At 64.1% G+C, this 57,671-nt stretch carries 48 protein-coding genes (1 of these 48 cut by a window edge); 28 read left to right on the top strand and 20 right to left on the bottom strand.

Going from position 1 to position 57,671, the window contains the following annotated elements; genetic code table 11:
* The 13 genes from NLN62_RS01500 to NLN62_RS01560 all read left to right on the top strand — a co-directional run.
* Positions 1–450 carry the 3' portion of a cupin domain-containing protein gene (locus tag NLN62_RS01500; RefSeq protein WP_254107103.1) on the top strand. It extends 180 nt beyond the left edge of the window, so the window shows 450 of its 630 coding nt (coding positions 181–630); the start codon falls outside the window, past its left edge; the stop codon is at positions 448–450.
* A gap of 218 nt (positions 451–668) precedes the next feature.
* On the top strand, positions 669–1,118 hold the full coding sequence (locus NLN62_RS01505) for a (2Fe-2S)-binding protein (protein ID WP_027526047.1): 450 nt from the start codon (positions 669–671) through the stop codon (positions 1,116–1,118).
* A gap of 10 nt (positions 1,119–1,128) precedes the next feature.
* Entirely contained in the window at positions 1,129–3,315 is a 2,187-nt protein-coding gene (locus NLN62_RS01510) for a molybdopterin cofactor-binding domain-containing protein (protein ID WP_254107104.1), read from the top strand.
* Between the two features lie 47 nt (positions 3,316–3,362).
* Complete coding sequence (locus NLN62_RS01515; RefSeq protein ID WP_254107105.1) at positions 3,363–4,640, top strand: FCSD flavin-binding domain-containing protein; 1,278 nt, start codon at positions 3,363–3,365, stop codon at positions 4,638–4,640.
* Positions 4,641–4,644: 4 nt separating this feature from the next.
* Positions 4,645–5,085 (top strand): sulfur oxidation c-type cytochrome SoxX, encoded by a 441-nt coding sequence (soxX, locus tag NLN62_RS01520; RefSeq protein WP_371932892.1) that lies wholly within the window; start codon positions 4,645–4,647, stop codon positions 5,083–5,085.
* 8 nt (positions 5,086–5,093) lie between these two features.
* The gene (locus tag NLN62_RS01525) at positions 5,094–5,552 is read left to right on the top strand and encodes a SoxY-related AACIE arm protein (protein WP_027526051.1); all 459 of its coding nucleotides are present in this window, start codon (positions 5,094–5,096) and stop codon (positions 5,550–5,552) included.
* Positions 5,552–5,872 (top strand): thiosulfate oxidation carrier complex protein SoxZ, encoded by a 321-nt coding sequence (soxZ, locus tag NLN62_RS01530; protein ID WP_027526052.1) that lies wholly within the window; start codon positions 5,552–5,554, stop codon positions 5,870–5,872. Before NLN62_RS01525 ends, soxZ begins: the two co-directional genes overlap by 1 nt.
* Positions 5,869–6,648: a sulfur oxidation c-type cytochrome SoxA gene (soxA, locus tag NLN62_RS01535; RefSeq protein WP_027526053.1), complete on the top strand. Its 780-nt coding sequence runs from the start codon at positions 5,869–5,871 to the stop codon at positions 6,646–6,648. The genes soxZ and soxA overlap by 4 nt, the downstream gene beginning before the upstream one ends.
* 92 nt (positions 6,649–6,740) lie before the next feature.
* Positions 6,741–8,066 (top strand): ABC transporter substrate-binding protein, encoded by a 1,326-nt coding sequence (locus tag NLN62_RS01540; RefSeq protein WP_027526054.1) that lies wholly within the window; start codon positions 6,741–6,743, stop codon positions 8,064–8,066.
* Positions 8,063–9,001 (top strand): carbohydrate ABC transporter permease, encoded by a 939-nt coding sequence (locus NLN62_RS01545; RefSeq protein ID WP_027526055.1) that lies wholly within the window; start codon positions 8,063–8,065, stop codon positions 8,999–9,001. Before NLN62_RS01540 ends, NLN62_RS01545 begins: the two co-directional genes overlap by 4 nt.
* Positions 8,998–9,822, top strand: coding sequence for a carbohydrate ABC transporter permease (locus NLN62_RS01550; RefSeq protein WP_027526056.1), 825 nt, complete (start codon positions 8,998–9,000; stop codon positions 9,820–9,822). Before NLN62_RS01545 ends, NLN62_RS01550 begins: the two co-directional genes overlap by 4 nt.
* A 93-nt stretch (positions 9,823–9,915) precedes the next feature.
* The gene (locus NLN62_RS01555) at positions 9,916–11,661 is read left to right on the top strand and encodes a tannase/feruloyl esterase family alpha/beta hydrolase (RefSeq protein ID WP_051390003.1); all 1,746 of its coding nucleotides are present in this window, start codon (positions 9,916–9,918) and stop codon (positions 11,659–11,661) included.
* Between the two features lie 162 nt (positions 11,662–11,823).
* A complete protein-coding gene (locus tag NLN62_RS01560) occupies positions 11,824–13,755 on the top strand; it encodes a S9 family peptidase (protein WP_254107107.1) in 1,932 nt (643 codons plus the stop codon).
* A 38-nt stretch (positions 13,756–13,793) separates the two neighbouring features.
* Here NLN62_RS01560 and NLN62_RS01565 read toward each other — a convergent pair whose 3' ends face one another.
* From NLN62_RS01565 to NLN62_RS01585, 5 genes are all read right to left on the bottom strand, one after another.
* The gene (locus tag NLN62_RS01565) at positions 13,794–14,972 is read right to left on the bottom strand and encodes a 6-phosphofructokinase (RefSeq protein WP_027526058.1); all 1,179 of its coding nucleotides are present in this window, start codon (positions 14,970–14,972) and stop codon (positions 13,794–13,796) included.
* 50 nt (positions 14,973–15,022) lie between these two features.
* On the bottom strand, positions 15,023–16,174 hold the full coding sequence (locus NLN62_RS01570) for a fructose-1,6-bisphosphatase (protein WP_371932893.1): 1,152 nt from the start codon (positions 16,172–16,174) through the stop codon (positions 15,023–15,025).
* 188 nt (positions 16,175–16,362) lie between these two features.
* A complete protein-coding gene (locus NLN62_RS01575; RefSeq protein WP_027526060.1) occupies positions 16,363–18,027 on the bottom strand; it encodes a hypothetical protein in 1,665 nt (554 codons plus the stop codon).
* Between the two features lie 9 nt (positions 18,028–18,036).
* On the bottom strand, positions 18,037–18,735 hold the full coding sequence (locus NLN62_RS01580) for a cysteine hydrolase family protein (RefSeq protein ID WP_027526061.1): 699 nt from the start codon (positions 18,733–18,735) through the stop codon (positions 18,037–18,039).
* Positions 18,736–18,991: 256 nt separating this feature from the next.
* The gene (locus NLN62_RS01585) at positions 18,992–19,945 is read right to left on the bottom strand and encodes a hypothetical protein (RefSeq protein ID WP_027526062.1); all 954 of its coding nucleotides are present in this window, start codon (positions 19,943–19,945) and stop codon (positions 18,992–18,994) included.
* A 165-nt stretch (positions 19,946–20,110) separates the two neighbouring features.
* Here NLN62_RS01585 and NLN62_RS01590 point away from each other — a divergent pair, with 165 nt between their 5' ends.
* The gene (locus tag NLN62_RS01590) at positions 20,111–23,587 is read left to right on the top strand and encodes an indolepyruvate ferredoxin oxidoreductase family protein (RefSeq protein WP_254107108.1); all 3,477 of its coding nucleotides are present in this window, start codon (positions 20,111–20,113) and stop codon (positions 23,585–23,587) included.
* Positions 23,588–23,845: 258 nt separating this feature from the next.
* On the opposite strand, the gene NLN62_RS01595 is transcribed toward NLN62_RS01590, so the two are convergent.
* The 4 genes from NLN62_RS01595 to NLN62_RS01610 form a co-directional block, all read right to left on the bottom strand.
* Positions 23,846–25,570: an FAD-dependent oxidoreductase gene (locus NLN62_RS01595; protein ID WP_027526064.1), complete on the bottom strand. Its 1,725-nt coding sequence runs from the start codon at positions 25,568–25,570 to the stop codon at positions 23,846–23,848.
* 133 nt (positions 25,571–25,703) lie between these two features.
* Positions 25,704–26,729, bottom strand: coding sequence for a S1C family serine protease (locus tag NLN62_RS01600; protein WP_254107109.1), 1,026 nt, complete (start codon positions 26,727–26,729; stop codon positions 25,704–25,706).
* 72 nt (positions 26,730–26,801) lie between these two features.
* The gene (locus NLN62_RS01605) at positions 26,802–27,251 is read right to left on the bottom strand and encodes a hypothetical protein (protein WP_027526066.1); all 450 of its coding nucleotides are present in this window, start codon (positions 27,249–27,251) and stop codon (positions 26,802–26,804) included.
* Between the two features lie 9 nt (positions 27,252–27,260).
* Positions 27,261–28,859, bottom strand: coding sequence for a GMC family oxidoreductase (locus NLN62_RS01610; protein WP_027526067.1), 1,599 nt, complete (start codon positions 28,857–28,859; stop codon positions 27,261–27,263).
* A 197-nt stretch (positions 28,860–29,056) separates the two neighbouring features.
* On the opposite strand from NLN62_RS01610, the gene NLN62_RS01615 reads away from it, so the two are divergent.
* The gene (locus NLN62_RS01615) at positions 29,057–29,845 is read left to right on the top strand and encodes a thermonuclease family protein (RefSeq protein ID WP_027526068.1); all 789 of its coding nucleotides are present in this window, start codon (positions 29,057–29,059) and stop codon (positions 29,843–29,845) included.
* Between the two features lie 73 nt (positions 29,846–29,918).
* Here the strand turns inward: NLN62_RS01615 and cyoD are convergent, their stop codons facing one another.
* From cyoD to NLN62_RS01635, 4 genes are read right to left on the bottom strand one after another with little or no spacing between them, the layout of a single operon-like run.
* Complete coding sequence (gene cyoD / locus NLN62_RS01620; RefSeq protein ID WP_027526069.1) at positions 29,919–30,308, bottom strand: cytochrome o ubiquinol oxidase subunit IV; 390 nt, start codon at positions 30,306–30,308, stop codon at positions 29,919–29,921.
* Positions 30,305–30,946, bottom strand: a complete 642-nt coding sequence (locus tag NLN62_RS01625) for a cytochrome (ubi)quinol oxidase subunit III (RefSeq protein ID WP_027526070.1) — start codon at positions 30,944–30,946, stop codon at positions 30,305–30,307. Before NLN62_RS01625 ends, cyoD begins: the two co-directional genes overlap by 4 nt.
* A complete protein-coding gene (gene cyoB, locus NLN62_RS01630; protein ID WP_027526071.1) occupies positions 30,946–32,946 on the bottom strand; it encodes a cytochrome o ubiquinol oxidase subunit I in 2,001 nt (666 codons plus the stop codon). The genes NLN62_RS01625 and cyoB overlap by 1 nt, the downstream gene beginning before the upstream one ends.
* Positions 32,936–33,769 carry a ubiquinol oxidase subunit II gene (locus NLN62_RS01635; RefSeq protein ID WP_027526072.1) on the bottom strand — a complete coding sequence of 278 codons (834 nt, stop codon included), beginning with the start codon at positions 33,767–33,769 and terminating at the stop codon, positions 32,936–32,938. Before NLN62_RS01635 ends, cyoB begins: the two co-directional genes overlap by 11 nt.
* Before the next feature lie 253 nt (positions 33,770–34,022).
* Between NLN62_RS01635 and NLN62_RS01640 the strand changes: the two genes are divergently transcribed.
* Positions 34,023–34,823 (top strand): SDR family NAD(P)-dependent oxidoreductase, encoded by an 801-nt coding sequence (locus tag NLN62_RS01640; protein WP_027526073.1) that lies wholly within the window; start codon positions 34,023–34,025, stop codon positions 34,821–34,823.
* 247 nt (positions 34,824–35,070) lie between these two features.
* On the opposite strand, the gene NLN62_RS01645 is transcribed toward NLN62_RS01640, so the two are convergent.
* On the bottom strand, positions 35,071–36,384 hold the full coding sequence (locus NLN62_RS01645; protein WP_027526809.1) for a sorbosone dehydrogenase family protein: 1,314 nt from the start codon (positions 36,382–36,384) through the stop codon (positions 35,071–35,073).
* Positions 36,385–36,599: 215 nt separating this feature from the next.
* On the opposite strand from NLN62_RS01645, the gene NLN62_RS01650 reads away from it, so the two are divergent.
* The 5 genes from NLN62_RS01650 (at position 36,600) to NLN62_RS01670 (ending at position 43,016) form a co-directional block, all read left to right on the top strand.
* Positions 36,600–37,793 (top strand): urate hydroxylase PuuD, encoded by a 1,194-nt coding sequence (locus tag NLN62_RS01650; protein ID WP_027526810.1) that lies wholly within the window; start codon positions 36,600–36,602, stop codon positions 37,791–37,793.
* Between the two features lie 150 nt (positions 37,794–37,943).
* Positions 37,944–39,560, top strand: a complete 1,617-nt coding sequence (locus tag NLN62_RS01655; protein ID WP_027526811.1) for an ABC transporter substrate-binding protein — start codon at positions 37,944–37,946, stop codon at positions 39,558–39,560.
* A gap of 24 nt (positions 39,561–39,584) precedes the next feature.
* Positions 39,585–40,562: an ABC transporter permease gene (locus tag NLN62_RS01660; RefSeq protein ID WP_254107110.1), complete on the top strand. Its 978-nt coding sequence runs from the start codon at positions 39,585–39,587 to the stop codon at positions 40,560–40,562.
* A 1-nt stretch (position 40,563) separates the two neighbouring features.
* On the top strand, positions 40,564–41,394 hold the full coding sequence (locus NLN62_RS01665; protein ID WP_027526813.1) for an ABC transporter permease: 831 nt from the start codon (positions 40,564–40,566) through the stop codon (positions 41,392–41,394).
* Positions 41,391–43,016: an ABC transporter ATP-binding protein gene (locus NLN62_RS01670; RefSeq protein ID WP_254107111.1), complete on the top strand. Its 1,626-nt coding sequence runs from the start codon at positions 41,391–41,393 to the stop codon at positions 43,014–43,016. The genes NLN62_RS01665 and NLN62_RS01670 overlap by 4 nt, the downstream gene beginning before the upstream one ends.
* Before the next feature lie 33 nt (positions 43,017–43,049).
* On the opposite strand, the gene NLN62_RS01675 is transcribed toward NLN62_RS01670, so the two are convergent.
* Complete coding sequence (locus NLN62_RS01675) at positions 43,050–44,888, bottom strand: ATP-binding protein (protein WP_254107112.1); 1,839 nt, start codon at positions 44,886–44,888, stop codon at positions 43,050–43,052.
* 217 nt (positions 44,889–45,105) lie between these two features.
* On the opposite strand from NLN62_RS01675, the gene NLN62_RS01680 reads away from it, so the two are divergent.
* A complete protein-coding gene (locus NLN62_RS01680; protein WP_254107113.1) occupies positions 45,106–46,485 on the top strand; it encodes an ABC transporter substrate-binding protein in 1,380 nt (459 codons plus the stop codon).
* 113 nt (positions 46,486–46,598) lie between these two features.
* Here NLN62_RS01680 and NLN62_RS01685 read toward each other — a convergent pair whose 3' ends face one another.
* On the bottom strand, positions 46,599–47,903 hold the full coding sequence (locus tag NLN62_RS01685; protein WP_371932894.1) for an NAD(P)/FAD-dependent oxidoreductase: 1,305 nt from the start codon (positions 47,901–47,903) through the stop codon (positions 46,599–46,601).
* 126 nt (positions 47,904–48,029) lie between these two features.
* On the opposite strand from NLN62_RS01685, the gene NLN62_RS01690 reads away from it, so the two are divergent.
* The gene (locus tag NLN62_RS01690) at positions 48,030–48,887 is read left to right on the top strand and encodes a VOC family protein (protein WP_254107114.1); all 858 of its coding nucleotides are present in this window, start codon (positions 48,030–48,032) and stop codon (positions 48,885–48,887) included.
* A gap of 74 nt (positions 48,888–48,961) precedes the next feature.
* Positions 48,962–49,258, top strand: a complete 297-nt coding sequence (locus tag NLN62_RS01695) for a hypothetical protein (RefSeq protein WP_245288211.1) — start codon at positions 48,962–48,964, stop codon at positions 49,256–49,258.
* Between the two features lie 41 nt (positions 49,259–49,299).
* On the opposite strand, the gene NLN62_RS01700 is transcribed toward NLN62_RS01695, so the two are convergent.
* A complete protein-coding gene (locus NLN62_RS01700) occupies positions 49,300–50,334 on the bottom strand; it encodes a L,D-transpeptidase (protein ID WP_254107115.1) in 1,035 nt (344 codons plus the stop codon).
* Between the two features lie 185 nt (positions 50,335–50,519).
* On the opposite strand from NLN62_RS01700, the gene NLN62_RS01705 reads away from it, so the two are divergent.
* Positions 50,520–51,500: a lytic transglycosylase domain-containing protein gene (locus NLN62_RS01705; RefSeq protein ID WP_254107116.1), complete on the top strand. Its 981-nt coding sequence runs from the start codon at positions 50,520–50,522 to the stop codon at positions 51,498–51,500.
* Between the two features lie 105 nt (positions 51,501–51,605).
* Positions 51,606–52,076, top strand: coding sequence for an NUDIX domain-containing protein (locus NLN62_RS01710; protein WP_027526821.1), 471 nt, complete (start codon positions 51,606–51,608; stop codon positions 52,074–52,076).
* A 142-nt stretch (positions 52,077–52,218) separates the two neighbouring features.
* Here the strand turns inward: NLN62_RS01710 and NLN62_RS01715 are convergent, their stop codons facing one another.
* From NLN62_RS01715 to NLN62_RS01725, 3 genes are read right to left on the bottom strand one after another with little or no spacing between them, the layout of a single operon-like run.
* Positions 52,219–52,602, bottom strand: coding sequence for a cupin domain-containing protein (locus NLN62_RS01715; RefSeq protein WP_254107117.1), 384 nt, complete (start codon positions 52,600–52,602; stop codon positions 52,219–52,221).
* 19 nt (positions 52,603–52,621) lie between these two features.
* A complete protein-coding gene (locus tag NLN62_RS01720) occupies positions 52,622–53,326 on the bottom strand; it encodes an SDR family oxidoreductase (protein ID WP_254107118.1) in 705 nt (234 codons plus the stop codon).
* Between the two features lie 43 nt (positions 53,327–53,369).
* On the bottom strand, positions 53,370–55,169 hold the full coding sequence (locus NLN62_RS01725; RefSeq protein ID WP_254107119.1) for a thiamine pyrophosphate-binding protein: 1,800 nt from the start codon (positions 55,167–55,169) through the stop codon (positions 53,370–53,372).
* A gap of 174 nt (positions 55,170–55,343) precedes the next feature.
* Here NLN62_RS01725 and NLN62_RS01730 point away from each other — a divergent pair, with 174 nt between their 5' ends.
* Both NLN62_RS01730 and NLN62_RS01735 read left to right on the top strand, forming a co-directional pair.
* Positions 55,344–56,282 carry an IclR family transcriptional regulator gene (locus tag NLN62_RS01730; RefSeq protein ID WP_254107120.1) on the top strand — a complete coding sequence of 313 codons (939 nt, stop codon included), beginning with the start codon at positions 55,344–55,346 and terminating at the stop codon, positions 56,280–56,282.
* 144 nt (positions 56,283–56,426) lie between these two features.
* Positions 56,427–57,671: an ABC transporter substrate-binding protein gene (locus NLN62_RS01735; protein ID WP_084801721.1), complete on the top strand. Its 1,245-nt coding sequence runs from the start codon at positions 56,427–56,429 to the stop codon at positions 57,669–57,671.

The following is a 57,671-nucleotide window of genomic DNA, read 5'->3' on the forward strand; positions in this document are numbered from 1 at the left end:
CGCGCCATGCCGTCGGTGCGCACACTGCGCCTGCTCAGCATCGCGCTGGACGTGCCGATCTCCTATTTCTTCGAGACCAGCGATCCCAGCGAGGCACCGCGCTACATCGTGCGCAAGAACAGCCGGCGGCTGCTTCGGCTCACTGCCAGCGGCGTCGTCAAGGAAGCGCTGACACCGGAAGGTAAAGGCCAACTCGAACTCTATGAGCTCACGCTCAACCCTGGCGGCTCGTCGGGCACCGACTTCTTCCAGCACACCGGCGAGAAGGCGGGCTACATATTGTCCGGCAGCCTGCGGCTATGGCTCGACAATCAGGCCCATCTGCTCGAGGCCGGAGACAGCTTCCGCTTCCCGAGCATCGTGCCGCACATGTTCGACAACCCGACGCAGCAGGTGGCGCGGGTGATCTGGGTGACGACGCTGCGCCAGACCGATCCGCCGGACGGTTGAGGCCGTTGTGCAAGCGCGTCATGAGCTCTGCGCGCCTCGCCGATGCGCACACGGCATAGCCGTGAAGACGGCGTAACACCGCATCCTCGACAATCTTCCCGCTCCCACAAGATTCTTAGCGGGCCCAACCCCAGATTGTTGATTTGAAACGGTTCCGTTTGCCGGACAGATTGCGCGCCTTGGGCCTCATCGGTGGATGGGCCAATCAGGGGACTGCGATGGCAAACCTTACGATCAACGGAAAATCAATCACTGTCGACGTCGAGCCGGATACGCCTCTCTTGTGGGCGATCCGCGAGAATGTCGGCCTTACCGGCACCAAATATGGCTGCGGCATCGCGCAATGCGGCGCCTGCACGGTTCACATCGACGGCGTCGCCGCCCGCTCCTGCGGCGTCGCGGTCAGCGAAGCCGAAGGCAAGCAGATCACCACGATCGAGGGGCTGGCGAGCGGCGCTACGTTGCACAAGGTGCAGCAGGCGTGGATCGCCCATGACGTTCCGCAATGCGGCTATTGCCAGAGCGGCATGATCATGGCGGTTGCGGCGCTGCTCAAGGAGAAGCCGAAACCGACCGACGCCGATATCGACGAGGCCATCACCAATATCTGCCGCTGCGGCACCTTCCAGCAGGTGCGCGAAGCGATCCACACGATCGCGAACGCTTGAGGAGGCGGCCATGAACAAGCACGTTTCGCCTGCAATGAATCGCCGTGCCTTCGTCATCGGCACCGCCGCGGTCGGCACCGGCCTTGCGCTCGGCCTCGACATCCCCTTCGGCGGACCGGCCGTGGTCCGCGCCGCCGACGGCTCGCCCGAAGTCAACGCCTGGGTCGTGGTGCGGCCCGACGACACTGTGGTGATCCGCATCGCCCGCTCCGAAATGGGCCAAGGCTCGCTCACCGGCCTTGCGCAGCTCGTCGCCGAGGAGCTCGAATGCGACTGGTCGAAGGTGACGACCGAATATCCGACACCCGGCCAGAGCGTCGCCCGCAAGCGCGTCTGGGGCGACTTCTCGACTGGCGGCAGCCGCGGCATCCGCTCCTCGCAAGACTATGTCCGCAAGGGCGGCGCCACCGCGCGCATGATGCTGATCCAGGCCGCGGCCAATGAATGGAAAGTGCCGGCGTCCGAATGCACGGCCGCCAAGAGCGTCATCACCCACACGCCGTCGGGCCGGACCACGACTTACGGCAAGGTCGCGGAGGCCGCCGCGAAGCTGACGCCGCCCGCCGAGGTCAAGCTGAAGGATCCCAAGGACTGGACCATCGCAGGCAAAGGTGTGAGCCGGCTCGACACCGCCGACAAGACCACCGGCGCGATGACCTACGGCATCGACGTCAAGCTGCCGGGCATGCTGAACGCCGCGATCAAGGACTGCCCAGTGTTCGGCGGTAAGGTGAAGAGCTTTGACGAGGCCAAGATCGCGGGCATGAAGGGCGTCAAGAAGGTCGTCAGGGTCGGCGATAGCGCGGTCGCGGTCGTCGCCGATACCTGGTGGCACGCCAAGACCGCGCTGGAAGCGCTGCCGATCGTCTGGGACGAGGGCGACAACGCGAAGGTCTCCAGCGAGTCGATTGCGAAGTGGCTGGCCGAGGGCCTCGACAACGAGCAGCCGGCCTATGTCGGCAACAAGAACGGCGACGCCAAAGCGGCGATTGCCGGCGCCGCCAAGAAGATCGAGGCGGTCTACAACTATCCCTACCAGAACCACGCCACCATGGAGCCGATGAACGCCACCGCGCTCTACACGGCGGACAAATGCGAGGTCTGGTGCGGCACGCAGAATGGCGAGGCCGCCTTCGCGGCGGTGCTGGAAGCCTCAGGCCTGCCGGCAGAGAAGTGCGACGTGCACAAGCTGATGCTCGGCGGCGGCTTCGGTCGGCGCGGCCAGACCGACTATGTCCGCCAGGCGGTCGCAATCGCCAGGCAGATGCCGGGCACGCCGATCAAGCTGTTGTGGTCGCGCGAAGAGGACATGGCGCACGGCAGGTATCACCCGATCACCCAGTGCAAGATGACCGGCGCGTTCGATGCCGACAACAATCTGGTCGCGCTGCACTACCGCCTCTCTGGGCAGTCGATCCTGTTCTCGCTGCGCCCCGAGGCGCTGCAAAACGGCATGGATCCGGCCACGTTCCAGGGCGTCGCCCAGTCCGGCGAAGCCGCGTTCGGCTACTCCGTGCCGAACCTCCTGATCGAGCATGCGATGCGCAACCCGCACGTTCCGCCCGGATTCTGGCGCGGCGTCAACGTCAATCACAACGCGATCTACATGGAATGCTTCATGGATGAGCTGGCCCATGCCGCAGGCCAGGACCCGCTCGAATTCCGCCGCAAGCTGATGGGCAATCACCCCAAGCATCTGGCTGTGCTCAATGCCGTGGCCGAGAAGATCGGCTGGAGCAAGCCGGCGCCGCAGGGCGTCTATCGCGGCATCGCGCAGGTCATGGGTTATGGCAGCTATGTTGCCGGCGCCGCCGAAATCTCGGTGACCGACGGCAGCAAGATCAAGGTGCATCGTATCGTGGCCTCCACCGATCCCGGCTACGTCGTCAATCCGGCGCAGGTGGAACGCCAGATCGCGGGCTCTTTCGTCTTTGGCCTCAGCGCGCTCTTCTATGGCGGCTGCACCGTGAAGGACGGACGCATCGAGCAGAGCAACTTCGACACCTACAACTCGATGCGCATCAACGAGATGCCGAAGGTGGAAGCGGTGATGGTGCCGAGCGGCGGGTTCTGGGGCGGTGTCGGCGAGCCGACCATCGGGGTTGCCGCACCTGCGGTGCTCAACGCCTATTTCGCAGCGACGGGAAAACGCATCCGATCGGTGCCGCTGCGCGACCAGAACATCTCCTTCGCTTAAGCAAGGTGCAGCTGCGGCGGCCCACGGGCCGCCGCAGCATCTTCCGGATGATGCTCATGACCACGCGCTCCGTGACACGGCGAAAGGCCGTCCTCGGCATCGCGGCCGCACCGCTGGCCCTGCCCGCGATCGTGCGCGCGCAAGGCTCAGCCCGCGTCGTCGTGATCGGCGGCGGCTTTGGCGGGGCGGCCTGCGCCCGCGCGCTGAAACGCAGCGAAGCGAACTTGCAGGTCACGCTGGTCGAGCCGAACAGGACCTTCACCGCGTGCCCGTTCAGCAACGAGGTGATCGCGGGCCTGCGCGAGATCGAAGCGCAGCAGTTCGGCTATGAGAAGATCGCGTCCGACGGCGTAACCGTCATCGCTCAGGCCGCAACCGTGGTCGATCCGCAAGCTCGCCGCGTCACGCTGGCCGACGGCTCATCCCTTCCCTACGACCGTCTCGTGCTCTCGCCCGGCGTCGATTTCCATTTCGACGGCCTGCCCGGCTATGACGAAGCCGCAAGCCAAAAGATGCCGCATGCCTGGAAGGCCGGCGAGCAAACCATGCTGCTGCGCAGGCAGTTGGAGGCCATGGAGGACGGCGGCCTCGTCACGATCGCGGTGCCGGCCAACCCCTCGCGCTGCCCGCCGGCGCCTTACGAGCGCGCCAGCCTGATCGCACATTATCTCAAGACGAAGAAGCCGCGCTCAAAAGTGCTGATCCTGGACGCCAAGGACAATTTCACGCAACAAAGACTGTTCGAGAAGGCGTGGACGGAGCTTTACGGCGGCATGATCGAGCGCGTATCGCTGTCGCAGGGCGGCCGCGTCACCTCCGTCGATCCCGCGAGCAACACTGTCATCACCGAGTTCGGCAATTACACGGCGCAAGTCGCCAACGTCATTCCGCCGCAACGCGCCGGGCGCATCGCCGCGATTGCCGGGGTGGCGGATACCACCGGCTGGTGCCCGATCGATCCCATGACCTTCGAATCCAGGCTCGTGCCCAATATCCACGTCATCGGCGATGCCTGCCTCGGCGGCGGCATTCCGAAATCGGCCTCGGCCGCGAGCGCGCAAGGACGTGCCTGCGCGGATGCGATCGTCAATCTCATTGCTGGCCGGACGACGGAAACGCCACGGCTGACCGGCGTCTGCTACAACACGGTCGCCCCCGCTTACGGCTTTTCGCTCGCCGGCAACTACCAGCCGAAAGGAGACATCTTCGCCGAGGTCGAGGGCGGCACCACCAGTCCGCTCGACGCACCGCCAGAACGACGCGCCCGCGAAGCTGCGGAAACCGAGCGCTGGTTTCAAACCATCACGGCGGCGACCTTTGGCTAGGCCGATGATCCATATCGCCGCACTGATCGCGGCAAGCCTTGCACTTACCGACGGCACGCGGGCACAGGCGCTGGTGTCCTACAACATTGTCGGCGATGGCATCCCGGAGTCGCTCACCGGCGCGCCCGGCGATACGGCGCGCGGGCGCGCGTTGGTGCTCGATCGCAGCACGACCTGCATCCTCTGCCATTCCGGGCCGTTTCCGGAGACGCGGTTCCAGGGCGATCTCGCGCCGGACCTCACGGGCGCCGGGAACAGGTGGTCGACAAGTCAGTTGCGGCTGCGATTGGTGGACGCATCGCGGTTCAACCGAGAGACCATCATGCCGTCATACTATCGTAACGACGGGCTCGTTCGCGTCGGCCGCAACCTTGCCGGCAAGCCGATCCTGAGCCCGAGCCAGATCGAGGACATCGTGGCCTATCTTGCAACGCTTCGGGACTAGGACGGGGAATGCCAAGCACACGTCGACAGTTTTTGCACCTCACGGTCGCCGCCGGGACGATTCCCATCGTCACGATCCGCCCGATCGAGGCGACACCCGCGATGCTCGGCACGGCGATCCGCAATGTCGTCGGCGAGGCGCAACTGCGCACCGGCAAGATCAGGCTCGACATTCCGCCACTGGTCGAGAACGGCAACACCGTGCCGATGACAGTCAGCGTCGCGAGCCCGATGACCGCGGCCGACTACGTCAAGAGCATCCACGTCTTCAACGAGAAGAACCCGCAACCCAATATCGGCAATTTCCATCTCGGCCCCTGGGCCGGGCGCGCGCAGGTCTCGACCCGCATCCGCCTCGCGGACAGCCAGAAGGTTGTCGCGATCGCGCGCCTGTCCGACGATTCCTTCTGGCAGGTCGCGGCCGACGTCGTCGTGACACTTGCCGCCTGCACCGAAGAGGTGAACTGATGGCCTCCGCTCTCATCAACGTTCCGCCGAAAGCCAAGCGCGGCGATGTCATCGAGATCCGGACGCTGACCTCGCATATCATGGAAACCGGATTTCGCCGCACGGCGGCCGGCGAGCTCGTGCCGCGCGACATCATCACCAGCTTTACCTGCCGCTACAACGGCACCGAGATCTTTCGCGCCGACCTCTTTCCCGCAATCGCCGCGAACCCGTATCTGTCGTTCTTTACGGTCGCAAAAGATAGCGGCAAGCTCGAGTTCGAATGGATCGGCGACAACGGCTTTGTCTCGACCGCGTCTGCATCGATCACGGTAGAATGAGCGTTGCACGCACGATCATCGCGGCGATGCTGCTCGTCGCCGCACCTGCCCTGCTCGCCGGCGAAATCCCACAGGACGCGCGCCACTCGGGCTATTCCTTCATGGGACCGGACACGCGCGCGATGCAGGACGACGATACGTCCAATCCGGGTATGCTGTTCGTGCTGGACGGCGAAGCACTGTGGAAGACAAGAAGCGGCAGCGCCGGCAGGGCGTGCGCCGATTGCCATGGCGATGCGCGCGAGAGCATGAAGGGCGTCGCGGCGCGCTATCCCGCCTTCGACAAGGCGCTGGGCCGCCCGGTCACGCTCGACCAGCGCATCAATCTTTGCCGCGCCAACCATCAGCAGGCAACGCCCCTGTCTCACGAAAGTCGCGACCTACTCGCGCTCTCGGCATTCGTCGCCCACCAGTCGCGAGGGGTGGCGATCACGGCCGGCGATGATCCACAGCTCAAACCGTTCGTCGAACAAGGCCGTGCGCTGTTCGTGCAGCGGCAGGGCCAGCTCAACCTCGCCTGCACCAATTGCCACGACGACAACTACGACAAGCATCTGGCGGGCGCGCCGGTCACGCAGGGGCAGCCGACCGGTTATCCGCTCTATCGGCTGGAATGGCAGACGCTGGGATCTCTGGAGCGCCGGTTGCGCAGCTGCATGAGCGGGGTGCGCGCCCAGGCTTTTGACTACGGCGCGCCCGAACTGGTCGCGCTCGAGCTCTATCTGATGGCACGGGCGCGCGGCATGCCCATGGAGAGCCCGGCCGTGCGGCCTTAATCCCCTTAACCCGCAGAGAAATATTAGGACTAGGCAGACGCGGCGCGGACGCTAGTATCCCTCCCAAGAAACGAGTCACAGGGAGGACAAACGTGGCTGACCATCGTATTTCGCGCCGCACGCTTTTGAAGGGGACCGCCGCGGCTGGCGCGCTCAGCCTGACCGGATTCCCGGCGCATGCCGAGGTCAATTGGAAGAAATATGCCGGGACCAAGCTGGAGGTGATCCTCGCCAAGGGTCCGCGCGGCGACAACCTGCAAAAGAACATCAAGGAGTTCACCGACCTGACCGGCATCCAGGTGGAATCGGAGCAGATCCCCGAGCAGCAGCAGCGCCAGAAATGCGTCATCGAGCTCACCTCGGGCCGGCCGAGCTTCGATGTCGTCCATCTCAGCTATCACGTGCAGAAGCGGCAGTTCGAGAAAGCCGGCTGGCTCACCGACATCACGCCCTTCATGAAGGATCCGACGCTGACCGCGCCCGATCTCGTCGAGAGCGATTTTTCGGCCGCCGGCCTGCAATACGCCAAGAACGACAAGGGCCAGATGCTGTCGCTGCCCTGGTCGGTCGACTATTTCATCCTCTACTACAACAAGGAGCTGTTCCAGAAAAAGGGCGTTGCGGTGCCCAAGACGCTGGACGAGATGGTCGCGGCCGCAGAAAAGCTCACCGATGCCAAGGAAGGCACCTACGGCTTCGTCGGGCGCGGCCTGCGCAACGCCAACATGACGTTGTGGACCAACTTCTTCCTCGACTATGGCGGTGAATTCCTCGATGCCAAGGGCAACATCCTGACTGACGGCCCCGAAGCCGTCGCGGCGACGAAGCTCTACCAGACGCTGCTGACGAAGGTCGCTCCGCCCGGCGTCGCCGGCTTCAACTGGATGGAGTCGATGGCCTCGTTCTCGCAAGGCCGTTCGGCGATGTGGATCGACGGCGTCGGCTGGGCGCCACCGCTGGAGGATCCGGCGGCCTCGCGCGTCGTCGGCAAGGTCGGATACACCGTCGTGCCTGCCGGGCCGAAGGGCCAATATTCGGCCACTTACGGCGACGGCCTCGGCATTGCCGCCGCGAGCAAGAACAAGGAAGCGGCCTATCTGCTCTGCCAGTGGGCGGTCTCGAAGACGCAAGGCGCGCGGCTGTTGCAGGCCGGCGGCGGCGTGCCGTTCCGCAACTCGATCCTGAATGACCCCGAGGTCCAGAAGGGCGTGAAGATGCCGGCCGAGTGGCTGCAATCGGTGATCGATTCCGCCAAGATCAGCAAGCTCGGCCTGCCCGTCGTGATCCCAGTCGCCGAATTCCGCGATCTCGTCGGCGCCGCGATCACCGCAACCCTGGCCGGCGCCGATCCCGCGACCGAGTTGAAGAAGGCCCACGAGCAATACCGACCGATCCTGGAGCGTAGCGAAAAGGCGTGAGTGCGTTGACACAAGCAACTCCGGCCGCGGCAAAATCCGATGCCGCGCCGGAGAAGGAGTTGCGGCCACCGTCCTACTGGCCGTTCGTGGTGCCGGCGCTGGTCGTCGTGCTCGCGATCATCATCTTTCCTTGGCTATTCACGATCTGGATGAGCCTGAACGAATGGAAGGTCGGCTCGCCGACCACGTTCGTCGGGCCTTCCAATTATCTGCGGCTGACGAGCGATCCGCGCTTCCTCGAATCGGTGGGCCACACCATGGTCTACACCGTACTGTCGGTGGTGCTGCCGCTGGTCTTCGGCACGCTCGCAGCCGTGGTGTTTCACCAGAAATTCCCCGGCCGCGGCTTCCTGCGCGGCATCTTCATCATGCCGATGATGGCAACGCCGGTGGCGATCGCGCTGGTCTGGACCATGATGTTCCATCCGCAGCTCGGCGTGCTGAATTACCTGTTGTCGCTGGTCGGCCTGCCACCGCAGCTCTGGGTGTTTCATCCCGCAACCGTCATTCCCTCGCTGGTGCTGGTCGAGACCTGGCAGTGGACGCCGCTGGTCATGCTAATCGTGCTCGGCGGCCTCGCCGCGATCCCGACCGAGCCTTACGAAAGCGCGCAGATCGACGGCGCCAATCTCTGGCAGGTGTTCCGCTTCATCACGCTGCCGCTGATCATGCCGTTCCTGTTCATCGCCGGCATGATCCGGATGATCGACGCGGTGAAAAGCTTCGACATCATCTTCGCGATCACGCAAGGAGGACCGGGCTCGGCGTCGGAGACGATCAACATCTATCTCTACAGCGTCGCCTTCACCTATTACGACCTCGGCTACGGTTCGGCGATCGCCGTGGTGTTCTTCCTCCTCATCGTCGCACTCGCTGCCCTGATGCTTTACATGCGCCAGCGCATGCTGTGGACCGAAATCGCGAGGGGCGCATGACTCCACGTCAGATCCTGGGTCAAATCGGCCTCTGGTTTTCGGTGCTCGTCATCGTGTCGCCGGCAATCCTGTTCTTCCTCTGGATGGCCTCGCTATCGCTCAAGTTCGAGGTCGACAACGCCGCCTACCCGCCGGTGTTCATCCCCGAGCATATCGCCTGGAAGAACTACACCGACGTGCTCGCCTCCAACCGCTTCCTGACCTATTTCTTCAACAGCCTGATCGTGACCGGCAGCGCGACCGCGCTGGCGCTGATTGTGGGCGTTCCCGCCGGCTACGGGATCGCGCGGATGGCCGCGCACAAATCCGCGATCGTGATCCTGATCGCCCGCATCACGCCCGGCCTGTCCTACCTGATCCCGCTGTTTATCCTGTTCCAGTGGCTCGGACTGCTCGGCACGCTGGTGCCGCAGGTCATCATCCATCTCGTGGTGACGGTGCCCATCGTGATCTGGATCATGATCGGCTATTTCGAGACCACACCGATGGAATTGGAAGAGGCAGCGCTGATCGACGGCGCGACGCGCTGGCAGGTCTTCAGCCACGTCGCTCTTCCGATCGCGAAACCCGGCATCGCGGTCGCCTTCATCCTGGCCGTAATCTTCTCCTGGAATAATTTCGTCTTCGGCATCGTGCTGGCCGGACGCGAGACGCGCACCCTGCCGGTCGCCGTCTACAACATGATCTCGTTCGATCAGTTGAGCTGGGGACCGCTCGCTGCCGCCGCGCTGATCGTCACCTTCCCGGTACTGCTGCTGACGGTGGTTGCCCAGCGGCAGATCGTCGCCGGCCTGACGGCTGGAGCTGTGAAGGGCGGATAAGCACGCCTCGTCGTCACCCGGCCAAGCCGAACGAGCGATGAGACGATCCGCTGCGCATGCAGCGATCATCCTGAAGAAGAAAAGATTGGGACCATGGGACCAAACACGGGCGACGCCGACCATACCAAGCGAAGCCGCACGATGCGCCGCGTGTCGAAAGCCGCAGCCAGCCTGGCCGTCTGCGCGATCGTGTTGTCCGCCAGCGGCCGATCATCGGCGGCGGATGAGGCCTTTCAAGGCGCCTGTGCGAGTCTCGCTGGACGAACGATCCCGGCTCGCCTGGTCGGCCTGCCCAGCGGGGATGCCACCGTCACGTCGGCAGGCTTCACGCCGGCAGCACCGGCCAAGGCGGCGGCCCCCGCGACGCCGGACTTCTGCAAGGTGACGGGCACCATCGCGCCGGTCGACCCGGCTGCGCAACTGATCAACTTTCAGTTCAACCTGCCGGCCGCGTGGAACGGCAAGCTCCTGCAATATGGCGGCGGTGGTTATAACGGCACGCTGGTGAGCGGCCTTGCGCCGCTGCGCGATGCGGCGCCCGACGATGCGCTGCCGCTGACCCGCGGTTATGCCACGCTCGGCACGGATTCCGGGCATCAAGCCGCGAGCTTTGCGCCCGATCGCATCGGCCAGTTCGGCCTCAACGACGAAATGCTGACCAATTACGGCTATGCCTCCTACAAGAAGGTGCGCGATGTCGCCGTCGCGCTGATCGGTACGCTCTATTCGAGACGGCCGGCCAAAATCTATTATTTCGGCGGCTCGGAGGGCGGCCGCGAGGGTCTTACGATGGCCCAGCGCTTCCCTGCCGACTATGACGGGATCGTCAGCGTGGTACCGGTGGTGCAGCTCTCCATGTTGTTCCAGTCCTTCATCTTGAATGGCCTGCCGCAATTCAAGGGCGGCTGGCTCAACCCGGCCAAGAGCGAGACGCTTGCGAAATTCGTCGCCAATGCCTGTGACGACCTCGACGGCTTGCGTGACGGCATCGTCAGCAACTATCTCGCCTGCCAGTCGAAGGTGAACGTGCAGGCGCTGCGTTGCCCGGAAGGCGCGGACACAGGCGATGGTTGCCTGTCGGACGCGCAGATAACAGAGGTTCAGACCGTGCACGCACCACATCCATTCCCGCTTGCGATGGCGAACGGCATCACGACCTATCCGCAATGGCTTTACGGCAACGAGACCACACCGGACCCGCAGCGGATGACCATGACGCGCTGGGTGATGGGCACGGCAGCGCCGACGGAGCAACTTGATGTCGCCACGGTGTCGCAGCAATGGCTCTATGGCAGCAATGCCGTACGTTTCCTCCTGACGCGCGACGAGAAATTTGACCCGCGCACCTATCGTCCCGAAGACTTTCGGGCCCGCGTCGAGGAGGTGTCGAAGATCCTCGACTCGACCGATCCCGACCTGTCGGCTTTCTTCGCACATGGCGGCAAGCTGATCCTGCGCGAGAACATGGCAGACCTCGCGCAAAGCCCGCTCGCCGGAATCAACTATTTCCAGTCCGTCGTGGCGCGGCTCGGTCAGGCGACGGTCGAGGCTTCAGCACGGCTCTACGTCTCGCCCGGCTCGACGCATACCGGACACGGCACGAGCGTGCTCGACGGTTCCGCGATCCCGACCATGGTCGATCTGCTCGAACCGCTCGACCGCTGGGCGAGCGACGGCGTCGCGCCGGCCGACGCACTGGTCCAGACGTCAAAGGACCCCGCGCCGCCGTTCGCGCTGAAAGCAGCCCGGCCGATGTGCCGTTATCCGAACTACCCGCGCTATGTCGGCGGCGACAAGGCGGCGGCCGAAAGCTACGTTTGCAAGGTCTCGACGCCGTGACAATCGGCGGGCGGCGATCGACCGCCCGCGCCTTCTCAAGCCGAGGCTCGTAACACCGCTGCCGGCGCTCTACCTGACGTTGACGCAAAGTTCGCGCGCGCGTATGCTACGTCATGTAGCGCTACTTAATGTGACGCGCGCCCGAACTACAAGAGACGCCAGATGTCCCCCCGTCCCCTGATCCCGCGCCGAAAACTGTTTGGTAATCCGACATATGTCGGAGCCAAGTTATCGCCGGATGGTCAATTCCTGTCCTGGCTCGCCCCTGTCGACGGCGTTCTGAACATCTGGGTGTCGCCGGTCGACAATATTGCAGCAGGCCAGCCCGTCACGCGCACCAGGGGCAGACCGATCAACTGGCAGGATTGGAGTCCGGACGGCCGCCACATCATGTTCCTCAACGACGAGAACGGCGACGAGAATTTGCACCTGTTCGTCGTCGATCCCAACACTCAGGAGCTCAGGGATCTCACGCCTTTCGCCAATGTCCGCGCGTTGCCGACCTACTGGTCGCACGTCGTCCCTGACAAGATCGCGATCGGTCTGAATGACCGCGACGTGCGATGGCATGATGTCTTCCTGCTCGACCTCTTAACCGGCGAGCGCTCTCTGGTCTGGGAAAATCACCAGGAGTTCGACTACGTCGGGCTCGACTGGCAGTTGAGGCCACGCCACGCCCGCAGCAACGCGCCCGATGGAGGCACGCGGCTCTGGCGCATCGACGACGGGAAGGCCACGCATTGGCGCGACGTCCCGTTCGAGGCTTATGCGAGTACGCGGCTCTGGACGTTCGATTCCGCCGGCAACCACATTCACATGAGTTCGAGCCTGGAGCACGACAAATCCGCGCTGGTGCGGATCAACTGGTCAACCGACGAAGAACGCGTCCTGTTCAAAAGCGACCGCGCCGACGTGACGGGCGCCATATTCAATGCCCGAACGTTCGAACCGGAGGCGGTTTGCATCGACCCCGGCCGGCCGGAATGGACGGCTTTAGCGCCTGCCGTTGCGAGCGAACTCGATCTGATCAAGGAGCAGCTTCCAGGTCACGCCTTTTATGTCGAAAGCCAAAGTGATGACGGTCGCCGTTGGATCGTGACGAGCCATAAGGCGGATCAGCCCGCCACATATCACCTCCTCGACCGCGACAGACAGACCATCACAGAGCTATTTACGGAGCGGCCCGAGCTGAAGCCATACCGGCTGGCGCCAATGCAAGCCATACAGGGCAAGTCGCGCGACGGATTCACCCTTGTTTCCTACCTGACCCTGCCGGCGGATATCGAGGGTGACCGCCCGCCTCGACCGCTGCCGATGGTCCTCATCGTTCATGGTGGGCCGTGGGCTCGGGATATCTTCGGCTATCGCCGCGATCACCAGTGGCTGGCCGATCGTGGCTATGCCGTGCTCTCGGTCAACTATCGGGGATCGACAGGCTTCGGCAAGGCGTTCGTCGCGGCGAGCGAGAAAGAGCACGCGCGCAAGATGCACGACGATCTCATCGACATGGTCTATTGGGCGACCGCCGAGGGGATCGCGCAAAAGGACAAGGTCGCGATCTTCGGCCTGTCTTACGGAGGACTGGCCTCTTTCATCGGCGCGGCCTTCACGCCAGAGGTGTTCTGTTGCTCCGTACCGGTGGTCGGCGTCTCCAACCTGCAAACGCTGCTGGAATCGATGCCGCCCTATTGGGCCGGTTTCGCGGAGTTCATGTATCGCAGCTACGGCGATCCGCGCACCGAGGAAGGCCGCAAGCTGCTCGCCGAACGCTCACCGATCAACAAGGTCGACAACATCAGGAAGCCCATGCTGATCTTCCATGGTGCCAACGACGTCCGGTGCAAGATCGCGGAGAGCGACACCATCGTCGCCGCCATGCAGGCCAAGAACATTCCGGTGACCTACATCGTCTATCCCGACGAAGGACACGGATTCCAGAAGCCGCCCAATAAGCTCTCCCACATCGCAATCGCCGAGGCGTTCTTTGCACGGCATCTCGGCGGCGCTTGCGAGCCCGTCGGCGAGGACTTTGAAGGCTCAAGTCACGAGGTTCGGGCCGGCGCCGATCTTCTGACGGATTTGGGCGTCGCCTGACACCGACCTCGGGAGGTACAGAAGAAGCGCTGGGCACCCTATGACGCGCGGTTGAGAAAGATCGGCAGACCGCGCTTGCTGGAGTAGATGGGACGGTAGCGCTCCGTGTTGTATGTGTTGGCGACGTCCAATTTGCGCGGCCCGAGCTTGACGTCAGGGATTGGCACGAGGTCGTAGCGGCCTTCGACCAGCGCCGACATAAGGCCGGTCTTGCCTTCCAGCATGGCATCGAACGCCATGTTGCCAAAGGTTAGGGCTACGAGCTTGTCGATGAAGTCCGGATCCCCCGACCGCAGGTCGTAGGTGAGGTCGGAGGTCATCGTCTGCTCGCCGGCTCGCCGCTTGATCTCATCGGCGAGCGCTTCGGCCACGTTGGCCTTCTTGCGGTGACCGTAAGGATCTGGCTCGCCATATTCCTGCGGCTTGTAGCCTTCCCACTCGGCGCCCTCGCTGAGCACGATCAGCGCGTAGTTGCTCGGGTTGGCGCGCTTCTCCTCGAGAAGCAAAGCGATCAGCTTGTCGAGATTGATCCTGTACTCCGGGATGACGCACCGTATCGAGGTCGCGTACGCGGTATAGAGCGCGGTAAATCCGGCATCGCGGCCAAAGACGCGAAAAATACCAATTCGCTCGTGCGAGCCGACAGTGGTGCGCTGCCGCTGGATGGCATCGCTGGCGCGGGTGATCGCAGTCGAGAAGCCGATGCAGTATTCGGTGTTGCGGACGTCGTTGTCCATCGTCTTCGGGATGGCGATGATCTTGACGCCGAGATCGTTGAGCTTGGCCGCATAACTGAGCGTGTCGTCGCCGCCGATGGCGATCAGGTGTTCGATACCGAGCCCGGAGAGGTTCGCCAGCACCTGGCCGGTGAGGTCCCACGTCTTGGTTCCCTTGGTACTCGGGGAAGCCGGAAGATCGCTGCCAACGAGATGATCGGGCAGCTCTTGTATTTTTGAGGGATTGGTGCGGCTCGTGTGCAGCACCGTGCCGCCGCGCCGATCGATGGTGCGGGTGTTTTCACGATCCAGCGGCATGAGGTAGCGGGACCTGCTGGCCGCGTCTTCGAGGTTGAGATGCGTGAGAGCCTCCCAACCTCGGCGGAGACCGACAACCTCGATGTCGTTCTCGCTGCCGCGATAGGTCACGCTCTTGATGACGGCGTTGAGGCCGGAGACGTCGCCACCACCCGTGAGAATGCCGATGCGTTTTCTCGCCAAGCCGACCTCCCAACGTTAGCATGTCGCCATCATGCACAGAGCAGCGTTCCTTACTCGGCCGCTTCCGGCTTGCGCTCCTCGCGCAGCCGAAAACGCTTCAGCAGCCCGGACACGGTATCGCGGAAGCCACCATACTCCAGCTCGGAATAGGGCAGCATCGCGGCACCGGACCAGCCCTGGCTGCGCATCTCGATGGCCTTGCTCTGGGCGCGCCTGCGGACTTCGTCCCACGCCGGGTTATCGAAGAAATCGGTGTGCGACTCCGAGAATCGGCCGTCCTTGTCGATCGAAAAGCCGGCGCACGAAACGATCGGCAGGCAGTACATGCCGGTCACCGGTGTGTTGAGCGGCACCGGCATGAGCGGCATCACGTGCGAGCCTCGCGCATCGCCGCCGACGAAATGCGCCTTGGCGAACGGCGAGACGATTTCTTCGGGCGCCGGGAAAATCCCCTGGTTTCTGACGATCGCGACCGGATCGTCCTTGCCGGTGTACTTGCCTGCGATCGCGTGAAGGCGCTGCGCCGAAACAGCGACGACAACCTCGTCATAGGTTCGAGAAACGATGCGATCGATCCCAAAGCGCTCATTGTCGCGAAGGAGCGCGGCAATGTGGTAGCCGTCCGCCGGCGCGTCGAGTTCGATGATGCTGTCGCCTGCCGTGTGGTCCATGTCGATGACATGGAAACGGAAACCCTTGATCATCGGGGGTAGCATCAGCCCGGCGCAATACATGGGATCGGCGAAGGCGAGGTAGAGCGGCAGGTTGTACGCGCCGGGGCCGCATTTGTCGGCGGCGAACACCATGAAGGACTCCGCGGGCCTTGAACCCGAGAGGCTGTGGTCGAAGCTGAGCTCCGCGACGGCCGGTCCGGCGCCGCGAATGTTTCCGGAAGGCGCGTCGACGAGAAGATCCTGGCCGGCGCCGTACAGCCCGGAGGTTTTCGCGACCGACGTCGCCGCGAGGAACGTATTCCATGCAAATTGATGGACCGCGGCGCTCCCCTCACCCCTTGTGTGCGTCATGATGATCGCGATGTCGTCACCGGTATGGCAGACGAAACTGTCGATCAGGAGACCTTTGTCGACCGCCTTCGCGGCTTCGCCCATGACAGTGACCATCATGGGTCCAGACGGTTGCGTATGCCCGCCGACAGAGCCAACGTCAGCCTTGATGACCGAAAGAGTGAGTCTCATGAGCATCCCTCCCAGCAGCACAGCTTAGCGCCTCAGCCTCGGCGCTTGCTGCGCCGGGGCGACGGCGCTGCTCATACGCGAAAAAGAACGTCGCGTGCTGCGTTAGGTTCCACGGATGCCGCTTGACTTGACGTGAAAAGAAATCGGCCGGGTAGCTTGACACCACCCGGCCGCAACCAAAGTTTCGGTCGAAGTTACTCCGCCGGCGCGGCGGACATCTCCGGATGCGAGGCGTAGTGCTCACTGGTGCGCCGGCTAAGAGCATACAATCCGGCCGCCATGACCGCGTAGGACAGCGCCACCGCAGGCGTGACGCCGAAACCGCCGCCAATGCCCACAGCTTCGCCATGCATGAAGCCGAAATAGGTCAGGACGGCGCCGACCAGCGCGAAGCCTGATGCCTTCTCGAAGTCGCGCTCGATGATGAAGACGGCGATCGCGCCCAGGATCAGGCCGGCGAGGATCGAGCCGCCGCCCATCACCTCGAGGCCATGATAGAACACGCCCTGCTGTGGCAGCGCGGCAATTGCGGCCGCCTTGACGGCATCAGCCTTGTCGCCGGCCATGCCGCCGACGGTCGCCGCCGCCGTCATGGTTGAGGCCAGCATGGTGTCGATCTGGAGTTTTGCCCAGGCCGCAAGATGCGGCGTCAGCGCCAGCACGATCGCCGGCGCGTGCTTGACCGGCGTCGTCTGGAACGCCTGCGCGCCGATCAGCATGCCGATATAGAGCAGGATCGGCGAGATCGCGACCACCGGCACGAGCGCCAGCAGCACCGAGATGATGCCGAACCAGGACAGCACCACCACCATCACACCGGTCGCGGCGGAATAGCCGATCCGGCCGCCCATCGCCTTCCAGCCGGGATGGCCGATATAGACCGCGTTGATGAAGGGATTGCCCATCAGGCAGCCGATCAGGCTGACGACGCCGTCGGCGGTGAGAACGCGCGTGGTCGGATATTCGTCGCCGGCGGCTTCCGCGCTCTCGACATTGTCCATGGCCTCGACGAGGTCATAGATGCCGAAGGGGATGGCGGTAACCAGGATGACGCCGAGGAACTCGAAGCCGGAGAACACATAGTTCACCGCCGGGACCGGCACCGAGAAGCCGAAATTGGCGAAGGCATCGCCGACGCCCTTCAGGCTCAATCCGCCAAGACCAAGCCCGAACAGGTTCGAGCCCCAGGCGATGACCATACCGACCGCGATGGCAATGAGGCCTGCCGGAATACCGCGCGGATATTTCACCCCGCCGAACCAGCTCACCAGGATGATGGCGAAGCAGACGAGACCGATCTGCGGCGTCATGTACATCTCGAGCGCCGGACGCATCGAGATAAAGGTAACGGAGACGCCGGCGAGCGTGCCGAGCAGCGCCGCGCGCGGCGTGATCCTGCGGATGAACGGCGCGATGAAGCCGCCGATCATCAGGATGAAACTCTGGAAGAACACCCAGACGAGGCCGGCCGACCATCCCTTCAGCGGATCGCCGGTCTTGATCGTGATCGGCAGCATGATCACGAAGGTCACGATGAACATGTGCGGCACGCTGACGCCCGAGGGCAGCGCGCAGACGTCGCTGCGGCCGGTCTTCTGCGCCAGGCGGTAGGCGAGGAAGGCGTAGTAGAAGGTCGACAGGCACATCATCAACCCGAGCGCGGGCAGGATTCGGCCGAACACGAGAGAGTCCGGCATCTTCAGCACGAAGCGCAAGAGGCCCGTGAGCACCAGCATGTTGACGAGGATGTTGGTGCCGAATCCGAAAAATGCGTTCCAGTCGCCCGATGTCCATAGCGCCGGCTTGAACTCGGACTTGTTGATCTCAGATTTGCCGGCCGTCCCCGTCAAATTGCTCATGGTGATCCCCTAAATGGTCGTGGTCTTCAACGCCTCCAGTACTGCGGCTGAGCTTGCGACCCAGCCGAAGATTCCGCCCTGGGCCTTGATCATCTTCAGGCCCATCTCGTGGAACTCGGGGAAGTAGGATGCGCAGCCGTCCGAGATGACGACGCAGCGATAGCCGCGGTCATTGGCCTCGCGCACGGTGGTGTTGACGCAGACCTCCGTCGTGACGCCGCACACCAGAAGATTCTCGATGCCGTATTTCTCGAGCACGTCGCTGAGCTCGGTCGCGTAGAACGCGCCCTTGCCAGGCTTGTCGATCACGACCTCGCTGTCGAGCGGATAGAGCTCGGGGATGATGTCGTGGCCGGCCTCGCCGCGGATCAGGATGCGCCCCATCGGACCGGGATCGCCGATGCGCAAGGACGGCGCGCCGCGCTCGACCTTCGCAGGCGGCGCGTCAGAGAGATCGGGCAGATGGCCTTCACGCGTGTGGATGACCAGCATACCGCTATCGCGCGCGGCCTTGAGCACGGCGCCGATCGGCTTCACTGCCCGGGCGAGCTGGCTGACGTCGTTGCCGAGCGTCTCGCCGAAGCCGCCAGGCTCCATGAAGTCGCGCTGCATGTCGATGATGAGAAGTGCAGTGGTCGACCAGTCGAGCTTGATCGGCTCGGGCTCGGCGACGATGACGCCAAGTGTCGACTTCGCTGAGTTCAACATGCACGCCCCTCGCGAGAACTCCCGTTGCCAGCAGTTCTGCAAGCGCCGTGCCATTGTGTACAATAGCGATGCGGCGGGGTGGACGCAGGATTTCGTTGCGCTTTCAGCGCGTTATGCCGGAAGCCGACGCCTGCTCAATCCCTGTGCGACGGCTTCGCGACGGGCATCTGCTCAAAGGATGAGCGGCAGGGAAGCTCTCTCCACGCCGTCATTCCGGGGCGACGCGAAGCGGAATGACGAGCGGAGGGGATGGCGCCTACCGCGCGCTCCCATACAATTTCCGGTACTCCTCCTCATACGGCGCGTACGAATCCTTGATCGTCGCCATGTTGAGCAGCATGGTCGCGACCATCTCGTTGGCCTTGTCGAACACGCGCGTCTTCACCCAGGCGCTTTCGGTGCGGCGGCTGCCGGAGAGCGCGACCACTTCGCGCTCGACCTCGTAGTCCTCGTCGACGAAGAGCGGACCCTCGATCAGACGGATCTCCTGATCTGCGAACAGGCCGACGGCCGGGCCCCTCGATGGGAGCGGGTCGTCCTTGGCGCGGTACTGGAACAGCACGCTGAGCATCTCCATCGGGATGATGGCTTTCCGCCAGGGATTCTCTCCGCTCGAATAGAACGGCGAATTCTCGGTGATGACTGCGAGCTTCTGCCGCAGCGAGAACGGATAGAGGTCGCCCATGTTCTGGTCGAGGCCCATGCGCACGGTCTGACGCTTGCTGGTCTGCGCCACCTTCACGTCGCGCAGGATGACGGGATCGGCGAGCGGCTTGAGCTCAGTGAGGCGCGCCTCGAGCGCGGTGGCAACCGGCGGATCGCCGATGGAGGCCGAGCCGCGCAGCACTTCCGTGCCGTCGCGCTTGACCATCTGGATCTGGCACTGGCTCGTACCGGGGAGCGGCTTCGACAGGATCGCCTGCACCTCCTCGCCTTCGAAGCAGGCGTTGCGGTAATGTGCGGAGAGGCACCCCGTTTCGAACCAGGCCCGTCCCCACAGCCGCGCGCCGAGCGGGGCAAACTGGCTGAAATGCGTCGGCCCCTCGATGGTGCCGCCCTTGAAGCCGAGCTTTTGCGCGGTCGCGTCATCGTGGATGGACGCGTGCGCATCATAGACCTGCGCCTGCAACATCTGGCGCGGCTGGCGCCATGGTCCGATCAGGGCGCTGTCGGTTTCAGTGATGTCGGTGTCGAACGCTTGTGCCGTCATGGTGGCCTCCCTTGCAGCCATGACTAGCAGGAGCGACACGGATGCGGCCAGCGATATTGACTTCGCCGGCGCATGCCCTTGACTGCAACAATCCGCTTCGCAAAGCCGCAAATCCCCTCACGCGGTCTAATTCCCCCAGCCGGAACAATAATAAGGAAGAACGAGATGACGCTGATGCAGGTCGAGCTGGAGGACAAATACCGGCTCGAATCGAAGCGGATCTACCTGTCCGGCACGCAGGCCCTGGTCCGTCTTCCCATGTTGCAGCGCGAACGCGACCGGCTGGCGGGCCTCAACACCGGCGGTTTCATCTCGGGCTATCGCGGCTCACCGCTCGGCATGTACGACCACGCGCTGTGGCGCGCGAAATCGCACCTCGCAAAGCACGACATCGCCTTCGTCCCCGGCCTGAACGAGGATCTGGCGGCGACCGCGGTGTGGGGCAGCCAGCAGGTCGGGCTGTTCCCGGGCGCCAAGGTCGATGGCGTGTTCGGCATCTGGTACGGCAAGGGCCCCGGCGTCGACCGCTCGGTCGATGCGCTGAAGCATGCGAACTCGGCCGGCACCTCGCGCCATGGCGGCGTGCTAGCGCTCGCCGGCGACGACCACGGCTGCCAGTCCTCGACACTGGCGCATCAGAGCGAGCAGGTGTTTGCCGCGGCACTGATCCCCGTGATCAATCCCGCGACCTTGCAGGACTATCTCGACCTCGGTCTCTACGGGTTTGCACTGTCGCGCTTCTCAGGCTGCTGGGTCGGCTTCAAGGCGATCGGCGAGACCGTGGAGAGCTCGGCCTCCATCTACAGCGATCCCGCCCGCATCCAGATCAAGCTGCCCGACGATTTCGAGATGCCGCCCGACGGCCTCAACATCCGCTGGCCCGATCCGCCGCTGGAAGCGGAAAAGCGCCTGTTCGGCCCCAAGATGGAGGCAGTGAAGGCATTCGCCCGCGCCAACCAGCTCGATCGTATCGTGCTGGATTCAAAGCCCGCGCGGCTCGGCATTCTCGCCACCGGCAAGGCCTATCTCGACCTGCGGCAGGCGCTCGCCGACTTGGGCATTACCGACAAGGACGCGCAGGATCTGGGCTTGCGCATCTACAAGGTCGCGATGACCTGGCCGCTGGAGGAAAGCGGCGCGCGCCGCTTCGCCGAAGGTCTTCAGGACGTGCTCGTCGTCGAGGAGAAGCGCGGCTTCATCGAGGACCAGTTGATGCGCATCCTCTACAACGTCGATGCGTCAAGGCGCCCGACCATCGCAGGCAAGCGCAACGAGAGCGGCGCGCCGCTGCTGCCGAGCGAAGGTGAGCTGACGCCGACCATGGTTGCCTCCGCGCTGCTCGCGCGGCTGCGCCGCCTCGGCCATCAAAGCCCCCTGCTCGAGCAGCGGCTGGCGCGGCTCGAAGCTTTCGACAATCCCGTCACCGCCAACGCGTCGATCAAGCTTTCGCGCACACCGTTCTTCTGCTCGGGCTGCCCGCACAACTCTTCGACGCGTGTGCCCGAGGGCAGCCGCGCCATGGCAGGCATCGGCTGCCACGGCATGGCCTTGGGCATGCCGAGCCGGCGCACCGACCTGATCTCGCATATGGGCGCCGAGGGCGTGAACTGGATCGGGCAATCGCCCTTCACCACCGAGCAGCACATCTTCCAGAATCTCGGTGACGGCACCTACACGCATTCGGGGCTGCTTGCGCTGCGCGCTGCTTCCGCTGCCGGCATCAACATCACCTACAAGATCCTCTACAACGATGCGGTGGCGATGACCGGCGGCCAGCCCGCCGAGGGCAGCTTCAACGTCGCGCAGATCGCGCACCAGGTCTGGGCGGAGGGCGTCAAGCGGCTTGCGATCGTCTCGGATGATCCAACAAAATACCCTGCGGGCAATTACTTCCCGCAAGGCGCGAGCGTCCATCACCGCCGCGAGCTCGACCAGGTGCAGCGCGAACTGCGCGACATCAAGGGCCTCACAGTCATCATCTACGACCAGACCTGCGCCGCTGAAAAGCGTCGCCGCCGCAAACGCGGGCTCTATCCCGATCCGCAAAAGCGCGCCTTCATCAACGAGCTCGTCTGCGAAGGCTGTGGCGACTGCTCGCAGGCCTCCAACTGCGTCTCGGTGCAGCCGCTGGAGACCGAGTTCGGCCGCAAGCGGCAGATCGACCAGTCGAACTGCAACAAGGACTATTCCTGCGTCGAGGGCTTTTGCCCGAGTTTCGTCACCGTGCACGGTGGCACGCTGAAGCGGATCAAGACCTCGGCGGTGGATTCCGGACAGTTGTTCGCCGATCTGCCGCGGCCGCCCGCGCGCGAGCTGCACGGGCCCTACAACATCCTCGTCACCGGCATCGGCGGCACCGGCGTCATCACCATCGGCGCGCTGCTCGGCATGGCCGCCCATGTCGACGGCAAGGGCTGCTCCGCACTCGACTTCACCGGCCTGTCGCAGAAGAATGGCGCGGTGATGAGCCACGTCCGCATCGCACCGAGGCCGGAGGACATCTCTGCGGTACGCATCACCACCGGCGGGGCCGACGTCATCCTCGGCTGCGACATGATCGTCTCGGCCGGTCACACTGCGCTGAGCCGCGCCGAGCGCGGCGCGACCAAGGCGTTCATCAACGCCGACCTGCAACCGACCGCGAGCTTCGTGCAAAATCCCGATCTCGATTTCGAGATGGGAGCGATGCAGACCGTGCTGCGCGATGCCGTCGGCGACAAGAACCTCGACATCGTCGATGCCACCGGCATTGCCGCCGCTCTGATGGGCGATTCCATCGCGACCAATTCCTTCATGCTCGGCTTCGCCTTCCAGAAGGGCGCCATTCCGCTGTCGCTGGAGGCGCTGCTGCGCGCCATTGAGATCAACGGCGCCGCGGTCGAGATGAACAAGCTCGCCTTCACCTGGGGGCGCCTGGCCGCGCACGACATCGCGCGGGTGCGCAGCGTGCTCCAGTTCAAGAGCCGGGCGTCCGCGCCGGCCAAGTCGCTCGACGACATCATCGCGACGCGCGCGGAGTTTTTGGCCAATTATCAGGACAAGGCCTATGCGGACCGCTATGTCGCCGCCGTCGCCAAGGTGCGCAAGGCGGAGACGGCCGCCGCACACGCTTCCACCGAACTGGCCGAGGCAGTGGCGAAGAACCTGTTCAAGCTGATGGCCTACAAGGACGAGTATGAGGTTGCGCGGCTCTACACCGATGGCAGGTTCGCCAAAAAGGTCGCTGAAAAATTCGACGGCGACTTCACGCTCAAATTCCACCTAGCGCCACCGATCTTCGCGCGCCGCGACAAGGTGACCGGGCATTTGCAGAAGCGGGAATATGGCGGCTGGACGATCCACGCCTTCCGCGTGCTGGCCAAGCTGAAGTTTTTGCGCGGCACCGCGTTCGACCCGTTCGGCCGCACCGCGGAGCGCAAGACGGAGCGGAAGCTTGTCGAGGACTATCTTGCGATGGTCGACCAGCGGTTCGTGGAGTTGACGGCGGAACAGATTCCCCCGCTGGCGCGGCTTGCACGCGTGCCGGAGACCATCCGCGGCTTCGGGCATTTGAAGGAAGGAAATATCAAGCAGGCGGAAGCCGAGAAGGCTCGGCTGGAAGCCGAGTTGGAGAATAGCCGCTTCGCGGCTGCTGCAGAGTAGAGTTAGGCGAAAGCTGATTTCACGCGTCATTGCGAGGAGCGAAGCGACGAAGCAATCCAGACTGCCTCCGCGGAAAAATTCTGGATTGCTCCGCTGCGCTCGCAATGACGAGATTGAGGAACGGGCGAGCCACGCTCTCAACTGTCATCGCCCGGCTTGACCGGGCGATCCAGTACGCCGCGGCAGTTGTAATGAATCTCGCCGCCTCTGGAATACTGGATGCCCCGCCTTCGCGGGGCATGACGGAGGAGAGTAGGGCTAGGCCGACGCCGTTGCAGCATTCGGCGCAACCGATGCACCCTCCGCAAGATGCCGCCCGGCAATATACCCAAACGTCAGCGCGGGTCCCAGCGTAATCCCTGGTCCCGGATAGTTGCCGTTCATGATCGAGCCCATGTCGTTGCCGCAGGTGTAGAGGCCGGCGATCGGGGTGCCGTCCTCGCGCAGCACGCGGGCGTGGGCGTCGACCTTCATGCCGATGGCGGTGCCGAGATCGGCGGGATGGATGCGAAGTGCGAAGAACGGCGCGCGTGTGATCGGCGCGACGCACGGGTTGGGCTTGTGGCTGATATCGCCGAGATGGCGCTGGTAGGTGGTACTACCGCGGCCGAACTCGGGATCACGGCCCTCGCGCGCATGGGCGTTGTAATTGGCGATGGTCGCGGCGAGCGAGGATGGCGCGATGCCGATCCGCTCAGCGAGACGCGCGATGCTTTCGGCCGCGATCAGCTCGCCGCTCCTGACGTAGCGGCCGTAATTCCAGGTGAACGGCTTGATGCGGCCGAGGCCATAGGTCCACAGGAAGTTGCGGTCGCAGATCAGATAGAAGGGCCGATCAGGCTCGCCATTGCCGTCGCGGAGCATGCCGAGCACGAACTCGTGGTACGACAGCGCCTCGTTGACGAAGCGCCGGCCCGCCGCGTTGACGGCGATCACGCCCGGCTTGGCGCGGTCGGTGACCGTGTGCGGAAAGACGCCGCGGCTGCCGTCGGCGCGGCGGAACAGCGAGACCGGCACCCAATAGGCCGGACTCGTCGCCTCCGTGTTCAGCGCGGCTCCGCCAGCGATCGCAAGCTTGAGCCCATCGCCGGTACCGGCCGGCGTGGTCGCCGAGACATATCCTGCGGCAGTCGGAAAGAAGCGCTTGCGCAAGGGCGCATCGTGCGAGAAGCCGCCGGTCGCAAGCACCACGCCGCGGCGCGCCGAGATCGCGCGGCCGCGTGAGCCATGACGGAGGGTCACGCCGCTGACACGGCCACGCTCGGCGACGAGGTCCTCGACATCCGCGCTGAAGAGGATTTCGACCTGCCGCGCCAGCAGCGAGGCGTAGAGCCGCGCCGCGAGCGCGTTGCCGAGATGCAGCGTGGTGCCGCGCGGGCTGCGAAGCCGCTGCAGCGCATATTGCGAGATCAGCCGGAGCGAACGCAGCGTCGAGCCGAACGACTTTCCAATCTTGCGCAAATGCGGAATGTCGAGCCGGTTGACCATCATCCCGCCGAGCAGCGTGAATTCCGGCAGCGGCGGCCGCAGCCGGGCGAAAGCGGCGCCCAGCCTGGTGCCGTCGAATGCGACCGGCTCCAGCACGCGCCCGCCCGCGGTGGCGCCCAGCCGCTCCGGATAGTAGTCGGGATAGGCTTTCACCGGCTGAAGGCGCACCTCGGTGTTCGTTTCGAGATAGGTGATCGCCTCCGGCCCGCGGGCGAGGAACGCCGCGCGCAGGCCCGCATTGGCGGGCTCGGACACGGTGTTCGCGAGGTACTGGACGGCATCGGTGACACTGTCGGAGAGCCCTGCCTCTTTCATCTTGCCGTTGGCAGGAATCCAGACCATGCCTCCTGACCACGCCGTGGTGCCGCCGATGAACGCGGTCTTCTCGATCACCAGCACGCGCAGCCCTTCGGCGGCAGCAACGGCAGCCGCCGTCATGCCACCGGCGCCGGCACCGATCACAATGACGTCGTAGGTCTCGTGCGCCGGCATCATGCGGCGGAATTTCCCGGGCAAAGCATGAGATCGTCATACCTCGCCCCGGCCACCGGCGCGCTCTATTTTTTGCACATGATCTTTCCGGAAAACCGCTTCGCACTTTGCGCTAACGCGGCCCTCCGGGTCCGGATCATGTACCCCGGGCTGGCTTGCGCTCGACGGGATCAATGTCGATGGCTCGCAGGCGGCCGAGGCGCAGCACGTCCATGGCGAGCCGCCGGCCGATCCGGTCGCGGTCGAGCACGCGGATCAGATCGTCGACGCCGTTGATCTCGACGCCATCGAGCCTGATCACGACGTCGCCGGGGAGCAGCCCCGCCTTCCCCGCCGGCCCGTCCGGCTCGATCTGGGCCAGCAGCGCACCCATCTTGTTCTCGACGCCGGCGAGCACCGCATGGCGCCGCGGGATCGGCGCGGTCTGGCCGGCGACGCCGATATAGGCGCGGCGGACATAGCCGTGGCGGATGATCTCCGACAGCACGAATTGCGCTGTGTTGCTCGCAACCGCAAAACAGATGCCTTGCGCGCCGCTGATGATCGCGGTGTTGATGCCGATCACCTCGGAATTCGACGACACCAGCGGCCCGCCGGAATTGCCGGGGTTGAGCGCAGCGTCGGTCTGGATCACGTCCTCGATGGTCCGGCCACTCACCGAGCGGATCGAGCGTCCGAGCGCCGAGACCACGCCGGCGGTGACGGTGGACTCGAAGCCCAGGGGATTACCAATCGCGATCACGAGCTGGCCGCGCCGCAAGCCTTTGGAGTTGCCGAGCGAGGCGTAACGGAGGTCGCGGACGCCGTTGGCGCGGAGCAGCGCCAGATCAGTGTCCGGATCGACGCCGAGCACCCGGGCGTCGCCGACGTTCCCTTCGATATCCCGCAGCCGGATCTCCTTGGACGCGCCGACGACGTGGCTGTTGGTGAGCACCAGTCCATCCGGCGAGATGACGATGCCGGAGCCGAGCCCGCCGCGCTCGCGGCCGTTCGGCACCTTTGGTCCGGTCTCGACGCGCACCACGGCCGGCCCGACGCGCTCCGTCACGCCGATCACGGCGTTGGAATAGGCGTCAAGCAGGTGCTGGTCGTCGACAGGGGTGGACGGGACGGGTCGCGGTGACAAGCCGCCACCGCTGAGATCTGAGGTAAAATCTAACATGGCGAATTTCCTTCGCGCGTCAGATGGTTACCTCAGACTTATAATGCAAGCAGGCCGCTCTTCACGAACTGCTTAACTGACCTGACGCATCGCGTGAGCTCGGGCCTTGACCGGGTCGAGCAGCGACCAATCGCCGTCCTCCAGCACGTGCCCTTTGGGGAAAGGCGCGCGCGGCTCGAGCCCCAGCGAACGCAGCACGCGGTCGTCGCGGTAGTAGCATTGCAGCACGACGCGGACGAGCGTTGCGGCCGGTGCGCCGCCGTCGGCGCGGAATGTGCTGATGACGCCGTCCCGCGCGGCCGGATCGAGGTCGGCGAGCGGCATGCCGGCGAGGCGGGCGAGATGATCCAGCGCCGTGGCCACCGGCTTGGCATCGCGGCCGAGGGTCGCGAGGATGTCGGCCTGGATGAGTTCATCATCCGCGCCGGGCACCCGGTATTCCTCGCTCGCCGGGATGATCATCGCGGCGATGGTGCGCAGGTCCTGGCGCTGCCGCGGCGTGAGGGTGAGCTGATCAGGCATGGCGATCCTCTAATCGAAGAGATTGGCGAGGCGCTGCTTCATCTGGTCGGCGACGTAGAGCGCGATGGCCTGGATGGTCGAGGTCGGGTTCACCCCGCCCGAGGTGACGAAGACGCTGCCGTCGACGATGAACAGGTTCTTGACGTCATGCGAGCGGCCCCATTCGTTGACCACGGAGCTCTGGGGGTCGGCGCCCATCCGCGCCGTGCCGAGCAGGTGCCAGCCGCCCCAGGGGATCGGACTGTTGACGCAGATATCGGTGGCGCCTGCCGTTTCGAGAAACTCCCGGCCGCGGGCGAGCGCATGCTCCATCATCCTCCGGCTGTTCTCGCTGATGGCGTAATCGATCTTTGGCGCGGGAATGCCGTGGCTGTCCTTGAGCACTGGGTCGAGCGTGACCCGATTGTGCTCTTCCGGCAGGTCCTCGCAGATCGCGGAGAATCCCAGCCGATGGCCGTTGAGCTTGCGGAACACACGGTGATGATCCGCGCCCCACGGCAGAATGCCCTTCTGCTCACTGACGACGGCTTCGAACACCGGTCCTGCGCCGCGCACGAACTGGACGCCGTAGCCCCGCACGAAGCCGCGCGACAGGTCGGTGTCGTAGAACTCCTTGCTCCAGAGACAGGTCGGCGGCGCGCGATTACTGTCAGTCGGCTCCGTGACATAGCCGTAGATCTGCGCGTAAGGGTGGAACATGAGGTTCTTGCCAACGAGGCCTGATGAATTGGCAAGCCCGTTCGGGAAGCGGCCTGAGGCCGAGTTCAGCAGAAGTCGCGGCGTGCCGACGCCGTTGCATGCGATGATGACGACATGCGCTCCCTGGAACTGCTCAACGCCGTCCTTGTCGTAATAGACAACGCCCGAGGCCATGCCGTTCTCGTCGGTCGTGATCTCGCGCACCCGGCAATGGGTGCGCAGCTCGACGCCGGCGCGGATCGCCTGCGGCCAATAGGTGATGTCGGTCGAGGCTTTTGCACCTTGCGCGCAGGCCGGGGTGCAATGGCCGAGATTGATACAGCGCGCCCTGCCCTCGTAATCCATCGTCGCAACCGTCGTATCCGACGGCCACCAGTGCCAGCCGAGCTTGTTCATGGCCTTGGCGACGAGGGGACCGGAGAGCCCGAGCGGCTGCGGCGGCATCGGCGGATGGGTCAGCGGCGAGAGCGGATCGCCGGACAGGCCCGATGTGCCCATGATGCGGTCGTTCTCCTCGAAGAACGGCACCAGCGTGTCGTAGTCGATCGGCCAGTCGTCAGCGACGCCGTCCAGCGTCTTCACCCTGAAATCGGACGGATGCAGCCGCGGCCAGTGCGCGGTGTACATCACCGTCGAGCCGCCGACCGCATTGAAATTGACGACCTTGATCGGCGAGCTGTCGTCGTTGATCGGATAGTCCTCGGGCCGGCCGCGGATGTTCGGGCTGGTCGACCACTCGCCGTAGAACCTTGCTTCCCAGTCCCGGCCGGTGCTCGGATAATCCGCCGGCTTCATCCAATCGCCCTGCTCGAGGCAAAGAATGTGCATCCTGGTCTCGGCGAGTGACCAGGCGACCGCGGCTCCGGAGGCACCGGCGCCGATGATCAGGACGTCCACGGGGTCGTTCATGCCAAAGTCATCCTCCCGCCCTCGCCGCTTCCCGGGCGATTGAGCCTTGCGTGTAGCGTCAAACGATAGGGTCAGAGCGGCCGGTGAGTAAAGCCGCAGGGGACGAATGTCAGGCTTCGCTGGGCGCAGACCATTGGTGTTGCAATGTCGAGATGCTAGAGAACCCTCGCGAAAGTGCAAATCGATAGCGAGAACGTATGTCCTTCCAAAATGCCTTTGCCACCGCCCGCGCTGCCGCGCTTGTTTTGCTTCTCGCGATCCTCGGTTGCGTCGCCGATACCGGGTCCAGCCTCGCCTTAACGGCCAGTGCAACGGTGCGGGATGGCAACTCCATCCAGCTCGGGGACGCGACCTACCGGCTAGACGGTGTCGACGCGCCGGAACTGGACCAGGTCTGCATCGACGACCACGCCGATCCCTGGACCTGCGGGCTGGAGGCGCGCGATCAGCTCGCAAAGCTGATCAACGGCCGCAACGTACGCTGCGACGATGTCGGGCCGGAGAAGAGCTTTGGCAAGCGCCACCGCGCCATCTGCACGGCCGAGGGCGACAAGACGAGCCTGAACGAGCAGCTCGTCCGCCTCGGCTTTGCCGTCGCGCGCGAGCCGGTCAAGGCGAACGTCAAGCCGGCCGCCGCGGAGGCCAAGACGAATTCGGCCGGCATCTGGAAAGGCTGCTTTGTTGCACCGCAGGAATTTCGCACCGGCAAGAAGGACGGCGCACTGCTCGGCGCCGCCTGCCGCGCCGACCGCGACAAGGAGATCCGCGCGGTGCTGTTTCCGGACGAACTGACCATGCCGCCGAATTGCAGCATCAAGGGCAAGCTCGCCGTACGCGCACGCGTCACCGGCAATATCGGCATCTATCATTTGCGGGGCTGCCCGAGCTATCCGGCGACGACAAAGCCGGATCGCTGGTTCTGCTCGGAGGACGACGCGTTGGCCGCAGGCTTCCGCAAGGCCTACAACTGCCGCCGGCCGAAATGATCTGAGGGGGCTTGCTTCGCCTCTCCCCGTAAGAACGGGGCGAGGGAAAGAGGCAGCTACCTCACGCTGGCCCTCACTGCATCCGCATGATCTGGTCCATCGATGGCATGTTCTCGTTCAAATGCGACATGATCCACACCGAGCCGCCGACCACCAGGAAGACGATCAGCAGCCCGAACGCCAGCGCCAGCACGTTGTTGGTGTTGTCGGGGCCGGTGGTGATGTGCAGGAAGAATACGAGATGCACGCCCATCTGGGCGATTGCGAGCACGATGATGGCGATGGGGATCGAGGGCTGCCAGACCAAATTGGTGCCGGCGATGAAGAACGAGGTCGCGGTAAGCAGGAGCGCAAGGACCAGGCCGACGACATAGCCGATGATCCGGGTGCTGACGCTGTGTTGCTCTTCCTCGCCGGGAGCGAGGTCGTGCTCATGGACACCATGCTGTGACAGATCGCTCATGGCGCGCCTCCAAGCAGATAGACGACGGAAAACACCGCGACCCAGATGATGTCGAGCGCGTGCCAGAATAGAGCAAAGCACATCATGCGGCGCAGGATGTCGGCACGAAAGCCCTTGGCGAAGACCTGGGCCATCATGGTGAGGAGCCACAGCACGCCGGCCGAGACGTGCAGGCCGTGGCACCCGACGAGCGAGAAGAACGCGGTCAGGAACGCGCTGCGCGACGGGCCATAACCACGGGAAACCAGGTCGGCGAATTCACGGAATTCGATGCTGAGGAATGCAAGGCCGAGCACACAGGTCACGGCCATGCCGAGATAGAACCAGAGCCGGTTGCGCACGTCTGCGGCAATGCTCGCCATGCCGCAGGTGAAGCTCGACAGCAGCAGGCAGACGGTCTCGATTGCCACGTTCCGCTGCTCGAAAATCTCTGAGCCCTTCGGGCCGTCGGCAGTCTGGCCGACCAGCACCGCATAGGCTGCAAAGAAGCAGGAGAACATCACGATGTCGGAGAGCAGGAAGACCCAGAAGCCGTAGGCGGTCACGATACGCTTCGGCGCCGGTCCGAGATGCTCAACCACGAGCCCGATGTGATGCGGGTCGGCGTGCGCGTGCCCTGCGGTTGCGGTGATTGCCATCAGACAGTCCCCGCGAGGCTGACGAGATGGCGTCGTTCTTCGAGATTGGCACGGTCAATGCGCGCGACTTCGGCGGCCGGAATGACGTATTCGTCATGGTCGCGCCAGGCGAAAACGACGAAGGTCGCCCACGCGCCAATCACGCCGACGATCACCATCCACCAGATGTGCCATATCAACGCAAAGCCCATGATGGTGGCGAAGAAAGCGCAGACGAAGCCGGTCGGCGAGTTCCGGGGCATCTCGATGTCCTGATATTCGGGCTCGGCGTGCTCGAATTGCTGCTGCTTGGCCTTTGCCTTCATTTCCCAATAGGCGTCCTCGCCGCGCACGTCGGGATAGAAGGCGAAGTTGAACACCGGCGGCGGCGACGAGGTCGCCCATTCCAGCGACCGGCCGTCCCAGGGATCGCCGGTACGGTCGCGCAAGGCTTCGCGGTTGCGGATGCTGACGACGAGCTGCATCACCTGGCAGACGACGCCGATCGTCAGCACCGCCATGCCGATCGCCGCCACGAACATCCAGGGACGCCAGGCCGCCACGTCGTAGTGCTGCATGCGCCGCGTCATGCCGAGCATGCCGACGATATAGAGCGGCATGAAGGTGATCCAGAAGCCGGTGAATGTGAACCAGAAGGCCGCCTTGCCCCAGCGCTCGTCGAGGCGGAAGCCGAACGCCTTTGGAAACCAGTATTCGAAGCCCGCGAAGGCGCCGAACAGCACGCCGCCAATGATGACGTTGTGGAAATGCGCGACCAGGAACATGCTGTTGTGCAGCATGAAGTCGGCCGGCGGCACGGCGACCAGCACGCCGGTCAGGCCGCCAATGATGAAGGTCACCATGAAGCCGACCGACCACAGCATCGGCGTCGCGAAGCGGATGCGGCCGCCATACATCGTGAACAGCCAGTTGTAGATCTTCACCCCCGTCGGCACCGCGATGATCATGCTGGCAATACCGAAGATGGCGTTGACGTCGGGACCTGCGCCCATCGTGAAGAAGTGATGCAGCCAGACCATGAAGGAGATGACACAGATCGCCATGGTGGCGAGCACCATCGAGCGGTAGCCGAACAGCGGCTTGCCGGAAAAGGTCGATACCACCTCCGAGTAGATACCGAAGGCCGGCAGCACGAGGATGTAGACCTCCGGATGTCCCCAGGCCCAGATTAGGTTCATGAACATCATGACATTGCCGCCGGCTTCGTTGGTGAAGAAGTGGAAGCCGAGATAGCGGTCGAGCAGCAGCATCGCGAGCGTGGCGGTGAGGATCGGGAAGGCTGCGACGATCAGCAGGTTCGAGGCCAGCGTCGTCCAGCAGAACATCGGCATGCGCAGATAGTTCATGCCCCTGGTGCGCAGCTTCAGCACGGTGGTCACGAGGTTGATGCCGGCCACCAGCGTGCCGACGCCGGAGATCTGAAGCGACCAGGCGTAGTAGTCGACGCCGACGCCCGGCGAGTAGGTCAATCCCGACAGTGGCGGAAAGGCAAGCCAGCCGGTGCGCGCGAATTCGCCGACCACAAGCGAGACATTGACCAGCAGTGCGCCGGTCGCAGTCAGCCAGAAACCAACCGAATTCAGCGTCGGAAAAGCGACGTCGCGCACACCGAGCTGAAGCGGCACGACGAGGTTCATCAGGCCGATCACGAACGGCATCGCCACGAAGAAGATCATGATGGTGCCGTGGGCCGAGAAGATCTGGTTGTAGTGCTCCGGCGGCAGATAGCCCTGCGACTGGTAGGACACCGCCTGCTGGATCCGCATCATGATGGCGTCGCTGCCCCCGCGCAGCAGCATGACGGAAGCGAGCAGGATGTACATGACGCCGATTCGCTTGTGATCGACGCTGGTGATCCATTCGTGCCAGAGATAGGGCAGATGCCCTTTCACCACGACCCAGCCCAGCACCGCGAGGATGCCGACCAGCACCACGCCGCCTGCGACCAGCGGGATCGGCTGGTCGAACGGGATCGCCGACCAATCAAGCTTACCGAGCATCGTGCTCTCCACTGTGCTCCCGCCCGGCATCCGAGGTCAGTTGCGGGCCCGGCCCCGGCGGAATGTGCTGGGTGGCGATCATGTCGAACAGGCGGGGATCCGCGAGGCGATAGATCGGCCTGCCCCGCTCGACGGATTGCTGCATCAGCTTCTTGTAGCTGTCCTCGTTGAGCACCTGGTCGGACTTCGCCGTGGTCGCCACCCAATCCGGGAAGGCGAGCGGCGAGATCACGTTGACGTCGAACATCATCTCGGGAAAGCCGTCGCCGGAAAAATGTGCCGACAGGCCCTGGAGCTTGCCCTCATTGTCGGCGCGCAGATTGAGCCGCGTCACCATGCCGTTCATGGTGTAGATCATGCTGCCGAGTTGCGGGATGAAGAACACGTTCATCACGCTCGACGACGTCAGCTGGAAATTCAGCTCGGCGCCCGCCGGCACCGTCAGCGAATTGACGGTCGCGATACGCTGGTCGGGATAGATGAAGAGCCATTTCCAGTCGAGCGACACCGCCTGGATGCGCACCGGGCTGCCGGTCCCCGGCACCGGCGCTCGCGGATCGAGCTGGTGCGAGCCGATCCAGGCGACGCCGCCGAGCAGGATGATGGTGAGCGCCGGGATCGCCCACACCACCATCTCGACGCGGCCGGAATAGACGAAGTCGGGTTGATACTGCGCCCGCGGATTAGAGGCCCGAAACCACCAGGCGAAGCCGAGGATGGCGACGATCGTCGGCACCACGATCGTCAGCATGATGAAAACGGAATCGACGAGAATCGTACTGTTGGCGACAGCAACAGGCCCTTGTGGATCGAGCAGATTCATCGGCAAGCCACTGGCGATTGGGAAGCCCCGGAGGAGAGCCTAGCGCGGAATGATATCGGCAACAAACGTCGTTCGCGTGACCGGGTTCCCGCGCAATTGCAAGTGATTGCGCCCGCACGCGCTTTGGCTCGTACAACTGAGCCATGCAGGTTTGACGGGACGTCGCGCGTCGCGCGCGGGCGCTCGGCACGGATGCAATCTTCTCTACCTTTGAAACGATTGCTATCGTGATGAAAAAGCAGGGAGAAAACGTATGCGCTTGAACGACAAGGTCGCCATCGTGGTGGGGGCCGGGCAAAGCCCCGGCGAGGGCATGGGCAATGGCCGCGCCACCGCGCTGACCTTCGCACGCGAGGGGGCGAAGGTCGTCTGCGTCGATCACAATCTCGAATCGGCACAGGAGACCGTCGCGATGATCGCGGCGAGCCAAGGCACGGCCGCGGCCTTCAAGGCCGACGTGACCAGGACTACCGACATCAAGGCGATGGTGACCGACGCGATAGCGCGCTGGGGACGCATCGATATCCTGCATAACAATGTCGGCGTCAGTCTGGGCGGCGGCGACGCCGAGCTCCTGAAGCTGACCGAAGAGGCATTCGACCGCGTGGTCGCCATCAACCTGAAGAGCTGCATCCTGGCGGCGAAGGAGGTGATCCCGATCATGCGGACGCAAAGAAGCGGCGCAATCATCAACATCTCCTCGATGGCCGCGATCACGACCTATCCTTACGTCGCCTACAAGGCGACGAAGTCGGCGATGATCGCCTTCACCGAACAGCTCGCCTATCAGAACGCCGAATACGGCATCCGCGCCAATGTCATCCTGCCGGGCCTGATGAACACCCCGATGGCCGTCGACACCCGCGCCCGCGAATGGCACAAGACCCGCGCCGAAGTCGAAGCCGAGCGCGACAGCAAGGTGCCGCTGCGCCGGAAGATGGGCACCGCCTGGGACGTCGCGAACGCCGCGCTGTTTTTGGCCTCGGACGAAGCGAACTTCATCACCGGCGTGACGCTCCCGGTGGATGGTGGGGCGAGTGTGATAAGAGGATAGACGAAGCGAGCGTGATGCCTTCCCTTCTCCCCTTGTGGGAGAAGGTGGCGCGAAGCGCCGGATGAGGGGTGTCTATCCGCTGGCTGAACTGCAAAAATGAATCGCTCGCGGAGACAGAACCCTCACCCCATTGCGATCGCGTCTACCAGTCGAATTGCCCTCTCCCACAAGGGGAGAGGGCGCAGCAACGCGCATAGCGCACTTGGCGTGTGTGCTTCAAGCTCTCCCCTTCGGGGAGGGTCCAGCGTCATTGCGGCGCGCGCGTCACGCGCCAGATCGTGCCGTTGCCGTCTTCCGAGATGAGCAGCGCACCGTCTTTGGCCACCGCGACACCCACCGGACGGCCCCACACGTCGCTGTCGTTGACGACGAAGCCGGTGACGAAATCCTCGTACTCGCCTGTCGGCTTGCCGTCCTTCATCTTGATCCGGATGACCTTGTAGCCGGTGCGCTTGGACCTGTTCCATGAGCCGTGCTCGGCGGCGAAGGCGTCGCCCTGATAGTCGGCCGGGAAATTGCTGCCCTGATAGAACGTCATGCCGAGCGACGCGGAATGCGGCTGGAGCAGCACGTCGGGAATCGTGACCTTGTCCTTCAGGTCGGGCCGCGCGCCGGCATGGCGCGGGTCTTGGTTGGCGCCGATATAGAACCACGGCCAGCCATAGAACGCGCCCTCCCGCACGCTCGTCACGTAATCCGGCACGAGATCGTCGCCCAGGCCGTCCCGTTCGTTGGTCGAGCACCAGGGCAGGCCGCTCTGCGGCTCGATGGCTAGGCCGACGCAGTTACGTATGCCGGTGGCGTAGAACTTTCTGTTCTTGCCGTCCGCATCGAAGGCCAGCACCGCTGCGCGATCCGCCTCATAGCCCCAGGGCGCACCGAGCGGCTGCGCACGTGACCACGCCTCGAGCCCGCCAGGCGGATTGCCCATGCCTTCGCCGGCATTGCCGGCCGAGCCGACCGAGACGAACATGCGCTTGTTATCAGGCGTGAAGACGATGTCGCGGGTGGAATGGCCGGTGCCATGCGCGAGGTTCGCGACGACCGTCTCCGGCTTGCCGGATGACTTGAGGTCGCCGCTACGATAGGCGAAACGGACGACACCGTCGGTGTTGGCGACATAGACCCATTGCGGATTGTCGCCGTTCGGAAAGAAGGCGATGCCGAACGGGCGGTTCAGCCCGCTGGCAAAGATCTCATTCGCCACGATCTTCGCGCCTTCCGCGCGCAGCACGCGGATGCGCCCTGCCCTCGTCTCTGCAAGGAAGATGTCGCCGTTCGGCGCGACCCGCAGGATGCGCGGACCTGAAAGCCCTTCGGCAAGCAGCTCGATCTTGAACCCCTCTGGCACGAGGGGCGTCGCTTCGGCGGGCCGCGCTACCACGGACGAAGCATTGGCGGCCGATCGCGATGCGCCCGGTGCCGGAAGATCCTGCGGCCGGATCAGCCTGACGGTGCCCGGCTTGTCGGATCGCCAACTGCCGAAAGCCTCCTTGCCTTTCAGCACGGGCTCAGCCGACGCAACCGTGCCGATGACAGCCACGAACAATGCGGACGTCAATGCGGGCTTGGCCGGCCGTCCAAGATGCTTCGTCACGAGTTCCTCCGCAGCCTTCGAGTGCCGAATCGCACATCAGCTCATGCCCGCAGGATGTGCAATGCGTAATACCGTCCTGCTGGAAAATCCCATCGATCGGTGCGACACATTGTAAGGGCGCGGCCGCCGGTTGCGGTCATCAAAGCTGCGGCATCGACGTCGCGACGTATGGGGTAAGCATGTGGGGATCCATCATCTCGGAATGGGCGAGCCTGCTCCTGCGCTGGCTGCATGTGGTGGCAGCGATCGCATGGATCGGCAGCTCCTTCTACTTCATCCATCTCGACCTCAGCCTGAAGCCGAAGCGCGACCTGCCTGACGGCGTGCAGGGCGAAGCCTGGCAGGTGCATGGCGGAGGCTTCTACCGGATCATGAAATATCTGGTGGCCCCAAGCCAGATGCCGGAGGAGCTGACCTGGTTCAAATGGGAAGCCTACACCACCTGGCTCTCCGGCTTCGCGCTGATGGTGGTGGTCTATTATCTCGACGCCGATCTCTTCCTGGTCGACAAGTCGATCCTCGACCTAACGCCAATCCAGGCAGGCCTGTTCAGCTTCTGCAGCCTTGCACTGGCATGGCTGCTCTACGAGATCGCCTGCCGCACGGGCCTTGCCCAGCGCGAGCTCGGCTTTGCGATCGGCGGCTATCTGTTCCTGGTCGCGCTGACCTATGCCTTCACGCATGTGCTGAGCGGCCGCGGCGCGTTCAACCAGATCGGCGCGATCATCGGCACAATTATGGTGGCCAACGTTTTCGCGGTGATCATCCCCAATCAGAAGAAAATCGTCGCCGCTCTGATCGCGGGACAATCGCCCGATCCCAGACTCGGCAAGACCAGCAAGGAGCGCTCGGTCCACAACAACTATCTGACGCTCCCCGTCGTCGTGCTGATGATCAGCAACCACTATCCCCTGCTCTACGCAACGCGCTTCAACTGGATCATCGTCGCGATCGTGCTGGCGCTGGGGCCGGTGATCCGGCACTTCTTCAACGAGCGCCATGCGGGACGCAAATCGCCTTGGTGGGTGTGGGGCGTCGCAGCGGTCGGCGTGATCGCGATCGGCTTTCTCTCCGCCGCCGGCCCGCGCGAGGTGAAGACAGGCGCGCTTGCCGCGCAGCCGACGCTCGCCAATGTCGAGGAGATCGTGATGTCCCGCTGCAGCATGTGCCATGCCGCAGAACCCGTGTGGTCCGGCATCGTCACCGCGCCAAAGGGCATCCTGCTCGATGCACCCCAGCACATCCAGCGCAACATCAGGTTGATCGGACGCGTCGCTGCATGGTCCAGCGCGATGCCGCCGGGCAACATCACCGAGATGACCGGCGAGGAGCGTGCGGTGCTGGCCGCCTATATCATGCAAACCGATCGCTGACGCGTTTGCGCCAACGTATCCATGCAACCTTTTGCGGAAGGATATTCCGCAATCGCAGACCATTTCAAAATGACTTGAACGCCGCTCCGGCGTAGATAGGGACCGTGCGGCCGCCAGCTCCGGCCCTCAAGTCGTTTTTGGAGACGTCGTATGGATTTGTCCCGCCTCGAAATCAACCGCCGCACGGCGCTCCTGACCTCGGCGGCAATCGCCGCCAACGTCATCAACCCGATGCGGGCGTTTGCGCAGGAGACCCCGAAGAAGGGCGGCGTGTTCAACGTCCACTACGGCGCCGAGCAGCGCCAGCTCAATCCGAGCATCCAGGCTTCCACCGGCGTCTACATCATCAGCGGCAAGATCCAGGAGAGCCTCGTCGATCTCGACGCCGACGGCAAGCCGGTCGGCGTGCTCGCCGAGAGCTGGGAGTCCTCGCCCGATGGCAAAACCATCACGTTCAAGCTGCGCAAGGGCATCACCTGGCACGATGGCAAGCCTTTCACGTCCGAAGACGTCGCGTTCACCGCGATGAACATGTGGAAGAAGATTTTGAACTACGGCTCGACGCTGCAGCTCTTCCTCACCGCCGTCGATACGCCGGATCCGCAGACGGCCGTATTCCGCTACGAGCGGCCGATGCCGCTGAACCTGTTGCTCCGGGCGCTGCCCGATCTCGGCTATATCTCCGCGAAGCATCTCTATGAGAACGGCGACATCAGGCAGAACCCAGTCAATCTCGCGCCGGTCGGCACCGGCCCGTTCAAGTTCGTGAAATATGAGCGCGGCCAATACATCATCGCCGACCGCAACCCCGACTACTGGCGGCCCAATGCGCCCTATCTCGACCGCATCGTCTGGAAGGTGATCACCGATCGTTCAGCTGCCGCAGCCCAGCTCGAAGCCGGCGAACTGCAATATTGCCCGTTCTCGAGCCTGACGATCTCCGACATGGCGCGATTGGGGAAGGACAAGCGCTTCATCGTCACCACCAAGGGCAACGAAGGCAACGCGCGTACCAACACCATCGAGTTCAACTTCCGTCGCAAGGAATTGTCCGATATCCGCGTGCGCCGCGCGATTGCACATGCGATCGACGTACCCTTCTTCATCGACAACTTCCTGGGCGATTTCGCCAAGCTCGGTACCGGTCCGATTCCGTCGACCTCGACCGACTTCTATCCCGGCACGGGCACGCCGCAATATCCGTTCGACAAGGCCAAGGCGGCCGCGCTTCTTGATGAGGCCGGCTACAAGGCGGGCGCCGGCGGCGCACGCTTCTCGCTGAAGCTCCTGCCTGCGCCCTGGGGCGAGGACATCTCGCTGTGGTCGACCTTCATCCAGCAGTCGCTGAAGGATGTCGGCATCACCGTCGACATCGTGCGCAATGACGGTGGCGGCTTCCTCAAGCAGGTCTACGACGAGCACGCCTTCGATCTTGCCACCGGCTGGCATCAATATCGTAACGACCCCGCCGTCTCGACCACGGTGTGGTACCGCTCCGGCCAGCCTAGTGGCGCGCCGTGGACCAACCAGTGGGGCTGGGAGGACAAACAGGTCGACCAGACTATCGACAATGCCCTGACCGAACTTGATCCCGCCAAGCGCAAGGCGCTCTATGCCGAGTTCGTCAAGGAGGTGAACACGGAGCTGCCGGTCTGGATGCCGATCGAGCAGATCTTCGTCACCGTGATCACGGCCAAGGTGCGCAACCACTCCAACACACCGCGCTGGGGCTCGTCGAGCTGGCACGATCTTTGGCTTTCCGCGTGATCCGTTTTTCGTCAAGATGATGCTATGCGCATCATAGGCCTTGCGGGGCGGCGGCTCGCCGCCTCGATCCCGACCCTGTTCCTGATCCTGATCGGCGTCTTCCTGCTGCTGCAACTCGCGCCGGGAGACACCGTCGACGCGCTGATGGCGCAGATGGGTGGCGGCGATGCCGCGACCGCGCACGAGCTGCGTAAGTTCTACGGCCTCGACCTCTCGGTCCCGGCACAGCTCGCCAACTATCTCTGGCACCTGGTGCGCCTCGATCTCGGCTTCTCATCGATCTACGGCAAGCCGGTCGCGACCGTGATCATGGAACGGCTGCCGCCGACCATCCTCTTGATGACGGCCTCGCTGTCCTTCGCGTTCTTCTTTGGCCTGGTGTTCGGCGTGATCGCCTCGCGCGCCGTCAACAAATGGCCCGATACGCTGATCTCGACGCTCGGCCTGATCTTTTACGCCACGCCCTCATTCTGGTTCGGCCTGATGGCCATCGTCGCGTTCTCGATCTATCTGCAATGGCTTCCCGCCGGTGGCTTCGAGGACATCGGCGAGGTGCGGACCGGCATCTTCCGCATCATCGACATCGCGCGCCACCTCATCCTACCGACGCTGACGCTCGGGCTGATCTTCCTTGCGATCTACCTGCGCATCATGCGCGCTTCGATGCTCGAGGTCTTGAACCTCGACTATGTCCGCACCGCGCGCGCCAAGGGCCTCGACGAGACCCGCGTCGTCACGCAACACGTGCTGCGCAACGCGCTGCTGCCGATGGTGACGCTGATCGGCCTGCAGGCGGGCACCATGCTCGGCGGCTCGGTGGTGGTGGAGAGCGTGTTCTCGCTGCCGGGCCTTGGGCGGCTCGCCTATGAATCCGTGATCCAGCGCGATCTCAACACGCTGCTCGGCATCGTCTTCGTCTCGGCGCTCTTGGTCATCGTCGTCAACTTCGTCGTTGACCTCCTCTACGCGCGGCTCGACCCGCGCATCTCGGCGGAGAGCTGAGATGGACGCCGCAAAGCGCTATTTCCGCAGCCCGGCGGCCGTGATCGGCCTCGTGCTCCTGCTCGCCGTGATCGCGATGGCGATCTCGGCCGGCGTGCTCTATCCGCGCGATCCGCTGGCGCTCGCCGGTCGTCCCTTGGTGTGGCCGTTCACCAATCCACGCTTCCCGCTCGGCACCGACAATTCGGGACGCGATATCGCGGCGCAGATCTTCTACGGCGCGCGGATCTCGCTGCTGATCGGGGGCGTCGCCACCGTGATCGCCGTTGCCATCGGCACGCTGATCGGGGCATTTGCCGGCTACTATGGCGGCTGGGTCGACAATATCCTGATGCGGATCACGGAAGCCTTCCAGACACTGCCGAATTTCGTGCTGCTGCTGGTGCTGGTCGCCGTGTTCGGTTCCACGCTGACGACGGTGACGATCGCGATCGGCATCGTGTCCTGGCCGGCGCCGGCACGGCTGACCCGCGCCGAGTTCCTGTCGCTGCGCAACCGCGAATTCGTGCAGGCGGGGCGCACGCTCGGCATGAGGGACCTCCAGCTCATCCTCGGCGAGATCCTGCCCAACGCGCTGCCGCCGGTGATCGTCTATGCCAGCGTGGTGATGGCACTCTCGATCCTGCTCGAGAGCGCGCTCGCTTTCCTGCGGCTCTCTGATCCCAACGTCGCATCATGGGGCAACCTGATCGGTCTCGGGCGCGACGTTCTGCGCGTGCAGTGGTACGTCTCGGCTATTCCCGGCATCGCCATCCTCGTCACCGTGCTCGCGGTCTCGCTGGTCGGCCAGGGCCTGAACGATGCGCTCAATCCGAGGCTGAAGAGCCGATGAGCGACGCACCGGTCCTCTCGCTGGAAGGCCTCAGCGTCCTCCTGCCGAGGGGCGCCGATCGCTCGCATGCGCTGAACGACGTGTCGCTGTCGATCGCCTCGAACGAGATCCTCTGCGTCGTCGGCGAATCCGGTTCCGGCAAGTCGATGATGGCCAACGCCATCATGCGGCTGTTGCCGGGCGAGGTCGGAATCGAGGCCGGCCGAATGATGTTCGACGGCCGCGATCTCTGCACGACCGAGCCGGCCGCGATGCGCGAGGTGCGCGGCGCCGGTATTGCCATGATCTTCCAGGAGCCGATGACCGCGCTCAATCCACTGCGCACCGTCGGCGACCAGATCGCAGAGATGTTCCGGATCCACACCGATCTCTCCAAGGCGCAGATCGGCGCGCGGGTGCTGTCGCTGCTCGAAGACGTCCGCATCCCCAATCCGAGGGCTGCGGCCAAGGCCTATCCGCACGAACTTTCCGGCGGCCAGCGCCAGCGTGCGATGATCGCGATGGCGCTGGCGCTCGACCCAAAGCTGCTGATCGCGGACGAGCCGACCACCGCGCTCGACGTCACCACGCAGGCGCAGATCCTGAAGCTGATCCGCGATCTCCAGCAGCGCAAGAAGACGGCGGTGCTGTTCATCACTCACGATTTCGGTGTCGTCGCCGAGATCGCCGACCGGGTCGTGGTGATGCAGCACGGCAAGATCGTGGAACAAGGCACGGCCGATGACGTGCTGAACCGCCCGGCCCACGCCTACACGAAGCAGCTCATCGCCGCCGTCCCGCCGCTGACGGCGCCGCCGCCGCGGCCGCTGTCATCGGACAGCATCCTCACCATCACCAACGTTGCCAAGACCTATCGCACCGGCGGCTTTCTCGGCCGCGGTGCGCGTGTTACCGCGGCGGTGAAGGACGCGTCGTTGACGCTGCCCAAGGGCGCGACGCTCGGCATCGTCGGCGAGTCCGGCTCGGGCAAGTCGACGCTGGCGCGCTGCATCGTGCGTCTGATCGATCCCGACCACGGCGCGATCCTGCTCGACGGCAAGGATTGGGCGAAGCTGCCGCGCGACGAGATCCGCCGCGAAACCCGTCACATCCAGATGGTGTTCCAGGACCCCTTCGCCTCGCTCAATCCACGGCGCAAGGCTGCGGAGCTGGTCGCACAGGGTCCGATCGTCCACGGCACGCCGCGCGCGATCGCCATGACTGAAGCCAGGGAGCTGTTCGCGCTGGTCGGGCTCGACCCATCTGCCGGCGACCGCTTCCCGCACGAATTCTCCGGCGGCCAGCGCCAGCGCATCGGGCTCGCACGCGCGCTTGCACTCAAGCCGGACGTCCTGATCGCGGACGAGCCGGTATCCGCGCTCGACGTGTCGGTGCAGGCACAGGTCCTGAAACTGCTCGGCGAATTGCGCGAACGGCTCGGGCTCTCGATCGTCTTCATCACCCACGACCTGCGCGTTGCGGCGCAGGTCTGCGACCTCGTCGCGGTCATGAAGGACGGCGAGATCGTCGAGCACGGGCTGGTGGCTGACGTGTTCGGTCGGCCGCAACATACCTACACCCAGGTGCTGCTCGCCTCGGTCCCGGGCGGCGCGTTCGCACGGGAGCATCAGGCGGCCGTGTAACGGAGCGGACTTGCGCCATTTGGCCGCGGCGCTTTAGCCCAATGCCGGCGCCGGAGCGGCCTTTCCGATGCGCGCGGTCTCCTGGGCCAGAGGCAGGGTGAACTGGAACGCCGCCCCTCGCGGTTCGTTCGCGCCGGCCCACATCTTCCCGCCATGTGCCTCGATGATCGAATGGCAGATGGCGAGCCCCATCCCCATGCCTTCAGACTTGGTGGTGTAGAACGGCTCGAACACGCGGCCCACGCTCTTCGGATCGAGCCCAGGGCCGGAATCCCGTACGCTGATGACGACGCCGTTCGTATCGTTCCTGCCGGTGGAGATGAACAGCTCGCGCGCGCCTCCGCGGACGTGACTCATCGCCTCGACGGCATTGATGATCAGGTTGAGAACCACCTGCTGGAGCTGAACCCGGTCCGCCTGGACGGGCGGCAAGCCTTCGGCGAACTGCATCCGCACCGTGACGTCGTGCTTCAGCACTTCGCTGTGCGTCAAGGTCATGACCTCGCGCACCAGCTGATTGATCTCCAGGTCCTCCATCTGCGGCGGCGCGTTCTTGATGAGGGCACGGATTCGGCTGATGATATCGCTGGCCCGCATGCCGTCGCTGATGATCCAGCCCAGCGTCTGTCCGACTTCGTCCAGATTGGGCGGCCGCGCGCCGAGCCAGTTCAACCCGGCTCGCGCGTTCGCCACAGTGGCAGCGATCGGCTGGCTGATTTCGTGAGCGATCGATGCGGTCAGCTCGCCCATGGTCGTGACGCGGTTGGTGTGCGCGAGCTCCATCAGGGCCTCGCGATAGCGCCGCTCGTTCTCGCGCGCCTCGGCCTCCACCCGCTTGAGCTCGCTCAGATCGAGAACGAAGCCGACGCCCTGGCTTCTGTTGTCCTCGAACATTGCTCCACCGATCAGGACCGGCACGCGGCTGCCGTCCTTGCGAAAATACTCCTTCTCGAACGGCTGGACGGTCCCGATCCGCTCGAGCTCGGCGACGTGCTGCGCGTCGTGGCCATGCCATTCGGTCGGTGTGAGCGTGGCGCGATGCAGACGGCCCGCGGCAAGGTCCTCGCGGTCATATCCGACGATCCTCAAGAACGCATCGTTGGCTTCGAAAATGCGTCCCTCCAGATCCCAGATGATGATCCCGATGATGTTGGAATCGAACAGGCGCCGGATCTTCGTGTCGCGCGCGAGGAGGTCGCTCTGGAGCTGGACGTTCTCCTCGGTCGCCATCCGCCGCCGTCTCGCCTCGATGCGCGCCAGCGCCAGCGCCGCACCGGCCAAAGCGACGACGAAAACGACAGTCGCGATGGTGAGCCGGGTCCTGCGCCGCTCGAGCTCGTCGGCGGCTTTGTCGAGATCGACCTGGCGGAGCCGTTCCTGATCGACCATCAAATCGATTTGCGATCGGATGTCTTCCATGCCGCGGATCATCGCCAGCGCCGCCAGCCCGGATTCGCGCGCCGCCGTCTTGACGATGTCGTCGATCTCCTTGAGCTTCGCCGAAAGGGTCAAGGCAAGATGCTCGGCGCGAAGGCTCTGCAACGGATCCTTCGCGACGAGCGCCTGCAGCGCCTCGGCCTGCCGTCGCACGCTTTCGTCAGAGACGCCGTAAGCCTTCAGATAGGCCGGGTCGAGGGTGAGCAGATACCCGTGCCTTTCGGCTTCCAGGTCGGCGATGATCGCTTTGAGACGATCGAACGTCTCGAACACGTTGCGGCTGTGCGTGAGCGAAACATTGAGCGCCTCCCGATCGCGCCAGTAGCGCAGGCCGAGAATCCCGGTCACTGCGAGCAGAATGACGAGCCCCGCGACCACTGGGATCAGCGGCCGTGCAAACCACCGCAAGATATGGCCCGAAGCAAGGATTGACATTGGCGCTAAGTCTTCCATGCTCGCAGGCGCATTTTCTGGTGCCAAGGCCAGAGCATGGCTAGAATAATAGCATGAACCGCCCCGCATTGGGGAACCGGAAACTCAATATTCTCCGCATGTTACTCCGGCTTCGGAGTTGATCATTCGGCTTTGACGAAGCCGGGGCGCGTCACAGGTTGCGAGTTGTGAACGACTGACCGCAACGAGGAGCATCAAGATGGCGCCAAATGAAAACTCGCGTAACGGCCGAGCACCGACCAGCCGGCGCAGCTTCATCAAGACATTGGGCATGGCAGGAATCATCGTGCCGGCCCTCACGACGTGGCCGCGGAGCAGTCTCGCCGAGGAGGCCAGCGCGGACTATGCCAATGCCAAGATCGACTGGAAGCAATTTGCGGGGCAGACGATCACGCTGATGGGCGCGATCCATCCGTGGTCGAGCGCGATCACGCCACTGCTGCCGGAATTCACCAAGCTCACCGGCATCAAGGTCGTCACCGACTTCCAGCTTGAGACCACCTATTTGAGCGCGATCCCGGTTCTGCTCGCGCGCGGCGGCAATACGCCTGACGTATTCATGTTCACGACCTATGGCCAAGGCATCTCGGGCGGATGGCTCGAGCCGCTCAACGCCCATTACGCCAACAAGTCGCTGGCCGATCCCGCCTGGTATGACGAGAGTGATCTCCTGAAGACCGCACGCGCTTTTCCGGTTTGGTCCGACGGCGAGCGCTACGCCGTCCCCATCACCTCCGAGGCGATGACGCTGTTCATCAACACCGATGCATTGGCGGCCAAGAACCTGCCAGTGCCGCAGACCTTCGACGAGTTGCTCGCGACCGCCAAGGCGGTCAAGAGCAGCGACATGGCGGGAATTGCGATGCGGGCGCAGGCCGGCGGTAATTCGACCCCGCCGGCGATGGGCTTCGTGTTCTCTTACGGCGGGTCCATGGTCAACAAGGACGGCACGGCCGCCTTCGGCAGTCCCGAGGCGATCGAGGCCATCGACATGTACGCGCGGCTGCTCGGCCAGGCGGGACCTGCAAATGTAGGCACCTATGAATGGTATCAGGTGCTCGACGATTTCCTGCAGGCGAGAACTGCAATGGCGATCGACAGCAGCAACTTCGCCACCGACATCTCCAATCCGGGGAAGAGCCGCGTCGCCAAGCAGGCGGGGTTTGCACCCTTCCCGCACCTTCCCGGCAAGACGCCCGTCCCCTTCATGTCGCACTGGCAGGCCTGCGTGAATTCAAAGTCGCAGAACAAGCGGGCCGCGTTCCTGTTCCTGCTCTGGGCGACCAGCAGGCCGACCTCGCTGCAAACCGCCGCGGCGGGTCTTGCGACGACGCGCGTCTCCGCCTGGTCGAGCAAAGGCTTCAAGGACGCCTTCGGCGCCCAGGCCGCCGAGGCGGCGCTGGCGAACTTGCAGAACGCCGATGTCGAGCGCGCCAAGGCGATCCTGTTCCATCCGCAACAGCGGCGCCTCCTGGACGCCTTCATGATCGGCGTCAATGAAGTGGTCTCGGGCAACAAGACGGCGAAGGCGGTGATGCCCGTCGCCGCCGAACGCGCGAATGCGGCGATCCGCGGATAGTAGCCGCGGCGATTGCGCCGCGCGCGAGCGCGATGAGTCATCATCGCGCTCTAGCGCTTTATTCGCGCATGATCTTTCCGGAAAACCGCTGCACACTTTTCCGGATCGCGCCTTTAGATCTCGCGCGCGTCGCGGCGCCGGTAGACCAGCAGCATCAGCGGCGCGAGCTTGCGCATCAGGCCATGCGCCGGGATCGGCACCGGATTGGTGAACGGCAGCGCGAGCTCGCCGTCCGGCACGCCGCGCACGGCTTTCGCAAGCTGATCGCCAAGCGGGATCGTCAGCGCCACCGCGCGGCCGTTGCAGCCGGTCCAGCCATAGGCGTCCGGCCCGAGCTTGTGGATCCGTGGCAGGAAATCCGAGGTCATGCCGACATAGCCGTTCCAGACATAGTCGAAGTTGACCTCGCCGATCTGCGGCCAGAGCCGCTGCAAGCGCTCGGCGACGCGCGTCTTCAGTCGCTCCGCCTTGTTGCCGGGCCCGATCACGGCGCCGCCGGTGACGAGGCGATTGCGCGCGTCGTAACGGGCGAAATAGAGCTCGCCATGGGTATCCGACATCGCCTGCCGCGCCGCAATGATGGTCTTCCTGACGTTGTCCGACAGCGGCTGCGTCGCCATCTGCCAGGACAGCACCGGCATCACCTCATGCGCGATGTCGGGCACGAGCTGTTTCGAGAATTCGCCGCTATAGGCATTGGTCGCCATCACCAGTGCACGGCCGGAGATCTCGCCCTTTTCCGTCTTCACCACCCATTTATCGTTGCGCCGCTCAAAACTCGTAGCCGGGGAGCGTGCGTAGATGCGCGCGCCGAGGCCGAGCACGCTGCGCGCCAGTCCGCGCGCCAGCGCCAGCGGATTGATGTGGCCGCCTGTCCTGTTCCAGAAGCCGCCATACCAGGCCTCCGAGCCCAGCATGTCCCTCACCTGCTCGCGCGAGAGCAGTTCGACGGGCGCGCCGAATTTCGACCATTGCCGCACCCGCCGCTCCGCGATCTTGATGCGGCCGGGCGAATGCACCGGCTGCACCCAGCCAGCCTGCTCCTGCTCGGCCTCGATGCCATAACGCCGCGCCACATCGAACAACGTCGATGCACTGTCGCGCAACAGATGCACGAAGCGCTCGCCCACCGCGCCGTGCCGCGCGATGATGTCCTCGGGATCGGGACGCGACAAAGTCGGGATCACCTGGCCGTTGTTGCGGCCCGATGCGCCCCAGCCCGGCTCAGCCGCCTCTACGATCGCGACATCGACGCCGGCTTCGCGCAAGTGCAACGCCGTCGACAGCCCCGTGAAGCCGCCGCCGACCACGACCACATCCGCCTTCTCAGCTCCAATCAGCTCCGGCAATTCGGGCCCGTTCGGCGTGACCGCGGCCCACAGCGAATGCGGCCAGGTGACGGTTGAACCACTCATCATCAATCTTTCCAAATTGTCCCAAGCGTCACGAGATACCGCATCTGCGGCTGTCGCAGTTGACAGCCGCTTGCGGGTGCGTTGTCGTGCTCGCCAGCCTAATCCACCCATTCATGCCGGGGAAATCAAGTGGCCCTCAAAAACGTCATCGGAATCGACCACGCCGTGGTCATGGTGAAGGATCTCGACAAGGCCGCAGAAAACTACAAGCGGCTCGGCTTCACCGTCTCGCCGCGCGGCACCCACAGCGCGCATATGGGATCGGGCAATTACACCATCATGTTCGACCCCGACTATATGGAATTGCTCGGAGTGCTCGCACCGACGGAACAAAATGCTCCGGCGCGCGCCTTTCTCGAAAAGCACGGCGAGGGCATCGAGCGCATCGCCTTTACCGCGGTCGACTCCACGGCCGGAGCGGAGGAGATCCGCGCGCACGGATTTCCTCCGGTCGGCCCGGTCGATTTCGAGCGGCCGGTGACGCTGCCAAACGGCACCGTGTCGGCGGCGAAATTTCGCGTCTTCCACTGGCCGGTGGCGGAAGCGCCGGGCGGCGTGCGCATCTTCGCCTGCCAGCACAAGACGCGCGAGACGGTGTGGATTCCCGAACTGATGACGCACGCCAACGGAGCGAAGCGGCTGAAGCAGGTCCTGATCGCGAGCCCGGAGCCTGCGAAGGACGCCGCGCATCTGTCGCGCCTGATCGACCGCGAGGCAAAAGCCGAAGCCGACGGCGCGGTGACCGTGCCCTCCGGCGGGGACCGCGCCGATTTCGTATTCCTGACGCTCGACCAGCTTGGCAAGCGCTATCCCGGCGTGTCGCTCGCAGGTCTTGCCGAACGAGGCGGTGCCGCACTCGTGCTGGCGAGCGGCGATCTCTTGGCGACCGAGAAGGCGCTCGGTGCAGCCGCCACGCGCAGCGGCGCTGCGATCTGCGTGGCGCCGGCCGCGGCCAACGGCACCCTGCTCGCCTTCGTTGCCGGCTGATTTGAGCTAATTCTTTAACAAGCGTTTTACCCCGCGGCCCTAGATTTCCAGCGGATCAAGCCGCCGGGGGCTCAATGCGCATGTTTAGAGAAGGCTCATTTCGAGAAGGCGCGCGCATCGCCTATGATGCGCCGGCCGAACTGAAGAAGTGGCCGTCGCTGAAGGGCCAGCGCCTCAAAGACAGGGGTCCGCCCTATCTCGTCTACAACGGCACGCTCGCCGAATGCGTGCGCGAGCTGCTGGCAAAACCCATCAAGGGCATCTCGCTCTACGACATCATGACGAGGCCGCAGCCGGCCTTCGACCAGACTGTTTTGTCGCCGGGCGACGCCGCCGAGATCGCGATGCGCAAGGACTTTCCGAAGGGCTAGCCACGCGTCTGTCTGAGGTCGACGATCAGCCGGCAAGCACGTTACGTCCGCGAGCTCCTTGCCAGCGGCCGGCTCTGCGCAGGGGCTATCGCTTCTCCCGGCCGATCCAGAAACACCACCGGCGTTCCACGCTTGATGTTCGCGCTGAGTGTTAGCGCATCCCAGTTGGTCAGTCGGATGCAACCGTGCGAGGCCGACTTGCTCACCTTGCCGGGATCGGGGGTGCCGTGAATGCCGTAGCCTTCGGCGGACAGGTTGATCCAGGTCGAGCCGACAGGGTTGTTCGGACCGGGCTTGATCGTGAAAGGTCTTTTCGATTTCACACCCTTGAACCTGTAATCCGGATTGTAGCGATAGGTCGGATTTCGATTGATGGCCGTCACTTTCAGCGTGCCGCTCGGCGTCGGCTTCTCTGAACTGCCGACCGTCGCAGGATAGAACGCGAGCAGCTTTCCGCTTGCGTCAAATGCCTTCAGCGTCTGCCGCGCCTTGTCGATTTCGACGCGCGCGACCGGCATCGCATTCTGCTGACCGATGACGTTTGCAACGGCGATCGTCTCGCCTGCCATGTCGAACTTTTTCCCAGGGTTGATCGCGTTGAGCAACGCCTCGCTCATGTGGAATTTCTCGGCGAGCGCCTCGCGCGGGCTGGTGTAGCTCAGCGCCTCCAGGCTCTTCATGTCCTCCATCTTCGCCGGCAGCTTCATGAGGAACGGTCCCTTCACGTCCGCTTCGGTGATTTTGTAATCGACGATGGCCGGACCGTCGCTCGTCGCCGTGAGCTTGTCCCAGAGATCCGGCGTGATCGTCTTGTCGAGATTGAGCTCATTTGCTTCGGCAAACGCGGACAGGGCCTTCTGCGCGTTCTCGCCAAGCTTGCCGTCGATCTCGCCCGGAGAGAAGTGCGCGCGATCGAGCAGGATCTGAAGCTTGACGATGGAGCTGCTCGGCTTGTCTGAGCCCGTCGGCTTCGCCGGCATGGCTGCATCATTGATGGCAGCGGGATCGAGCCCACCTGCGATGACAGGCGTCATCGCAAGGAACGAGAGCACCGCAGCGACAAGGGATCGCAACATGCTGCATCCTCAGCCTAACATTCTCCGTAAAGTCACGGGACGCGATGAAGTTCCTCAGCGAGGAAAATACGGTGTTCCTGCGGGGAACAGCAAAGATCGCAGCTTCGCCGCAATCGACTCCTTAAAAAGTCCCTATCGGCAGCGCACTTGCAGCCAACTCACCACAATTGAGGTTCACACAAGCAATGCGATTTGTTTTCGCGGCGCTCGCCGCGTTCCTCGTCCTGATGCTCGACCTCGATGGACCGGCCACTCCGCCATCGCGCGCCAACAATCTCCTCCTCGCAACCAGTCCATCCGAACAAATCTCCTCAGCCTTGGCAGCGCTGTTTGAAAGTGCCAAGGCCGACGAACAGTCGAACACGATACGCGCACAAGAGAGTTCTCCCCCGTCGGACACGCCAGCGGATACCACCACCGAACGCAAGGCGGAGGAGTCGCCGCACGATGCATTCTGCCACGCGCTGCGCGAGGCCGCCGAGAATAGCGAAATCCCGGTCCCGTTCTTTGCACGCCTGATCTGGCAGGAGAGCCGCTTCCGCTCGAACGAGGTCAGTCACGCCGGGGCGCGAGGCGTCGCGCAATTCATGCCGGAAACCGCAGCCGAAGTCGGGCTCGACGATCCCTTCGATCCATTCAAGGCGCTGCCCGCGTCCGCAAGGCTGCTGCGCAAGCTGCGGGATGATTTCGGCAACCTTGGCCTCGCAGCAGCGGCCTACAACGCCGGAAGCGGCCGCATACAGAAATGGCTGGCGAAGCAGAGCGCCCTTCCGCGCGAGACACGCGATTACGTCCGCATCATCACCGGCACCAAGGCGGAAGACTGGATCGAGGACGCCGACATGCTCGCGATCCGCATTGATCTGCCCAGCGAAGCGCCGTGCGAAGGCATCGGCGGGCTGTCCAAGACCAGAGAGGTCGCATTCGTCTCGGCATTGCCTACGGCTGGTGTCACCGCGCTGCTGCAGAAGGCGCAAGCTGCGGAGACCGCCGCACAGCTTGCGGTTCACGGGGGGCGCAAGCGGCTCGCCTTGCTGATCCGGAAAAGCAGGCCATCGGCGGGTGCCGCGCGGCTCAGCAAGGCACGCAGCACGATCGCCGCGCGTGCAGCCAGAGGCGCGAAGGCTCGCGTTCGCATCGCATCGCGCGAGCGGTCGTCGAGCTAGCGCGCAGACCCGCGCGTCGACCGGTTGATGTGCCCGCGGATTCTGCGTTGAATGCGGCGTCCATCATTCCGGACGGAACTCAAGAACGCGAACGCGGAACCCGCGATGCCATCCAAGAGTGCCGGGATCATCGCCTACCGAATGCGGCCGCCGGGTATAGAGGTTCTCCTCGTTCATCCCGGCGGCCCGTTCTGGCGCAACAAGGATTTCGGCGCCTGGTCCATTCCAAAGGGCGAATACGCCGATGGACAGGAGGCCGACGCAGCCGCACGACGGGAGTTCGCTGAAGAGCTCGGAACGGAGCTGACGGCACCGCTGATCGAGCTCGGTCAGGTCAAGCAGCGCGGCGGCAAGATCGTCACGGCCTTCGCCGCCGAGTTCGACATCGATCCGCACAACATTCGCAGCAACACCTTCGAGATCGAATGGCCGCCGCGTAGCGGCAAGCGGCAGAGCTTTCCCGAGGTCGACCGCGCCGAATGGTTCGCGCTCGATGCGGCACGCGAGAAGATCAATGCCGGCCAGCGTCCGCTGCTCGATCGGCTGGCGCAGCGCGTTGGCGGCGGCTCGGGATAGCTCGCGCTGGCGCGCCTGCCCCCAAAACAAAATCTTCGAAAACGACCCCATGCAAAGTAGCCGGAGGCCGCCGGCATAGTGACACGTCGGGCAAATCAGTGGCAAACTGCCAACATCCCCATTCCCTTCCGACGCTGCCTGCTCAGACCGGTTTCTCGTCATCCATCACTGGCGAGGTGACCACCAGGAACACGAGATCGACCAGGCCCGAGTTCGAGATCGCGTGCTCGACGCCGGGCGGCAGAAAAATCACGTCGTGCTTGCGCACGACATGGTTCTTGCCGGCGATCTCCATCAGCCCCTCGCCTTCGAGCACGTGGTAGACCTGCTCTTGCACCTTGTGATGGTGGCGGGCGACATAGGCCATCGGCTGGTACATCGAGATCCGGTAGTCGATGTGGCGCGAGCCTGCATTCTCCGGCATCACCAGCGGCTTCGACAGCGCGCCGCCGAAATGGTTGGGGAATTCGCGCCAGGGCACTTCGGCGATGTGGCGGATGAAGGCGCCGTTGGTTTCGTCTGCCATGGTCGAACTCCCTTCCGGATCAGCTCACGAGCGCGCCGCCGTCGACATACACGATCGAGCCCGTGGCAAAACCGTTGGCCATGAAGCTCAGGATCTGCTGCGCGATGTCTTCTGCTGCACCGACGCGGCCGACCGGCAGCGCGGCGGCCGTCTTTGCCAACATTTCGCGCCGCGCCGCTTCGGGCATCGCAGCGCGGATCGGCGTGTCGATCACACCGGGCGACACCGCATTGACGCGAACCGGTGCGAGCTCGAGCGCCAGCGCACGCGCGAGCGATTCCAGCGCGCCGTTCGCTGCACTAATGATCGCCGAATTCGGACGCGGCCGCAGGCTGAGAAAGCCTGTGACCAACGTCAGCGAGCCGCCAGGCCTGATCTCTGCTTCGCGCGCCACCCGCCAGGCGCCCCAGAATTTTCCTTCCATCGTGCTGCGCACGTCGTCCATGGCGACGGTCTTGAACGGACCCGTCTTGAGCTCTGCCGCCGTCAGCACGACGTGATCGACCGGGCCGGTGCGGCGGAACAGATCGGCGATGCTGTCATCGCTGGTCACGTCGGCCGGAATCGCGATCACATTCAACCGCTCGGCGACCGCATCGAGCTTTGCGGCGTTGCGCGAGGCGATAATGACGTCGGCGCCCTGCTTCTTGGCGAGCTCGGCCGTGGCGAGCCCAATGCCGGAGGAGCCGCCGACCACTACGACCTTCTTGCCTGCGAGCGTCATTCCCGTGTCCCCTGTTGTTGTCTTGAAAGTCGCTGCCGCGCGATCAGTCCGGCTGATAGCGCGTGCCGATGCCCGCCTTGCTTTGGCCGAGCCCCGGCAGCTCCCACACGCCGGCGCCGGCCGGGTTGACGTCTGCGGCGATATCGACGTCGATAAGATAGGGCTTGTTGGCGGCGATGCCCTTGCGGATGGCCTCGCCAATATCTGCGGCGCGATCCACCCGCACGCCTTCGACGCCGCAGGAACGCGCCATCGCCGCAAAATCGGGATTGTAGCGCTCGCCCGTGACGGGATCCTTGAAGTCGGTTGCGAGCTCGCGGCCGCCGAGATAGCCGCGCTGCAAGCCGCGGATCGATGCATAGGCGTAGTTGTTCCAGACCACCCACACCACGGGCAGATTATATTCGACGGCGGTACCCAGCACGTTGGCGTGCATGAAGAAGGCGCCGTCGCCGCACACCGAGACGCAGGGACGATCGGGCGCGGCGAACTTCGCGCCCATCACGCCGGCGACGCCAAAGCCCATCGGGCCAAAGCCCATCGAGCCGATCAGCGAATCCGGCCGCTTCGGCTTGCAGAAGCCCAAGAGCCAATTGTGGTGCACGCCGATGTCACTGACAAGGATCGCATCCTCCGGCAACGCTTTGTCGATCTCGGCCGCGGCGCGCTGCGGATTGATCGGCGTGGTGTCGTCCGAGAATCCCGGCGCGACGAACTTGTCCCACTCCTTGCGGTAGCCATCGATCTGCGCCAGCCATTTCTTTCGCGCATCGGATTTCCTGAAGAGGTTATCGCGACGATCAAGCTCGGCGTGCACCTGCCGCAGGAAGGTGCGGACGTCGGCCATCAGCCCGAGTGCGACGGGATAGTTGCGGCCGATCTCCTCGGGATCGATGTCGACGTGGATGAGCCGCGTCGGCGGGATGGTGAAGGAATAACCGGGAATCCACGAGCTCGATGTGCGGTCGTCGAAGCGGACACCGAGCGCGAGCAGCACATCAGCCTGACGCGTCGCATGATTGGCCTGGTAATGTCCCGCGCGGGCGACGAGCCCGAGCGCCAGCGGATGGTTGACGTCGAGCGCGCCGAGACCTGAGGCCGACGCTGCGACGGGGATCTGCAAGCGCTCGGCGAGCCAGCGCAGTTCGTCCGCAGCACCGCCGTAACGCACGCCCTGCCCGACCAGCATCACCGGCCGCTCGGCCGAGAGCAGCATGTCGACGGCCTCGACCACACCGTCGGGATCGGCGCCGCAACGGCTCGAGATGTTGGCGTTCCACTCGATCGCCTTCGGCGCCTCTTCTGCGGCCGATTCCATGAAGACGTCGAAGGGAACATCGACCACCACCGGCCCCGGCCGTCCCGTGATCATGGTCTTCCAGGCCTGCCGCACCGCGAGCGGCACCATCTCGCCGCGCGTCGGCTGAAACACCTTCTTGCAGATCGAACGCACGGTGGAGGGAAAGTCGGCCTGATGGTGCCGGTACATTTCCTGGAACGCGCCGCGATTGAACTGGCTGGTCGGCACGTTGCCGGTGATCGCCATGAACGGCACGGAATCGAGGAAGGCATTCGCAAGCGAGATCGGTAAATTGGCCGAGCCGGGCCCGCAGGAGGTGAAGGTTGCGGTCGGCCGCCCGGAGACGCGGTAATAGACGTCGGCCATGAAGCCGGCGACGCTCTCATGATGAACCGAGATCGTCTTGATCTCGGACGAACGCTCATACAGCGCGTCGATGAACTGGATATTGCCGTGGCCGCAGAGCCCGAACACCTGCGGCACCTTCTCCTGGATCAGGTAGTCGACAATGACCTGGGCGCCGTTGAGCATGTTTCGCGACATTCAACTCGTCTCCCTGTGGCCCGACGGCTTCTTCTTCGACGCGGCGGCCATCGTTGAGCCGCCGGCACCCTATTTCTCATAATGCTGTACGTCAATTTATATTGTGATAGTCTATCTTCTGGGGAAACCCGCGGTGCCCCGCGCCTGCCGCGTGCTAGTGTCAGGACTGGAGCCATGATGGATTCATCGAAGGGGGCCTTTTCCTTGAGATCGCGCACCAAGCCCAGCACCAGCGAAAAGCCCGCAAGCCCGCGCAAGGCGGCCGTTGCAAAACTGGTCCCGCCGACACAGGCGGATGGCGACGACGCCGACGACAAGCAGCGCGCCGGCGGCGTGCAGTCGCTCGGCCGCGCCTTCTCGATTCTGGAAGAGGTTGCGCGCCACCGCGAAGGGATCGGCCTTGCGGAATTGAGCAAGCTCGTCGGCCTGCACAACTCGACCACCTTTCATCTCGCCAAAACGCTGGTCTCGCTCGGCTATCTCCGCCAGGAGAAGGACAACAAGCGCTACCGCATCGGCCGTCCGCTGTTCGCGCTTGCCGCATCCGCGCTCGACGAGATCGAGATGGTCAATGTCGCAACGCCTGTGCTGGAGGCTCTATCCCGCGAGACCAGCGAAAGTAGCCATTTTGCCGTGCGCATGGGCGATGCCGTGATCGTCATCGCGCGGACCAGCGGGCCCGGCGCGTTCCAACTCACGGACCGCGTCGGCGTGGTCCGGCCTGCGCACTGCACTGCGCTCGGCAAGATCATTCTCGCTTCGCTCCGCCCCGAGCAGCTCAAGCGCTTCCTCGATCGTGCCGAGCTGAAGCCGTCGACGCCCAAATCCATCACCGATGCCGGCGTGCTGATGCGCGAGATCGCCGAGGTGCAGCGTACCGGCGTTGCCTTCGACGACGGCGAGTTCAATCCGGAAGTGCGCTGCGTTGCGGTGCCGGTTTTGGATTTCACCGGACAGGTGATCGGGGCGCTCGGCATTTCCGGACCGATCTGGCGATTGTCGAACCAGGCACTGCATGCAAGCGCACAGGTCGTACAAGTCGCGGCCAACCGGCTCTCCGCGGAGTTCGGTGCCAAAACAACTGCGTCCAAGCCGGCTGCGAAAAAAGTCTAAGGCGCGCGCAAGCGGTGATTTTGCCGGTTGACACCGGCGATGCCGTTCGGGATTATCCTTCCGCATTAAAAAAACGTCTCTCACAATATCGCAATGCCGATGCTGAAGGGGGACACCGCGATGCACTGGGGAGGAGGCTTTGAGATGATCCGCACCAGCCGACGGACATTGTTGAAGGCGAGCGCGGCGCTGGCCGGCGCATCCGCGCTCGGATTCCCCGCGATCGCGCGCGCCCAGGCGGAGAAGATCAGGATCGGCCACCTGACGCCGCTGACGGGCTTTCTCGGCGTGATCGGCGGCTACGCCCAGCTCGGGGTGAAGCTCGCCGCTGAGGAGATCAACCAGTCCGGCGGCATTCTGGGCAAGCAGATCGATCTGCTCTCGGAAGACTCCATCAACCCCGCGACCGCCGCGACCAAGGCGCAGCGCATGCTGGAGCAGGACGGCGCCGTGGTGCTGCTCGGCGAAATCTCGTCGGCCTCCTCGCTCACCATCATGCAGGTCGCCGAGCGCAACAAGAAGGTGTTCTTCTCGACCGGTGCGCGCTCCGACGCGCTGCGCGGCAAGAACTGCAACAAATACTCATTCCACTGCGACATCCCCAACACCGTGATGGTCAATGCGGTCGGCACGGCGCTCTCGCAGAAAGGCATGGTGAAGGGCAAAAAGTTCTTCACGCTCACCGCCGACTACATCTTCGGCCACGACCTCCTGAAGGCCGCGAAGGCGTTCTTCGGCACGCACGAGGCCAACCTGATCGGCGACGAGCTGATCGCGACCGACGTCACCGATTTCAGCCCGTATCTTCTAAAGGTGCGGCAGGCCAAGCCCGATGTGGTGTGCTGCAACCTCGCCGGCAACCAGGTCACCAATCTCGTCAAGCAATATGCCGAGTTCGGCCTGCCCTATCCGCTGGTCGGCTTCAATCTCAACACCGGCGATGCCTGGGCGGCGGGCGCCGGCAATCTCAGCGGCACCTGGCCGACGGTCTGGTATCACACGCTCGACAACCCGACGTCGAAGGCGTTCGTCGCCGCCTTCGGCAAGAAATACGGCAAGCCGCCGGAGAACCACGCCTGGATCGACTACGTCACGCTGAAACTGCTCGCGGAGGCGATCAACACGACGAAATCGACCGACAGCGGCGAGCTGATCTCCTATTTCGAGAAACAGTCGCAGTTCGACATCGGCAAGGCGCGCAAGGCCTATTTCCGCTCCTGGGACCATCAGCTCGTGCAGGAGGCCTATCCGTTCACGGTGAAGCCGAAGGAACAGATGAAGGACCAGTGGGACATGCTTGTGCTGGGCGATGCCGTGCCGGCAGCGAACGATCCGCTGGAACAGATCTATCCGACCAGGGAACAGAACCCCTGCGAAATGAAGGCCTGA

This window comes from Bradyrhizobium sp. CCGUVB23 (genome assembly GCF_024199885.1).
Classification (GTDB): Bacteria; Pseudomonadota; Alphaproteobacteria; order Rhizobiales; family Xanthobacteraceae; genus Bradyrhizobium.

Excerpts from the sequence above, each read along its gene's own strand:
- NLN62_RS01505 (WP_027526047.1), top strand. The coding sequence starts at position 669 with ATGGCAAACCTTACGATCAACGGAAAATCAATCACTGTCGACGTCGAG.
- NLN62_RS01510 (WP_254107104.1), top strand. The coding sequence starts at position 1,129 with ATGAACAAGCACGTTTCGCCTGCAATGAATCGCCGTGCCTTCGTCATC.
- NLN62_RS01515 (WP_254107105.1), top strand. The coding sequence starts at position 3,363 with ATGATGCTCATGACCACGCGCTCCGTGACACGGCGAAAGGCCGTCCTC.
- soxX (WP_371932892.1), top strand. The coding sequence starts at position 4,645 with ATGATCCATATCGCCGCACTGATCGCGGCAAGCCTTGCACTTACCGAC.
- NLN62_RS01525 (WP_027526051.1), top strand. The coding sequence starts at position 5,094 with ATGCCAAGCACACGTCGACAGTTTTTGCACCTCACGGTCGCCGCCGGG.
- soxZ (WP_027526052.1), top strand. The coding sequence starts at position 5,552 with ATGGCCTCCGCTCTCATCAACGTTCCGCCGAAAGCCAAGCGCGGCGAT.
- soxA (WP_027526053.1), top strand. The coding sequence starts at position 5,869 with ATGAGCGTTGCACGCACGATCATCGCGGCGATGCTGCTCGTCGCCGCA.
- NLN62_RS01550 (WP_027526056.1), top strand. The coding sequence starts at position 8,998 with ATGACTCCACGTCAGATCCTGGGTCAAATCGGCCTCTGGTTTTCGGTG.
- NLN62_RS01555 (WP_051390003.1), top strand. The coding sequence starts at position 9,916 with ATGGGACCAAACACGGGCGACGCCGACCATACCAAGCGAAGCCGCACG.
- NLN62_RS01560 (WP_254107107.1), top strand. The coding sequence starts at position 11,824 with ATGTCCCCCCGTCCCCTGATCCCGCGCCGAAAACTGTTTGGTAATCCG.
- NLN62_RS01570 (WP_371932893.1), bottom strand. The coding sequence starts at position 16,174 with ATGCTCATGAGACTCACTCTTTCGGTCATCAAGGCTGACGTTGGCTCT.
- NLN62_RS01575 (WP_027526060.1), bottom strand. The coding sequence starts at position 18,027 with ATGAGCAATTTGACGGGGACGGCCGGCAAATCTGAGATCAACAAGTCC.
- NLN62_RS01580 (WP_027526061.1), bottom strand. The coding sequence starts at position 18,735 with ATGTTGAACTCAGCGAAGTCGACACTTGGCGTCATCGTCGCCGAGCCC.
- NLN62_RS01585 (WP_027526062.1), bottom strand. The coding sequence starts at position 19,945 with ATGACGGCACAAGCGTTCGACACCGACATCACTGAAACCGACAGCGCC.
- NLN62_RS01590 (WP_254107108.1), top strand. The coding sequence starts at position 20,111 with ATGACGCTGATGCAGGTCGAGCTGGAGGACAAATACCGGCTCGAATCG.
- NLN62_RS01595 (WP_027526064.1), bottom strand. The coding sequence starts at position 25,570 with ATGATGCCGGCGCACGAGACCTACGACGTCATTGTGATCGGTGCCGGC.
- NLN62_RS01600 (WP_254107109.1), bottom strand. The coding sequence starts at position 26,729 with ATGTTAGATTTTACCTCAGATCTCAGCGGTGGCGGCTTGTCACCGCGA.
- NLN62_RS01605 (WP_027526066.1), bottom strand. The coding sequence starts at position 27,251 with ATGCCTGATCAGCTCACCCTCACGCCGCGGCAGCGCCAGGACCTGCGC.
- NLN62_RS01610 (WP_027526067.1), bottom strand. The coding sequence starts at position 28,859 with ATGAACGACCCCGTGGACGTCCTGATCATCGGCGCCGGTGCCTCCGGA.
- NLN62_RS01615 (WP_027526068.1), top strand. The coding sequence starts at position 29,057 with ATGTCCTTCCAAAATGCCTTTGCCACCGCCCGCGCTGCCGCGCTTGTT.
- cyoD (WP_027526069.1), bottom strand. The coding sequence starts at position 30,308 with ATGAGCGATCTGTCACAGCATGGTGTCCATGAGCACGACCTCGCTCCC.
- NLN62_RS01625 (WP_027526070.1), bottom strand. The coding sequence starts at position 30,946 with ATGGCAATCACCGCAACCGCAGGGCACGCGCACGCCGACCCGCATCAC.
- cyoB (WP_027526071.1), bottom strand. The coding sequence starts at position 32,946 with ATGCTCGGTAAGCTTGATTGGTCGGCGATCCCGTTCGACCAGCCGATC.
- NLN62_RS01635 (WP_027526072.1), bottom strand. The coding sequence starts at position 33,769 with ATGAATCTGCTCGATCCACAAGGGCCTGTTGCTGTCGCCAACAGTACG.
- NLN62_RS01640 (WP_027526073.1), top strand. The coding sequence starts at position 34,023 with ATGCGCTTGAACGACAAGGTCGCCATCGTGGTGGGGGCCGGGCAAAGC.
- NLN62_RS01650 (WP_027526810.1), top strand. The coding sequence starts at position 36,600 with ATGTGGGGATCCATCATCTCGGAATGGGCGAGCCTGCTCCTGCGCTGG.
- NLN62_RS01655 (WP_027526811.1), top strand. The coding sequence starts at position 37,944 with ATGGATTTGTCCCGCCTCGAAATCAACCGCCGCACGGCGCTCCTGACC.
- NLN62_RS01660 (WP_254107110.1), top strand. The coding sequence starts at position 39,585 with ATGCGCATCATAGGCCTTGCGGGGCGGCGGCTCGCCGCCTCGATCCCG.
- NLN62_RS01665 (WP_027526813.1), top strand. The coding sequence starts at position 40,564 with ATGGACGCCGCAAAGCGCTATTTCCGCAGCCCGGCGGCCGTGATCGGC.
- NLN62_RS01670 (WP_254107111.1), top strand. The coding sequence starts at position 41,391 with ATGAGCGACGCACCGGTCCTCTCGCTGGAAGGCCTCAGCGTCCTCCTG.
- NLN62_RS01675 (WP_254107112.1), bottom strand. The coding sequence starts at position 44,888 with ATGTCAATCCTTGCTTCGGGCCATATCTTGCGGTGGTTTGCACGGCCG.
- NLN62_RS01680 (WP_254107113.1), top strand. The coding sequence starts at position 45,106 with ATGGCGCCAAATGAAAACTCGCGTAACGGCCGAGCACCGACCAGCCGG.
- NLN62_RS01685 (WP_371932894.1), bottom strand. The coding sequence starts at position 47,903 with ATGATGAGTGGTTCAACCGTCACCTGGCCGCATTCGCTGTGGGCCGCG.
- NLN62_RS01695 (WP_245288211.1), top strand. The coding sequence starts at position 48,962 with ATGCGCATGTTTAGAGAAGGCTCATTTCGAGAAGGCGCGCGCATCGCC.
- NLN62_RS01700 (WP_254107115.1), bottom strand. The coding sequence starts at position 50,334 with ATGTTGCGATCCCTTGTCGCTGCGGTGCTCTCGTTCCTTGCGATGACG.
- NLN62_RS01705 (WP_254107116.1), top strand. The coding sequence starts at position 50,520 with ATGCGATTTGTTTTCGCGGCGCTCGCCGCGTTCCTCGTCCTGATGCTC.
- NLN62_RS01710 (WP_027526821.1), top strand. The coding sequence starts at position 51,606 with ATGCCATCCAAGAGTGCCGGGATCATCGCCTACCGAATGCGGCCGCCG.
- NLN62_RS01715 (WP_254107117.1), bottom strand. The coding sequence starts at position 52,602 with ATGGCAGACGAAACCAACGGCGCCTTCATCCGCCACATCGCCGAAGTG.
- NLN62_RS01720 (WP_254107118.1), bottom strand. The coding sequence starts at position 53,326 with ATGACGCTCGCAGGCAAGAAGGTCGTAGTGGTCGGCGGCTCCTCCGGC.
- NLN62_RS01725 (WP_254107119.1), bottom strand. The coding sequence starts at position 55,169 with ATGTCGCGAAACATGCTCAACGGCGCCCAGGTCATTGTCGACTACCTG.
- NLN62_RS01730 (WP_254107120.1), top strand. The coding sequence starts at position 55,344 with ATGATGGATTCATCGAAGGGGGCCTTTTCCTTGAGATCGCGCACCAAG.
- NLN62_RS01735 (WP_084801721.1), top strand. The coding sequence starts at position 56,427 with ATGATCCGCACCAGCCGACGGACATTGTTGAAGGCGAGCGCGGCGCTG.